Annotated in this window: 49 protein-coding genes, 1 tRNA gene and 1 pseudogene (1 of these 51 cut by a window edge); 23 read left to right on the top strand and 28 right to left on the bottom strand. The window is 63.3% G+C overall.

Going from position 1 to position 57,671, the window contains the following annotated elements; all coding sequences use genetic code 11:
* The first annotated feature begins 547 nt into the window (after positions 1-547).
* The 13 genes and pseudogenes from FBF36_RS06365 (at position 548) to FBF36_RS06305 (ending at position 15,014) form a co-directional block, all read left to right on the top strand.
* Entirely contained in the window at positions 548-1,543 is a 996-nt protein-coding gene (locus FBF36_RS06365) for a hypothetical protein (RefSeq protein WP_138137302.1), read from the top strand.
* A gap of 425 nt (positions 1,544-1,968) precedes the next feature.
* Positions 1,969-2,616 (top strand): hypothetical protein, encoded by a 648-nt coding sequence (locus FBF36_RS06360; protein WP_138137300.1) that lies wholly within the window; start codon positions 1,969-1,971, stop codon positions 2,614-2,616.
* Positions 2,617-2,672: 56 nt separating this feature from the next.
* Entirely contained in the window at positions 2,673-3,149 is a 477-nt protein-coding gene (locus FBF36_RS06355) for an NUDIX hydrolase (RefSeq protein WP_157184113.1), read from the top strand.
* Positions 3,146-4,081, top strand: coding sequence for a UDP-glucose/GDP-mannose dehydrogenase family protein (locus FBF36_RS06350; protein ID WP_009395520.1), 936 nt, complete (start codon positions 3,146-3,148; stop codon positions 4,079-4,081). The genes FBF36_RS06355 and FBF36_RS06350 overlap by 4 nt, the downstream gene beginning before the upstream one ends.
* A gap of 240 nt (positions 4,082-4,321) precedes the next feature.
* The gene (locus FBF36_RS06345) at positions 4,322-6,823 is read left to right on the top strand and encodes a DEAD/DEAH box helicase family protein (protein WP_009395521.1); all 2,502 of its coding nucleotides are present in this window, start codon (positions 4,322-4,324) and stop codon (positions 6,821-6,823) included.
* Between the two features lie 454 nt (positions 6,824-7,277).
* Positions 7,278-8,750 (top strand): serine/threonine-protein kinase, encoded by a 1,473-nt coding sequence (locus FBF36_RS06340; RefSeq protein WP_009395522.1) that lies wholly within the window; start codon positions 7,278-7,280, stop codon positions 8,748-8,750.
* A gap of 660 nt (positions 8,751-9,410) precedes the next feature.
* Positions 9,411-10,564 (top strand): annotated as a pseudogene (locus tag FBF36_RS06335) (hypothetical protein).
* A gap of 138 nt (positions 10,565-10,702) precedes the next feature.
* Complete coding sequence (locus FBF36_RS06330) at positions 10,703-10,945, top strand: helix-turn-helix domain-containing protein (RefSeq protein ID WP_178387801.1); 243 nt, start codon at positions 10,703-10,705, stop codon at positions 10,943-10,945.
* Positions 10,946-10,980: 35 nt separating this feature from the next.
* Entirely contained in the window at positions 10,981-11,181 is a 201-nt protein-coding gene (locus FBF36_RS13800) for a transposon-encoded TnpW family protein (protein ID WP_075376380.1), read from the top strand.
* A gap of 75 nt (positions 11,182-11,256) precedes the next feature.
* Positions 11,257-11,787: a dihydrofolate reductase family protein gene (locus FBF36_RS06320; RefSeq protein WP_009395525.1), complete on the top strand. Its 531-nt coding sequence runs from the start codon at positions 11,257-11,259 to the stop codon at positions 11,785-11,787.
* 179 nt (positions 11,788-11,966) lie between these two features.
* Positions 11,967-12,848 (top strand): hypothetical protein, encoded by an 882-nt coding sequence (locus tag FBF36_RS06315; protein ID WP_225792486.1) that lies wholly within the window; start codon positions 11,967-11,969, stop codon positions 12,846-12,848.
* Positions 12,845-14,515 (top strand): hypothetical protein, encoded by a 1,671-nt coding sequence (locus tag FBF36_RS06310; RefSeq protein ID WP_009395527.1) that lies wholly within the window; start codon positions 12,845-12,847, stop codon positions 14,513-14,515. The genes FBF36_RS06315 and FBF36_RS06310 overlap by 4 nt, the downstream gene beginning before the upstream one ends.
* An 82-nt stretch (positions 14,516-14,597) precedes the next feature.
* Positions 14,598-15,014 carry a hypothetical protein gene (locus tag FBF36_RS06305; RefSeq protein ID WP_138137296.1) on the top strand — a complete coding sequence of 139 codons (417 nt, stop codon included), beginning with the start codon at positions 14,598-14,600 and terminating at the stop codon, positions 15,012-15,014.
* 324 nt (positions 15,015-15,338) lie between these two features.
* Here the strand turns inward: FBF36_RS06305 and FBF36_RS06300 are convergent, their stop codons facing one another.
* A complete protein-coding gene (locus FBF36_RS06300; protein ID WP_225792485.1) occupies positions 15,339-15,665 on the bottom strand; it encodes a DNA-binding protein in 327 nt (108 codons plus the stop codon).
* Between the two features lie 181 nt (positions 15,666-15,846).
* Here FBF36_RS06300 and FBF36_RS06295 point away from each other — a divergent pair, with 181 nt between their 5' ends.
* Positions 15,847-16,242, top strand: coding sequence for a cytidine deaminase family protein (locus FBF36_RS06295; protein ID WP_009395530.1), 396 nt, complete (start codon positions 15,847-15,849; stop codon positions 16,240-16,242).
* 151 nt (positions 16,243-16,393) lie between these two features.
* On the opposite strand, the gene pyk is transcribed toward FBF36_RS06295, so the two are convergent.
* The 15 genes from pyk to FBF36_RS06220 form a co-directional block, all read right to left on the bottom strand.
* Positions 16,394-17,824: a pyruvate kinase gene (gene pyk, locus FBF36_RS06290; RefSeq protein WP_009395532.1), complete on the bottom strand. Its 1,431-nt coding sequence runs from the start codon at positions 17,822-17,824 to the stop codon at positions 16,394-16,396.
* A gap of 123 nt (positions 17,825-17,947) precedes the next feature.
* Entirely contained in the window at positions 17,948-18,946 is a 999-nt protein-coding gene (gene lgt / locus FBF36_RS06285) for a prolipoprotein diacylglyceryl transferase (protein ID WP_009395535.1), read from the bottom strand.
* Positions 18,947-18,973: 27 nt separating this feature from the next.
* On the bottom strand, positions 18,974-19,798 hold the full coding sequence (locus tag FBF36_RS06280; RefSeq protein ID WP_009395537.1) for an indole-3-glycerol phosphate synthase TrpC: 825 nt from the start codon (positions 19,796-19,798) through the stop codon (positions 18,974-18,976).
* A 114-nt stretch (positions 19,799-19,912) separates the two neighbouring features.
* Positions 19,913-20,275, bottom strand: coding sequence for a phosphoribosyl-AMP cyclohydrolase (gene hisI / locus FBF36_RS06275; protein ID WP_009395539.1), 363 nt, complete (start codon positions 20,273-20,275; stop codon positions 19,913-19,915).
* Positions 20,276-20,302: 27 nt separating this feature from the next.
* Positions 20,303-20,692: a DUF2752 domain-containing protein gene (locus FBF36_RS06270; RefSeq protein WP_009395541.1), complete on the bottom strand. Its 390-nt coding sequence runs from the start codon at positions 20,690-20,692 to the stop codon at positions 20,303-20,305.
* Positions 20,693-20,777: 85 nt separating this feature from the next.
* Positions 20,778-21,380: a DUF4190 domain-containing protein gene (locus FBF36_RS06265; RefSeq protein ID WP_225792483.1), complete on the bottom strand. Its 603-nt coding sequence runs from the start codon at positions 21,378-21,380 to the stop codon at positions 20,778-20,780.
* A 194-nt stretch (positions 21,381-21,574) separates the two neighbouring features.
* Positions 21,575-21,910 (bottom strand): DUF4190 domain-containing protein, encoded by a 336-nt coding sequence (locus FBF36_RS06260; RefSeq protein ID WP_009395544.1) that lies wholly within the window; start codon positions 21,908-21,910, stop codon positions 21,575-21,577.
* A 523-nt stretch (positions 21,911-22,433) separates the two neighbouring features.
* Complete coding sequence (gene hisF / locus FBF36_RS06255; RefSeq protein WP_009395549.1) at positions 22,434-23,204, bottom strand: imidazole glycerol phosphate synthase subunit HisF; 771 nt, start codon at positions 23,202-23,204, stop codon at positions 22,434-22,436.
* Positions 23,201-24,361 carry a hypothetical protein gene (locus tag FBF36_RS06250; protein WP_225792482.1) on the bottom strand — a complete coding sequence of 387 codons (1,161 nt, stop codon included), beginning with the start codon at positions 24,359-24,361 and terminating at the stop codon, positions 23,201-23,203. The genes hisF and FBF36_RS06250 overlap by 4 nt, the downstream gene beginning before the upstream one ends.
* Before the next feature lie 395 nt (positions 24,362-24,756).
* Positions 24,757-26,205 carry a Pup--protein ligase gene (gene pafA, locus FBF36_RS06245; protein ID WP_009395553.1) on the bottom strand — a complete coding sequence of 483 codons (1,449 nt, stop codon included), beginning with the start codon at positions 26,203-26,205 and terminating at the stop codon, positions 24,757-24,759.
* A gap of 2 nt (positions 26,206-26,207) precedes the next feature.
* Positions 26,208-26,426: a ubiquitin-like protein Pup gene (locus tag FBF36_RS06240; RefSeq protein WP_009395555.1), complete on the bottom strand. Its 219-nt coding sequence runs from the start codon at positions 26,424-26,426 to the stop codon at positions 26,208-26,210.
* 59 nt (positions 26,427-26,485) lie between these two features.
* Complete coding sequence (locus FBF36_RS06235) at positions 26,486-28,165, bottom strand: proteasome accessory factor PafA2 family protein (RefSeq protein WP_138137294.1); 1,680 nt, start codon at positions 28,163-28,165, stop codon at positions 26,486-26,488.
* On the bottom strand, positions 28,162-29,856 hold the full coding sequence (arc, locus tag FBF36_RS06230; protein WP_050792655.1) for a proteasome ATPase: 1,695 nt from the start codon (positions 29,854-29,856) through the stop codon (positions 28,162-28,164). The genes FBF36_RS06235 and arc overlap by 4 nt, the downstream gene beginning before the upstream one ends.
* Positions 29,849-30,949: a tRNA (adenine-N1)-methyltransferase gene (locus FBF36_RS06225; protein ID WP_009395562.1), complete on the bottom strand. Its 1,101-nt coding sequence runs from the start codon at positions 30,947-30,949 to the stop codon at positions 29,849-29,851. The genes arc and FBF36_RS06225 overlap by 8 nt, the downstream gene beginning before the upstream one ends.
* 114 nt (positions 30,950-31,063) lie before the next feature.
* On the bottom strand, positions 31,064-32,185 hold the full coding sequence (locus FBF36_RS06220) for a CBS domain-containing protein (RefSeq protein WP_050792652.1): 1,122 nt from the start codon (positions 32,183-32,185) through the stop codon (positions 31,064-31,066).
* Positions 32,186-32,341: 156 nt separating this feature from the next.
* Here FBF36_RS06220 and FBF36_RS06215 point away from each other — a divergent pair, with 156 nt between their 5' ends.
* From FBF36_RS06215 to FBF36_RS06200, 4 genes are all read left to right on the top strand, one after another.
* The gene (locus FBF36_RS06215) at positions 32,342-33,271 is read left to right on the top strand and encodes a RecB family exonuclease (protein WP_225792481.1); all 930 of its coding nucleotides are present in this window, start codon (positions 32,342-32,344) and stop codon (positions 33,269-33,271) included.
* Between the two features lie 389 nt (positions 33,272-33,660).
* A complete protein-coding gene (locus FBF36_RS06210; RefSeq protein WP_009395567.1) occupies positions 33,661-34,746 on the top strand; it encodes a YeeE/YedE family protein in 1,086 nt (361 codons plus the stop codon).
* 77 nt (positions 34,747-34,823) lie between these two features.
* The gene (locus FBF36_RS06205) at positions 34,824-35,045 is read left to right on the top strand and encodes a sulfurtransferase TusA family protein (RefSeq protein WP_009395570.1); all 222 of its coding nucleotides are present in this window, start codon (positions 34,824-34,826) and stop codon (positions 35,043-35,045) included.
* A 23-nt stretch (positions 35,046-35,068) separates the two neighbouring features.
* A complete protein-coding gene (locus FBF36_RS06200) occupies positions 35,069-36,049 on the top strand; it encodes an aldo/keto reductase (protein WP_009395571.1) in 981 nt (326 codons plus the stop codon).
* Positions 36,050-36,122: 73 nt separating this feature from the next.
* Here FBF36_RS06200 and FBF36_RS06195 read toward each other — a convergent pair whose 3' ends face one another.
* The 3 genes from FBF36_RS06195 to FBF36_RS06185 form a co-directional block, all read right to left on the bottom strand.
* Positions 36,123-36,437, bottom strand: coding sequence for a hypothetical protein (locus tag FBF36_RS06195; RefSeq protein ID WP_009395572.1), 315 nt, complete (start codon positions 36,435-36,437; stop codon positions 36,123-36,125).
* A 72-nt stretch (positions 36,438-36,509) separates the two neighbouring features.
* The gene (locus FBF36_RS06190; protein WP_009395573.1) at positions 36,510-37,610 is read right to left on the bottom strand and encodes an NAD(P)/FAD-dependent oxidoreductase; all 1,101 of its coding nucleotides are present in this window, start codon (positions 37,608-37,610) and stop codon (positions 36,510-36,512) included.
* A 48-nt stretch (positions 37,611-37,658) separates the two neighbouring features.
* Positions 37,659-39,710: a M3 family metallopeptidase gene (locus tag FBF36_RS06185; RefSeq protein WP_009395574.1), complete on the bottom strand. Its 2,052-nt coding sequence runs from the start codon at positions 39,708-39,710 to the stop codon at positions 37,659-37,661.
* Between the two features lie 124 nt (positions 39,711-39,834).
* Between FBF36_RS06185 and FBF36_RS06180 the strand changes: the two genes are divergently transcribed.
* Positions 39,835-41,577, top strand: a complete 1,743-nt coding sequence (locus tag FBF36_RS06180) for a pyruvate dehydrogenase (RefSeq protein ID WP_034491937.1) — start codon at positions 39,835-39,837, stop codon at positions 41,575-41,577.
* 9 nt (positions 41,578-41,586) lie between these two features.
* Here the strand turns inward: FBF36_RS06180 and FBF36_RS06175 are convergent, their stop codons facing one another.
* From FBF36_RS06175 to FBF36_RS06165, 3 genes are read right to left on the bottom strand one after another with little or no spacing between them, the layout of a single operon-like run.
* Positions 41,587-42,132 carry a TetR/AcrR family transcriptional regulator gene (locus FBF36_RS06175; RefSeq protein WP_009395576.1) on the bottom strand — a complete coding sequence of 182 codons (546 nt, stop codon included), beginning with the start codon at positions 42,130-42,132 and terminating at the stop codon, positions 41,587-41,589.
* Positions 42,129-43,634 carry an MFS transporter gene (locus FBF36_RS06170; RefSeq protein WP_009395577.1) on the bottom strand — a complete coding sequence of 502 codons (1,506 nt, stop codon included), beginning with the start codon at positions 43,632-43,634 and terminating at the stop codon, positions 42,129-42,131. Before FBF36_RS06170 ends, FBF36_RS06175 begins: the two co-directional genes overlap by 4 nt.
* A gap of 55 nt (positions 43,635-43,689) precedes the next feature.
* On the bottom strand, positions 43,690-44,832 hold the full coding sequence (locus FBF36_RS06165) for a bifunctional GNAT family N-acetyltransferase/nucleoside triphosphate pyrophosphohydrolase family protein (RefSeq protein ID WP_009395578.1): 1,143 nt from the start codon (positions 44,830-44,832) through the stop codon (positions 43,690-43,692).
* Positions 44,833-45,215: 383 nt separating this feature from the next.
* Here FBF36_RS06165 and FBF36_RS06160 point away from each other — a divergent pair, with 383 nt between their 5' ends.
* Both FBF36_RS06160 and FBF36_RS06155 read left to right on the top strand, forming a co-directional pair.
* Positions 45,216-46,292 carry a hypothetical protein gene (locus FBF36_RS06160; protein WP_009395581.1) on the top strand — a complete coding sequence of 359 codons (1,077 nt, stop codon included), beginning with the start codon at positions 45,216-45,218 and terminating at the stop codon, positions 46,290-46,292.
* A 32-nt stretch (positions 46,293-46,324) separates the two neighbouring features.
* Entirely contained in the window at positions 46,325-47,668 is a 1,344-nt protein-coding gene (locus tag FBF36_RS06155; RefSeq protein WP_225792480.1) for a hypothetical protein, read from the top strand.
* A gap of 19 nt (positions 47,669-47,687) precedes the next feature.
* Here the strand turns inward: FBF36_RS06155 and FBF36_RS06150 are convergent, their stop codons facing one another.
* On the bottom strand, positions 47,688-48,938 hold the full coding sequence (locus tag FBF36_RS06150) for an MFS transporter (RefSeq protein ID WP_034491940.1): 1,251 nt from the start codon (positions 48,936-48,938) through the stop codon (positions 47,688-47,690).
* A gap of 207 nt (positions 48,939-49,145) precedes the next feature.
* On the opposite strand from FBF36_RS06150, the gene FBF36_RS06145 reads away from it, so the two are divergent.
* Positions 49,146-49,739, top strand: coding sequence for a DUF805 domain-containing protein (locus FBF36_RS06145; protein ID WP_034491942.1), 594 nt, complete (start codon positions 49,146-49,148; stop codon positions 49,737-49,739).
* Between the two features lie 65 nt (positions 49,740-49,804).
* On the opposite strand, the gene FBF36_RS06140 is transcribed toward FBF36_RS06145, so the two are convergent.
* Positions 49,805-49,895 (bottom strand) — tRNA-Leu (locus FBF36_RS06140).
* Between the two features lie 110 nt (positions 49,896-50,005).
* Positions 50,006-50,917, bottom strand: a complete 912-nt coding sequence (locus FBF36_RS06135) for a D-hexose-6-phosphate mutarotase (protein WP_138137292.1) — start codon at positions 50,915-50,917, stop codon at positions 50,006-50,008.
* 69 nt (positions 50,918-50,986) lie between these two features.
* On the opposite strand from FBF36_RS06135, the gene FBF36_RS06130 reads away from it, so the two are divergent.
* Positions 50,987-52,447, top strand: a complete 1,461-nt coding sequence (locus FBF36_RS06130; RefSeq protein WP_009395596.1) for an AI-2E family transporter — start codon at positions 50,987-50,989, stop codon at positions 52,445-52,447.
* Between the two features lie 12 nt (positions 52,448-52,459).
* On the opposite strand, the gene FBF36_RS06125 is transcribed toward FBF36_RS06130, so the two are convergent.
* From FBF36_RS06125 to FBF36_RS06110, 3 genes are all read right to left on the bottom strand, one after another.
* Complete coding sequence (locus FBF36_RS06125; protein ID WP_050792653.1) at positions 52,460-55,867, bottom strand: error-prone DNA polymerase; 3,408 nt, start codon at positions 55,865-55,867, stop codon at positions 52,460-52,462.
* A 475-nt stretch (positions 55,868-56,342) separates the two neighbouring features.
* Entirely contained in the window at positions 56,343-56,738 is a 396-nt protein-coding gene (locus FBF36_RS13795; protein ID WP_412784064.1) for a hypothetical protein, read from the bottom strand.
* A gap of 407 nt (positions 56,739-57,145) precedes the next feature.
* On the bottom strand, positions 57,146-57,671 hold the 3' portion of the coding sequence (locus FBF36_RS06110) for a SatD family protein (protein ID WP_138137289.1). It continues 173 nt past the right edge of the window; 526 of the gene's 699 nt are visible here — the last part of the coding sequence; its start codon lies beyond the right edge, outside the window; the stop codon is at positions 57,146-57,148.

Here is a 57,671-nt window from a genome sequence, read left to right as displayed (position 1 = left end):
CGGGCTGGTCATCTCGCGTTGACGGCCCGTGCTGCCACTCTGGGTAGAGCGGGCCGTACCACCCGCCGCTAGCCGCGCCAGACCAGCGTTTTCTGCCGATCTCCTGGGCTCGTGGCGTTAGTGAGAACGGTAGATAGGCCGCTCCGCAGTGACGTCAAAGTTGGAAGAAAGTTGGAAAAGAGGGCTCGCTCAGGCGTCCACCACTGGCACACACCAGCAGCACTGCCCAGCCCCCACTGCGGTCGGCAGCATGACAACGGCTGCAAGGAGCCAGTCGGCCAAGCCAGGCACAGACTCCTCGCCTCTGTTCTTCGGCTCCCCCGCTATATCTCCTGGTTTGTCCTGACCGCTCGGTCTAGGCTGGCTTGCGGCTCGTCCCGTCCGGCCGACACCCGAGTTGCCGCTCACGACAGGCCCGTCACAGCAGGCGTCTCAGCCAGCACCGGTACTGGCACCTCGGTCACCTCGTCACTGCCCTGCCCCAGCGACGTCATCTCCGCCTATCCCCGCACCACGCCCTGCTCCTACTCCCCCAGGAGGCTTGCTCATGTCCCGCGCTCGTCTCGATGCCGATGATGCTGCTTCATTGCTGCGTGAGCTGGCGTGGCTACGCAAGCGCGGGGGGTTTACGGCGGCGCGGCTGGTGCACGCCCCGATCGTCGATGAGGTGCTCCGGGGCAGCTTGGAGGACTCTTTTGAGCGGCTACGCCATCGCTTTATCTCGGCCGTCCACAGCCTGAGTGAGAGCGGGCGTGAGCGGGATGAGCCGCTGGTGGGTGTGCTGCTGGCAGCCTTCGCCCTCAGCCCTGAGACGGCCGGGAGTGGCAGCCTGCTGGAGCGGCGGCGGGCAATGGCGAGCCGCTTGGGGTGCAGCATGGAGACGATCGCGTCCCGGGAGGAGGCTGGCCTGCGCTTGCTGCACAGCCGCCTGGTGGCCGGGCGCTACGCCCAGGCACCGCTGGTGCTGGATGTGCCGGAGATGCACGGTGGGATCGTCTATGAGGAGACCACCACGCTCATCGTGGTGGAGCACCGTCAGTGGCGCGGCACGGTGGAGCACTACCGGCTGGCCAACATGGCCGGCGAGCTGGACTTCGTCACCATCTCCCGTTCCTACCCCGCCCACGTCACCGCGCAGCCGGGCGGGGAGTTCAGCGTCAACAGCCGCGCTGTCGAAGGGGCTGGGTGGAATGACCACTTCTGGCACATCGATCCCGCCACCGGTAGGCGCACGCCGATGCACGACGCGACGCGTTACGACCTCGCCTTCCGGGCCGAGCCCCTGCCGGGCGAGGTGCCCACCACGCCGATCTCCTTGGCCAGCCGGGCCTTCCACGCCCGCTCACTGCTGGCCACCATCCAGGTGCGCTTCGTCGGGGAGGTGCCAGCCAGCATCTGGCAGTTCACCGGGGCTAGCCCCTTCGCCCGCCCCCAAGCCGCCAACCAGTACAACCGCACCCACCTGGACGCCCAGCAGCGCGCCACCCTCACCCAGCGAGACGTCCATGGTGGACTGTTCGGCGGGTTCGGGTGGGAGTGGTGACGCCGGCCATCTCACCAAGTGAGACGGCCGCACATCAGTAGAGCACTCCCCTGTTGGAGGCATCCTCAAACATCGCTTGGCGACGATAGACAACCGAGCGGCCAGAAACCGCATAGTCCACAATGACAACGCAGCAAAATTCTTGACAGGACAATCACCTCCAGCATTGGCACTTGCCGAGAACCGCCAGAAACAATCTTGTGAAGTTGCCAGCCAGTTGGCAGGCTACATCACGAACACATCACCGGCGACTTCCGCGATGCGCCCATCTCCCCCAGTATCTCTGTGGCTCAATTCGAGGTGAAACCAATGACGGTTAACAACGCGATCGTTTTGGCAAGCGAACGAACACTCTCTTTAACTCGACATACTCGATTTAACAACCGCTTCTGATTACGACATCGCCGATCGTTTAAGGTGTCTAGATGAACATAAAAAGCATTCTAAATTGCTTAACTGATCAAACTAGCTCTGCTTCACAACCGGATGTGGCGAGATTAGACCTTACCGAAAATGAACTTGTTTCGAAAACGTACATCGCCAACTTCATTTTTGACCAGATAAAGCTACAACAAGAAGTTCGTGATCGCTGGTTTGGATACTGCTTGAGTACTAACGCTGCTACCGCTGCCATGTCTGCGACTCTAGCGAACACCTCAATAGTTTCCCCATCTTTCCGTATTGTAGCAGCAGCTATTCCTCTGGGTATTAACTCAGTTCTCGGACAGTTGTACTACGAATTATATCTTCGACAGCGACGAAATTACATGAAACACTACAACATACTTAATTTTATCCAGGAGGACATCATATCAAGCACGATGTCCAGAGAGCAATATAGTCAGTTCTATACCAACGTTGAACCGTTCGCTAGTCAACTTCATGGAGCAGACTATTTTTCCCTACAAATTCAGGCAACTTTAACTTCCTCTTATGCGGCAATATCTACCGGGCTACTTTTGTTAGAAACGCTATCCCACCATGTCGGCATATCGGTTATTGCTGCTCTATTTATTGGAGTATTCATCTTCGTGATGTTACAATTACGGAGGAGAAAGGTGTACTGGCAATGAATCAACGAAACGATTTTAAAATAGTGTCAAGTGAAACTGTATATTCGAATCCATGGATGAGCGTTTCAGAATTAAAAATTACTAGAAACGGGCAACCAGGAATATACGGAGTAGTACATAGACAAGACTCGGTATCGGTGATAGTGAGAGATGATAAGCAACGAGTACTTTTTTTAAAACAGTACAGATTCCCAACAGACGGGATTTCATGGGAGTTGCCTATGGGAGGTATTGAAGAGGGTGAACTTCCTGTTAATGCGGCGGCCAGAGAACTACGAGAAGAAACAGGGGTAGATGGTGTAGAACTAAATTATTTGGGAATGTTCTATCCTGTTCCTGGGTTAACTTCACAAATAGTATATGTATTCGCTGCCGAAGCGACAGAATCTCAATTGGATGGGAATCTAAAGGATGTGGATGAAATTGTCGATCGTCAATTTGTACACTATTCAAAAATAAGTGACTGGATACAATCTCAACGCATCACCGACGGATTCACTATTTGCAGTATTATGATCGCGAGCTTGTCATGAAAATTGTTGTTGTTGGCTGTGGAAAAGTGGGTTTTTCTCATCTTACATGGCTCAAAGCGCAGGGACACCGGGCTATTGGCGTCGATAGCGATAATTCGGTATGTCAACGAATACAGTCCGACCTTGGTGAAAACTGTGGGATGTCTCAAATAGTAGACTTGCCTCATGACGTGGACGCTATTCATATTTGCGTACCAACTGAGCCTTCTATTGATGGGTCGTGCGATCTGTCTATCTTCGAAAAAGTAATCAACGATATATCTAATCGTGATTGGAATAAGTATCCGATAGTTGTTCAAAGGTCAACTTGTCCTGTTGGAACTGCGGATCGGTTGGCGCGAATCATTCCCGATTTCCCATATGCCGTAAACCCCTCCTTCTTAAGAAAAGCCTCTATCGACGAGGATAATAGGCACCCTGAAAGAATTGCAATAGGAGGCGAAGGTGAAGCTGCACAGCATTTACTTGACATATATTCAAACTCCGATACTTCAAAGTTTATAACCAACAACCGCTCCAGTGTTGAACTATTAAAGTATGTTGAGAACGCTTTAGATTCAATCTTAATTTCGTTCTGGAACGAGATTCTTATCTATTCAAAACGCCTAGGAATTATGGCCGATGATTTTATTCGATTATTAGAGAACGTTCAGGATAGACCAAAATTTAGGACAGTTTCGCGAGTTCCTGGTCGCGCTTATGGGATGTGGTGTTTACCCAAGGATATACAAGCGTTAATACAAGAAATGACTCGATTAGGATGTCCAGTAGGAGTGCTGTCGGGAACTAGTAACACCAACAGTGCGGCCGCCGAAATATTTGGTGAGGGTAACATTCCCGCAAAAATGCTCTATACCATGAAAGATTGTAGGTTGTCTGTACTTGAAGAGGGAGTAAAACAAATTGCGGCGTATCTAGAGAATGGCCATTAAATGTCGTCGTGAATTTAATGAAACTGTAGCAGCGTCCCCAACTATTCGATGAAAAGGGTTAATGTTAGGTGGTGCGCACGCTATTTTCGATACAACGCCCTAAATTCTACCTGTAAATCAAACTTCAGAAATGGTTTTAAAACAACATTGAGTCCTGACGACAGGAGTGGTGGCGTACCCCTCATAACTGGTTGGAGGTATGGGCGACAATGAAAGCACCTGGGAAGGATAGATAGCACAATGGCCAAGATCAACTTCAGGCGACTAAGCCAGGGGGCCTCGGCTTCAGTCAACACGATTACCGATCCTCGAGACCTGTTCAACGCCTTACCTGAGAAGGTTGCTGGTCTAGACTATCTGCGAGGTCCTCAGGATCAAGTTCTGGCCGCCTGGTATGACCGTCGCGACGAGCAAGACCTTGTAATCAAGATGAACACAGGTGGCGGCAAGACGCTGGTCGGGCTCCTCATCGCGCGCAGCTGGCTCAATGAGGGTATCCGACCCGTCGCATATCTCGTGCCTGATGGTTTTTTGCTTGAGCAGGTCGTAGATGAGGCGGGCCGGATCGGGATCGCGACCACGAAGGATTCCAAGGCACCCGAGTACCAACAGGGACGCGCCGTGCTCGTCGGGACGTTCGCGAAACTCTTCAATGGCCTGTCCGTATTCGGTGTCGGTGGTAATGTGTCAAAGCCTCCCTCCCACAGTCTCGGCGGAGTGATCATTGATGATGCTCATGCCTGCATCGCTCAAGCGGATCATGTATTCCGGCTCCGCATCGAGTACGGCTCGGAGGCGTACAGCGATTTGCTGGACCTGTTTGCTGATGATCTGAGGGTGCAGTCTCCTAATGGTCTACTAGACCTAAAAGCGCGACGTCGGTCAGCGATTCAGGAGGTCCCATTTTGGGCATGGCAGGACAAGCAGGATCGGGTCTTGTCTATCCTCCATCCGATCTCGGAAAGCGAGGTACTGAAGTGGGGCTGGCCGCTTGTCGTAGATAGCCTCCCCCTCTGCACTGCCGTGGTCACCAGCGATGCTTTCGAGATCTATCCCCCTTGTCACCCTACAGAGATGCTCCTCGGCTTTTCACAGGCACGGCGGCGCGTCTACCTCACCGCCACCCTTGCTGACGACTCGGTGCTGATTCGGCACTTCGGTGCGGCACCGGAGTCAGTCTCACGGCCGATTTCTCCCTCGAGCGCGGGCGATATTGGGGATAGAATGATCCTCGTGCCACAGCAACTTGTACCCAGCGCGACGAACGAAGAGGTACGTGATCTCGTCCTCGACTTAGCCAAGAAGCAGAACGTCGTGGTTATCGTGCCGAGCCGCAGCCGAGCCGACTGGTGGCAGGACTACGCAGCCGACGTGCTGGACCGTGAGAACATCGATCAGGGCATCGAGCAGTTACGCAACAACCCAAAATTGGGTCTGATAGTGCTCATCAACCGCTACGACGGGATTGACTTGCCCGACAACGCCTGCCACGTATTGGTGTTGGATGGCCTGCCAGAAGCGCTCGACGGACGGGAGCGGCTGGAACAGGCTCGGTTGGTCGGGTCAACAAGGCTCCTTGGTCGACAGGTTCAACGCTTGGAGCAGGGTATGGGGCGAGCTACCCGTTCGAACGAGGATTATGCTGTGGTCCTTCTCCTGGGAGCGCGGCTGGCTGAGCGGCTCAATGCACCGGAGGCACGCGACCACTTCTCACCCGCAACAAGGGCACAATTGGACCTCGCATTGGAGATTGCCAATGAGATCGAGGCCGACTCGCTAGATGACCTCCACGAAATCATGGAGCAATGCCTCGAACGTGATAAAGATTGGGTGGCCTATAGTAAGGCTGCGCTGGCCCCGGTCCGGTACGACAGTTCTGGGATTACCGACACCGCCAGTGCTGAGCGAGAAGCATTCGACGCCGCTCAGCGTAGAGACTATGCGGCCGCAGTCAGAGCACAGCAAAGAGCCGTGAATGGTCTTGGGGATGAAATCGTTACACAGGCTATCTATAGACAGCAGCTCGCGGCCTACACTAATTTCTTCGACCGTTCCGAGGCTCAACAGATCCAGAAGATAGCGAACCTTGCGAACAGGCGACTCCTTCGCCCTTTGGAGGGAGTACAATACGAGAATCTCAAGGCGGCAAGCCGCCCTCAAGGCGAGCAGGCTTCCTCCTGGTTGCAAAAGAGATACGTTTCCGGTAATGACCTCTTACTTGGGTTTGAGGCTGTATTGCAGGATCTCGATTGGGGACCGCGCACTGCACGGTTCGAACAGGCCATGCATGATCTCGCCTTGCATATCGGCCACACAGGGCAGCGGCCAGAAGATACACTCGGACGTGGGCCAGACAATCTCTGGGCACTTTGCGACGGATCGTTTTACGTCATCGAAGCGAAGAGCGGGGCCGCCTCCGGCCACCCTGTGTATAAGAAAGATGCCGAACAACTGTCAAACGCCATGGACTGGTTTCGGCTGCAGTACCCTAGCAGCGAAGCAACGCCAGTGCTGATTCACCCAGAGGAAAAGTTCGACTCACATGCCGCAATACCGATAGGCTGCCGCATTATCACGACGGAACGACTTACACGGCTACGGGATTCCGTACGAGCTTTCGCTACAGGGCTGGCAACGAACGACGCTTTTCGCGATCCCGATCGAGTCACCAATCTCCTTAGTAATAATGGATTGAGCGCAACCTACTTTATGAAGCGTTTCTCGAGGTCAGGGCGGCACTAACTCAGCGACATCGAGCGGTCGAACCTGATCAGCGAGTTAGCGGCTGAGGACGCTTCTATAGCGGTATCTATATTCAAGTCGATCAAATCTATTTGATACGGGCGATCTATTGAGATTTTCTCATCTGAGTGATCAGAGTCGGCAAAGTCGGTGGGTGGGGGCGGCTGAGCCGGTTTGACGGGGTTTGGTGTGTCGTTGAGACGGGGGCACGGGTCCCGTTGGCACGATGAGTGGTGCTTAGTCAATCCCTCGTTCCCAGGAACCCGCGCCAATGTCGTCTTCCGTCACGACTGCCCTGTCGCACCGACCTGGAGGCCCTGGGTCTACCGGCGGGGCGGGGCTTGCCCCGAGTAAACTGTCGAAGGACGACACATTCCACCACCCGATAAATACCGTCTTTGCTCATGCTGGGACGCGTAGAGCCTTAGATACGCTGTTCAGGTAACATTCAGCCATGGTGACGGTGAAGCTTGAGCAGCATGCGTGGGAAGTCGGCGACGAGCTCGGTGCTGGTGGGTATGGATCGGTGCGAGAGGCGTGGAGGGACGGCGTCGAGCGCGCGGTGGCGAAGTTCGTCTCGATCAAGCCTGGCGCTCAGCGCGAGCTCCTGATCGGAGCCTCAACGAACTTGCCCCACGTCGTGCCCGTGCTGGACAGTGGTGAGGATGACGGCATGTACGTCCTGATCATGCCGCGTGCCGAGTATTCTCTACGGCAGTACACTACGGATAATGTGTTGAGCCTCGAGGAGAAGATTTCCATCCTCTCCGATGTCGCGCACGGGCTGAAAGAGATTCAACAAGCAGGTCTGGTTCATCGTGACCTTAAGCCAGAGAATGTGCTCTACACGGACGGCGTCTGGAAGCTATGCGACTTTGGCATCGCCCGCTATCGAGACGCCTCAACATCTGCTGCGACGCGTAAGTATAGCTTCACTGCGCTGTATGCTTCCCCTGAGCAGTGGCGGAATAAACGAGCGACGCCGTCCACCGACATATACGCCTTCGGGGTGATGGCCTACGAACTGCTAGAGGGCCACTTGCCGTTCCAAGCAAACACCGTCGAAGAACTACGAGAGATGCACCTTCACGCTGCTCCGCCGGATTTGAGCATCGAGGTGCCGCGACTACAGGTCATGGTCGAACAGTGCCTTTACAAAGCGGCCGAAGCACGCCCCACCGCCGATTGGGTTCTGCAGCAACTCGCCCACGCTGCAGACACTCCTGCAAGTCCTGGCATACAACAGCTACAGCAAGTCTCGCAACACTTTTCGGCGCTGCGCTCGCAAGCGTTTGCCGACGATGAACAGCGCAGGACGTTGTTGGAACGGCGCAAGGAGCTATTCCAAGACGCATGCCGATCATTCGAGAACCTCCGAGCGACGGTACAGAACACGATCGTCGATAACGCACCTCTCGCAAAGACCGAGCAACGAGACGAGCAGACGAATCTCGGTGACAAGATCACGATCTCAAGCGTGACGTTGGCCGCGGCGCGTCTCGAGTTTGTGGGCCCACGAATAGTCGAACCAGAGCGATGGAGCGGACCATTTGAGGTGATTGCCTGCGCCAGTATCCAACTGTTGCAAACATCGACTCACAACGACTACCCTGGACGCTCACATTCTCTGTGGTATTGCGATGCGATGCATAAGGGGCAGTTTGAATGGTTTGAACTTGCGTTTATGGATTGGCGTAACCATCAACGAATGGTGCCGTACGCCGCACAGCCAGAGGAGATCTCGAGGGCGTTCGAGCGAGTGATTAGCGGCACGCAACTTGCTTGGCCCCTCGAGCAGCTCGACCGCGCAGACTTGCGAGAGTTTGTTGACCGCTGGATTGGCTGGTTTGCGGAGGCAAGTGACTCCAAGTTGTTTAGGCCGTCAACCATGCCCGAGAAGCCTGTAGAGCGCAACTGGCGGGAATAAAGTTCGTCACACATGCTCTTATTATAGGTTTCGACAAGTGTTTCACTTCATGGCAGTTTTCATTACTTTTTCTGCAGAGGCGTTGAAATGGCGGTAAATTTTTTGCTTGGATTTACTGGCACTATCTTGTCAGTCATTTCCTTGACTTGGCAAGTGTTTTCATGGCGTGCTTCTGGAGCACGACTGGAGGTATCATGCATTTCCAGTTTTCCGTTAGGAAGTCTGGTGCCCGAGATGGAACTACTCGGTATTCAAATCGCCAATTCTGGCCGTTCTAGTACTATCATCAATAATGTTGCGTTCAAACTTCCTAACGGTAAAGTTTTTCAAATTATCGAGGATGCAGCTAACGCTGTAACATTGCCGTGCGAGCTCCGTCCAGGCGAAGTGATTACAGTGTATTGCATTCCATTACAACTGAAGGAGTCTATGCAAAAGCGAGGGTATGCACCCGATACACGCATCATTCCAAGAGTGTCATCAGGCCACGGGGACTCTACGGGGAAGCCTATTCGACTTGATTGAATAGCTCCCCACGCCCCCCCTTTTTTCACATAGGAAGAGCAGTGGAGATGGAGTACCGATGATCTCTCAACCCTCTCCCCGCTAACCAGAGACAGGTTTTACCTATTCACAAATAGTGATAAAATTAATAATGTAATGTCCGATGCCGAGCCCTCTCCCCACCACCGTCTCCTCCGCCTCAAAGCTGCCCTGTTGGCTGTATCCTTCACCCTAGCTGGCATCCTCCTCATGATGCTCAACGCCTGGCTTGCTCCGCTGCGACTGGGAAGCTGGCATGGCTGCATGCCCTGCCACTAGGCGAGCTGGGTGGGACGCTGTTTGGTGCGGGGCTGCTGTCGACGTTCTTCGAGTACACCTTCCGGAGAGACCAGGAGGCGCACACGTTGGCTCGCTTCCGCCGAATCATCCGCGAGGAGGCGCCGGCGATGCGTGATGCGGTGGTGGAGGGCTTTGCCATCCACCCAGAGGACTTGAAGCGCGTGGCCACGCCGGAGCTGCTGGACGACATCGCGGCCAATGTGATGGCGCTGCGCCTGGGCGATGAGCAGTTCGCTCGGGAGATCTACCGCGACATCCGCGACCAAGCCATCCGCGCCGCTGAGCGGTGGTACGACGTGGCGGTGCGCGTTCGGCTCTCTACTGCAGTAGAGAGGAGTACCGCAGGTACTCCTCTGCTGGACGTCACGGTGGAGTGGGAGTACACCACCGTACCCAGCAGTGCCACCCGGCGCTTCGCGTGTGTGTCTGACCAGGATGAGTACAACGAGCTCCGCCAGGATGTACCGGCAACCTCTACCTGGTTCATGGCACCGCGCCCTGGCATGGACGCCCGCCGCCGGGAGGCATACGAACTGCTGGAGCTGACCGTCGATGGCCGGCCACAGCCCATCCGCCGCAGCACCCGTGCTACCGGCCAGACCTACAGCGTCGATCTGGACGAAGAAGCCAGGAGCGGCAAGCCGGTTCGCATCCGCCAGGTCTTCCGCACCATCACCCCGCAGTGGAGCCACCGACTGTACTTCGCCGTCGCGCAGCCGACACGGGGCTGGTCGCTGCGATTGGACTACACCGACACCGCCATTGCCGAAGTCCAGGTCAGTGACACGATGGCCACCACGCCGGCTTCCAGCGTCGTCCATTCGCCGGAGGCTGTACCAGGCAAGGAGATCACGGTCGAGACCTCTAGCTGGCTCCTCCCCCAATCTGGCGTGGCCTTCACCTGGGCCACCAACGACGAGCTGCCCCAGACCAAGCAGCCTGAGGCAGTCGCCTCCTCGAGAGAGGGGTAGTTCCGAGGGATAGTCAGCTTCCGCCGTTCATCTCATCCACCTCCTCACCTACTCAACCGCTACGGACAGCCACAGGATACATCGTCTTGAGATACATAGTCTCTGGATTGGGAGTCTTCGGCCGGTTGAGATGGAGCCGTGCCCACAGACCGCAAGCCGCCGCTCTCACCAGCCACTGGTGAGTTCGGCCGGCGTGTGCGCGCCCGCCGCGAGCAGCTGGGCCTGTCCCAGGAGAAGCTGGCCGAGCGCACCACCCTGCACTGGTCGTACATCGGCCAGGTCGAACGCGGCCAACGCAACCTCAGCCTCCACAACATCCTCCGCATCGCCACCGCCCTCGACACCGACGCCGGTGGGCTGGTGAGTGGGTTGGAGGTGTAGAAGAAGAGCTCGATCCCTTCAAGGGTTTGCCAGCGATGGCAGGGATACGCAACCCCGTTACCAGACTGCGATCTGCGAGTACAGCAAAGGCGCAGGGTAGAGGCAAGCCTGATGGTGTTCTAACAAAAAAGATGAACGGAAAGACCTTTGTAACCGAGATATATTTTGATAAAAAGAGCAAAGACACCTTTCAAGATAAGCTGTTAAAGATAGTGCAAGCCCAGCGGAAAGAATAAAGAAAACAGACGCTCTGAAAATGGTATAATATCCTAAAATATTTAGAGAGAAAAATTAGAAGTTGAGGTTAAGATATGAGAAAAGTAAAACTGTTTATAGCTATGAGTGTAGATGGCTATATTGCTGATAAAAATGGGGGTGTCGCTTTTCTGCAAGGCCATGAAGATTGTTTAGAAAACGAAAGTACCTATTCTGAGTTTATAAAAAATATAGACACAGTTCTGATGGGTTGGAATACTTACAATCAGATAATAACTGAGTTATCCCCTGATAATTGGGTTTATGACAATTTATTGACTTATGTTTTCACTCACCGAGAACAACAAGATTCCGATAAGATCATTTTTACAAGTGATAATTTGGAGGAATTGATCAAGAAATTAAAAGGGGTTGAAGGAAAAGATATTTGGATATGTGGAGGAGCAGACTTAGTTCAACAAGCCATTTCTTCAGATGTGATTGATGAGTATCTTATATCCATTGTTCCGACAATTTTAGGGAATGGTATAAAATTATTTAGCCAAAATGATGCGGAACATAAATTGAAATTAATCAACACGATAACAAATAATGGAATTGTCGAGTTGAATTATATTCGTAGATAAAAATTAAATTGTAGATGACGATAATATCTACAGGTAAGCTGCCGACGTACGATGAAGCAGTCTCGGTACGAAACCAGACGGATGCGATGACGCCGGGCTGGCTAGCGACGGCAACTCTTCCCACGCAGGCCACCAGCACCACCACTGGTCTGTGCTCCCCCAAAGCAGACAGGACGGTCATGCTGAATACAGTTGCCAGTTGGGCCACGATCATCAGCGCCGTTCCCGTCGCGATTGCTGCCAGCGTCTTCCTCTTCCGGACGGTGCCCACCGCCATCCGCCAGCCCAAGGGACTCCGGCTTGGCCTTGAGCCGGCCATCGGCGACCCGGGCTGCTGTGTCCACATCACCAACTACGGCCCCGTTGAGCACTACATCAGCCGAGTCGGTGCCATGCCCGCACACCTGCGGCCACGCTGGTCTGTTTGCACCAAACGTATCAACCCCAAAGGCGATCTCCGAGGAACCCTCCTCGTTGAGACAGCATCTGCCAGCATCAACACAACCATCGAGCCGGGCCGCCACCTGTCGTTCCTCGTGCCACAACAATTTCCTCCAGGAGAGAAGTTGCGTGACTATGAACTCGATAGCCAGCGAGTCGTCATCGAGCGTTACAACGGCTGGCTCAGGAAGAATCGGCCGGGCGGGCCACTCACCTTGGTGCCGTACGTCCTCCTCGGCGACGGCAGCGTCGTACTCGGGAAGAAGACGCGGATCAGCGGCAAACAGCCCGCAGCGATAGTGCCACTCTGCAAATGCGGTCATAGTATAACGCAACACGTCAGCCATAAACGCAAACGTCTCGCACCGACTATGCTGGCCTATCGCCATTGCGAAGAATGCTGGTGCCTATGGTTCAGGCAGTCAGACAAACAGTCGGACGCAAACAAGATCATTTCCAGCACAATAGCCCTGAAGGCCGCTACATTTCCTCACAAATCTCGTATAATAGAAGAATCAGCGATTGGCGAAGCAGTTGAAGATATTGCAAAGACAGACAGTCCTCCCACACACAACGCGCCATCTGGGCAAAGCGCAACTGATTTAAAGGAATCACGATGACAAAGCACAGCGAACTGGACGACGACGAACGTGAACAGATACGGGATCGACTCAAGCAAGAGCGGATGATCGAATCTGCCTTCACAAACGGCGATGGCCCATGGACGATTGTGTATGACGACTGGCGTTTCGACAATAATGACAACGGGGGTCGATACATGGCGTTTGCTCAGCCGAGGATGCGCGACAAGATCCTTTCGCACGCCGGTTGGGACTCGACAAAGGGAGACGGCCACCCTGGATTCAGAACCAGTCACGACGACACAGAGTACTATCGAAGTAGTCAGGCACCAGGATTTGAACCGCTCGTAATCTGCCACTACTTTTATGGCGTTGTTCCTGACGTGCTGCATATTTCCGAAGAGTTCAGGCTCCTGATGAATCTGTGGCAAGCTCCGAAGTCTGGTGACTACTTCGAGATCAAAGATGATGGTTTAAAAGATCTTGCCATTAGATACAAAGACAAGCGAATCGAGGTGCGGACGCCGCTATTGAAGCGTTATATGGCGGCACGGCAACTCGATGCCGTGCTATTCATCGACACGAGGGTGTCTGTTGAATATGCTGGCGATGTCGCGGATTTTTCGGATCTCAAGTTTGAGGGACGAATTGGCAATGAGCTCATGTATCTCTCGCGAAGTGTTGGCAGGTTACCGATTAGTGATGCACGTGTTGGCTCATTGGTGTTCGCCAAGCGCATCCTTCCGGCCCCTCCCCAGGAAACCTGTGGAATCTGGCCCTGGGACGAGGATGATGCTGCGGACTACCCAGAGTTCATCATTGGCGAAGACGAGTACGGCAAGCCAGTCAAGTACACATGCGATCCAGATCGTCTTGCCAACTACTTCGGCAAAAATCCAGACGCACCTCATTACCTCACGCCAGTGTTCTTCAAACCGGAGGTGCTCCAGCGATACTATGATGATTCCGACCTGTACACCGTGAGTGATGGGCAACTATCGTGCGCTTCCATGTGGGGCGTTAAGATCGACAATGGCAACCCAAATTGCGTCGTCGTGTTTCTTGGCGATATCGGTCGCGATATTCCTGCAGGCCACCGGACACACTGGCTCTCATACAACGTGTCACCAACACAACGCATGAGCGACGTAGGCGTGCGCCGGGCTTTTTTCGGTCAGTTCGCAGACAGTGAGAACCCAGAACACCGCTTCAAACTGGCGTACAACCAACTACAGAACTCATGGGAAGAGCACTGGGGATGGCGGCTCCACCGCAAAGCAGAGGGGCAAGACGCTGGCGTGCTTCAGCGCCTGCGTATCCCCGTCAATGACACCGACGCAGAACTGCGCGCGCAGTTGATCAACCTCGCACTTGTCTTGGTGGATTACCTCAACGAGAAACAGGTGGCCTCGTACCTCTCAGACGCCAAGGGAGACAAAGGCATCGCCAAGCTCAAGAAGTTCCTCACGGCCCAGTCATACCGGCATACCGAACGAGACGTCCGTCTTCTGCAAAGAATCCAGGGGATGCGTTCCCGCATTGCGGCACATTCGTCAGGCAGCAGTGGGCAGGCCTATCTCGAGGAAGAACTCGGGAATGATACACCACAGGAGTACATCGCACGCCTCATGACCGAAGCAACGCAAATGCTGGACGACCTCAGAGTGTTTGCGGAGAAGCGGCCGTTGCAAGATTCAGACTCATAACCATCGAAGTTGTCTTCTTTGAAAAATTGCGGCGTTGATGGCCTTCTCATGGGCATGTAATCATTGTATACTGATTGGAGTAATGAATGTCTATACATCGAAATATTCACGCTTACCTGGATCATCTTATGCTGAGGCACTGAGCCACGCTCGCCAGGAATACAACGTCATCGCGCACTCAACCAAACGACAGCCGTACGTCAAATCGAAGTATTTCAATGGCAACAAAGTATTTTTGAACGTATTTTGGGATCACGTGATGCAGAAGCGACTGAAAGAACGCACAAGACGGCTTCGATTCTACCGCGCTGCACTCGACGTCTTGCGTCACTCGCAGATCACTCCGGAAACGACCTTTAATGCCGATGATCGCAACATTTCGCTGCACCGCTTTTACGGCATCACCAAAGATGGCATCTACTTCTGTGTGCAGGTTAAGGAAGACAAGCGCACTGGACGCAAGGACTTCATGTCGGTCTTTGATAGGAAACCGCGCTAAAGCTCACCAAATAAAAATCTCCCGCGGGGTAGCCTGAAAACTACATGCCGGAGATTTCTTGGTGACACGGCGATCAACTGTGTCTGGTTATGATTATATGCTTTTTGACGGCAATGTCAATAGTAATTTTCACGATTTACATTGAATGGTGATCAGAACAGATGGACGTTGTGACGTATTCCTTCCGATTCCCAATTCTGCTTCTAGAGATCGCCGCCACTGACAGCGCGCAAGAACGGTTGCCTAGCACAACCGGCGACAGCAATGAGAGAAGACCAGTAGCGGCATAACGACTCTGTCTATCTCCACTCCCCCACCCATCATTCAGGCTTGTGCTGCCGCCAGATGCTTGCTCACTGTATCCCGGCCGAAGCCGAGTTCCAGGCCGATCTCGATGTAGGTACGGCCCTGGGCGTGGAGTTGCTGGGCACGCTGGAGATCGTCGTCGGTGAAGCGTCGCTTGCGGCGGGGTGGTTGCGTGGCCTGGCGGCAGACAGCCTTCACCGTGGAAGTGGATGTGCCGACCTGCCGAGCGATCGCTCGGGCGGACATGCCGGTGGGCTCCAGATCGAGTATCTGCTGCTTCTTCGCCGCGCTGATCGGACGGCAGGCCGTCTTGCGGATGCCGCGGGCCGTCGTGGTCTCGCTCACTTCTGTCGTAGACGCTACGCTAGACGTGCTCGACTCCGAAGCCAGCTCACCCGCGATGAGGCGCTTACGGAAGGCGAGCAGGGGTAGCCAGTTGTTCGGATTGATGCTGCCCAGGTGTACTAGCAAGCCCCTACCCAGCCCTGCCTCAGGGCAGGCCGGGTCAGTCAGATGGAGAACACCTTTGAGCACGACGTGGGTCTCACTGCACGAAGCGGCCAAGGCTGTTCAGCATCCTCGTCACGTGTCCTCATATATTGAGGCGGGCGGTGTCGCGGCTGCAGTGGAGGCGTCCTCCGGAAGAATCTATACGGGCGTCTGCGTGGACACGGCCTGCACACTGGGAATCTGTGCCGAGCGTAACGCGATACTCAACATGATCACCAACGGTGAGGACACGATTCGGCGTGTTCTGACTATTATGCGCGACGGCTGTACCGGTCCGCCTTGTGGAGCGTGTCGAGAAATGATGACGCAGCTGATGCCGAACCGGTTCGGTGATATCGAGGTGATGATCGACTTCGCTGCGGGGAAGACGATGACTCTCGCCGATCTGACTCCCCAGTGGTGGCTACGGTGATGAAGCTGTGACCGGAAAGCTCCGTTCGGCGGGTCCCTTACCCCACCGATTCCTCAGTGGAAATCAGGTGCCGGAACAGCGTCGTCCTGAAACGGGGCGAGGGGTCTCCCGGTGATAGGTGGGAGACCCCTCGACGGTTCGGATCCGGCGTTCAGACCTTGTAGTCGACCGTCTCACCGACGGTGTGGACGCGGATCGAGTTGGTGGAGCCAGGCGTACCCGGAGGCATGCCGGCCACAATGACGACGGTATCCCCGGGCTGGGCCAGGTGCTTGTCCTGAAGGATCTCGTCGACCTGGGCCACCATGTCGTCGGTGTGCTCTACCTCGGGCACCTCGTAGCACTGCACGCCCCAGGAGACGGCGAGCTGGTTGCGTGTCTCATGCAGCGGCGTGAAGGCCAGCAGTGGAAGCGGAGAGCGCAGGCGCGACAGGCGTCGGGCGGTGTCACCGGACTGGGTGAAGGTCACCAGGTAGGTGACATCGAGGTGCTCACCCATCTCGGCGGCGGCGCGGGTCAGGGCCCCGCCGCGGGTCTGCGGGTAGGAGCCCAGGCCGGGGATACGCTCTCCTCCGTGTTCCTCGACATTCTCGATAATGCTGGCCATGGTGCGCACGGCCTCGATGGGGTAGGCACCCACGGAGGTCTCACCGGAGAGCATGACGGCGTCAGCGCCGTCGAGAATCGCGTTGGCGCAGTCGGAGGCCTCAGCCCGCGTGGGCCGCGGGTTCTGGATCATGGACTCCAGGACCTGTGTGGCCACGATGACCGGCTTGGCCTGGCGGCGGGCCAGCTCGATGGCTCGCTTCTGCACCAGCGGGACGGCCTCCAGGGGCATCTCCACACCGAGGTCACCGCGGGCCACCATGATGCCGTCGAAGGTGGAGACGATGTCGAAGAGGTTCTCGACCGCCTGGGGCTTTTCAATCTTGGCGATGACCGGAATACGCACACCGACCTCGTCCATGATCTCGTGGACGTCCTTGATGTCATCGGCGTCACGCACGAAGGACAGGGCGATGAGGTCGGCACCGATCTTGAGGGCCCAGCGCAGGTCCTCGCGGTCCTTCTCGCTGAGGGCCGGGACGGAGACGGCGACGCCGGGCAGGTTGATACCCTTGTTGTTGGAGACGTAACCGGGCACCTCAACCTTGGTGACGACATCGGTGTCGGTGACGGCCACGACACGAACAGCAACATTGCCGTCGTCAATGAGGAGCCGGTCGCCGGGACGGCAGTCACCGGGAAGTCCCTTGAAGGTGGTGGAGGCTCGCTTGACGGTGCCGAGGACATCGTCGATGGTGATCGTGAACTCGTCACCCTTGTTGAGCATGACCTTCTGGTCATCGACGAAACGCCCGAGGCGGATCTTGGGGCCCTGGAGGTCGACCAGTATGGCGATGGCGCGGCCGGAAGCTGCTGCTGCCTCACGGATGCGGGCGATGACCTCCTCCTGGTCCTCTGCGCGACCGTGGGAGCGGTTGATGCGCGCGACGTTCATGCCGGCGTCCACGAGCGCTTGCACCTGCTCGGGAGAGTCAGTAGCGGGTCCGAGGGTACATACGATCTTGGCTCTACGCATGGATGCAGAATACGGGACATCGGGCCCTGTGCACGAGGACGAATCCCGTCACGTGTCAGGTTGCGACCATCCTCACCCGGTTCCCTCCCACCTCAGTGGCGGGCCGGTCTTCCGATTCAGTCCCTACACATCCGTCTGGTCCTGGGAGACCGCTGTCGCGGCGGCTGATTCTGCCGGTGAGGAGCCTTCGAGCGAGTCGTCCTCAGCAGAGCCGTCCTCCTCGACCCCCGAGCGGTTCTTCCCGGCCCCGCACCCCGGCCTGTCGATGGCGTCGCTCAGGGGGCGTCGGGAGGCGAGGGCCAGTCCGATGGCGCCGACGAGGAAGATGACGATGGAGGTCCACACGTTCAGTCGCAGACCGAGGACTGTCTCGGCCTCGTCGATGCGCAGCATCTCGATCCACACCCGGCCGGCGGTGTAGACCATGAGGTAGATCCACATCAGCCTCCCGCCTGTGACCCCTCTGCGGGCAACCATCCTCCTTCCGATCCACACCAGGAGGACCGCGCCAGCCAAATTCCACAGGGCCTCATAGAGGAAGGTCGGGTGGAACAGGGTCCCCGGCGGGTAGGTGGAACCAGCAGGCAGGTGGGCGTCATCGATCCGCAGCCCCCAGGGCAGTGTCGTCGGAGCGCCGTAGAGCTCCTGGTTGAACCAGTTTCCCAGTCGACCGATCGCCTGAGCGACCAGCAGCGTCGGGGCGACGGCGTCGGCCAGCGGAGCAACACGCAGGCCACGATGACGCAGAAGAAGCATCCCGGCCAGGACTCCACCGGCGATGCCTCCCCAGATTCCCAGGCCCCCCTGCCATGTCTGCGGAATACGGGACAGGTCGCCGTTGGGACCGAAGTAGTCGTCGGGCGAGGAGACCACATGGTAGAGACGAGCGCCCACGATTCCAGCCGGGACGGCCACGATGGCGACGTCGAGGACCAGATCCGGTCGGCCGCCCCTGGCCCGGTAGCGTCGGTCCGACCACCACACGGCCACGAAGACGCCGGCGAGAATGCACAACGCGTAGGCCCGAACCGGGATGGGGCCGAGGTACCAGACGGCCGAGGACGGGCTCGGTATGCCTGCGGGCAGCGCTGCCGCGACCGGCATCGGCAGCATCGTTGACATCGTGGCGGAAAGCGTGGCGACAGGCACTCAGAGGACCTCTCGATGGGCGGAGGGGATCAGTGCCGGATGGGCGCCGGCGGCGACCAGCTCGGCAACGAACTGCTGGGGGTCGGTGGAGCGGATGATGGCCTCGCCGACGAGGACGACATCGGCGCCGCAGCGCGCGAGGCCCATGACGTCGTGCGGGCCTCTGACTCCTCCGGTTGCGATCCGCACGACCTGCGTCGGCAGAACGTCAGTGACCTGATCGAACATGCTGCAGTCAACGGCCAGGGTATCAGGATCCCGGGTGTCGATGGCGACGATGCAGGCGCCCGCATCGACCGCGGTCAGCGCCTCACGGCGGGTACGAACCTCAACGACGGCGCCCATCCCCAGGGAGTGGACCCTTTCGATGAGTCCTTCGAGCACAAGGGCATCAAGGCGGGCATCGAGCATGAGCAGATCGGCGCCGTGAGCCCGGGCCTCGTGCACCTGGTAGGGAGTGACCACCAGGTCGTTGGCGAGGACGGGAAGATCCACCGAGGCCCTGACGGCGTCCAGATCCTTGAGGGAGCCTCGCGTCGCGCTCGGCCCTGTGACCACTGAAACGCAGGCGGCACCGCCGGCGGCGTAGAAGCAGGCCAGCATCCCCGGGTCCCCAACGCCGCTGAGGTCCGCGAACGTGGCCGTGGAGCGCTTGACCTCGGCGATCACCGTGACCGCACGGTCGTCGGTGCGCAAGCTGGACAGGGCGCTGATGGCACCGGGGACCAGGCGGGAGGTCTCTCGCAGGCTGGACAGGGGAACCAGCGACGCGCGACGGTCGGCGGCCGCTTTGGCCTCGGCCACCATTGCCTCGAACGAGGTCATCGCCACCTCCCCGATCTCACCTGGAGGCGCTCCGGAAGGGCGCCTGTCCGTATCAATCGTGACGGCCCGAGGCCGTCTGTTGCAAATCGCCAAACCGTGCTGACCGAGGAGCGGTCAGCCGGGACGTCCTCCCACGTGCGCGCCCAGGTCGCCACCGGCGAGGAAGCAGCTGCGCTCGCCGGTGTGGCAGGCGGCTCCGACCTGATCGACCTCGATCAAGAGCGCGTCTCCGTCGCAGTCCAGATGGACGGACTTGACATACTGCGCATGTCCGGACGTGTCTCCCTTGCGCCAGTACTCGCAGCGAGACCGCGACCAGAAAGTCACGCGCCCCTCTGCCAGGGTTCGCCGAAGCGCTTCATCATCCATCCATCCCACCATGAGGACCTCACGTGAGTCGTACTGCTGGACGACGGCGCAGACCAGGCCGTCGACGTTGCGCTTCAGACGCGCGGAGATCTGAGAATCGAGAGCCACGACTGCATTATGCACCTCAGGTGCCGCTCAGCCAGGAGGGCCGAGCAGCGGGCCCAGGTAGACCCACATGCCAGGCAGGTTGCGCACGACCGCGAAAACAGCCAGGGCCACTCCGAGAAGGACGCCCTCCCTACCGGTGACGAGCGGCCGTCGCAGCCCTCGGGCATATGCGAGAAGCCAGCGCAGCACCAGAAGGACCACCAGCGCCTCGAGCAGGAGCGCGAAGGGGTTGTAACCCATGGCAGCCCACAGGTCGCCGTACATGAGCTCGCGAGTCGCCCTGGTGCCTCCGCACAAAGGGCACCACAGCCCCGTGGTGCGGTGAAGCGGGCAGAGGTCGGGAAGCCCCGGCGAACTGCGAGGCAGAGTCAGTGCACGCAGCACGATGAGGCTACCCGGCAAGGCGGGGACGACCATCAAGAGGCCCAGCCTGATGCGCCTTCCGGGTCCCGAGTGCACACCGGAGCGATGGAGCCTCGCCGACGCGCTCGCGCAGCAGCCTTCAGACCGACATTTCATCAAGAAACACCACCATGAACAGCAGGAGGAAGCCAGCACTGATAACAGAACCTATAGTACCCGTCACCACTCCGGCGATTGACACCCCTTTATTGGAGGCACGCCCCTCATCGGCAGCGTGCATCCCCTTGATTCCCACGACGATCGCCGGTACGCCGAGGACTGCACCGAGATACATGCAGTTGATGAAGATGCTCGCGATGCCGAGACCGAGCGCCCACCCGCCGAGGGCGTTGGCCTCATGCCGACGCGGATCGTAGAGCGGCCCCCAGTACATGCCCGGCCCATATGGAGGATACTGCCCGTAAGAAGGTGGCGGGTAGGGATACTGTTGGCTGTAGGGCTGTCCGTAGGCCTGGCTGTAGGACTGCTGGCCAGGCCCCGGATACGGGACCACCTGACTTCCTAGCGCCGCAGGAAAGGGGTACGACTGGGCGCCGGGATAATCAGTACTGTAGTAACCGTTTTGAGCCGCCGATGCACCTGATCCGGCTTGGGAGGCCGCGCCAGACTCAGCGGAGTAATACCGAGAACCAACAGCTCCTTGGCGATAAAGATCCGCTTGGTAAAGATTCAAGTCGCTCATTATTCCTCCCCTGGGGCGAAGCGCACAACGTAGCCTACACGAGCACATGTATCACATCCCGGGAAGGACTTCACACCTCAATGGGGAGAACACCCCATCAGTCTCGACGTTCACGCCCCCACACGATCTTCGCCCCGCCGCACAGTCGGCCGACGAAACCCCTGTGCGGCGGAGCGAAGGTAGAAGACAAGGTCCTAGGACTGGATTCCGCTCGTGAACTGTGAAGTCACGCCAGTCGCATAGAGCACAATCGCCAGCACGGTGCCGGCCACAGACAGCACAATGCCAGCAATGGACATGCCCTTGTTGGTGGCGCGCCCCTCATTAGCCGCCTGAATACCCAGATATCCCACGATGATGGAGGGGATACCGGTGACGATACCACAGCAGAGGAAGCTGGCGATCCCCAGACAGAGGGACCAGACTCCCAGCGAGTTCTTCTCATCAGGACGAGGGCCGAATCCACCAGGGACATAGCCCCCGGGCTGCTGATTGTACTGACCTTCGGGGTAGGGACCCATGTTGCTCATAGAATCTCTCCGTGTAGATAGGGTTCGATGACGTTGACAGTATGTCACTGAAGTATAACAGGCTCCGCGCAGCACGCAAATCGAGACCCTTCGCGACACCACCTCGACACGGCGATGACGCCCGAGCTAAACCCCACTCCCTCTCATCTGAACAAAAAGATAAATGAGAGTGGCGCAGAATCCAATGATTCCCAAAATAATTCCAGCGGTCCCCCGCACCTCGGTTAGTCGCCTCACCTCGGTCTGCCGCAGCCTGAGCCTGCAGCCCTAAAACGATCGCGGTAACCCCAAAAATGATTCCGCAACAGAAAATACTAGCGATCCCCAGACCAAGAGCCCAGTTCCCCAGGTGGTTCTTCTCACTATCCGGATTCCTCCAAGGATTCCCGCCACTTGGATAACTGGGCTCGTTGTCATAGTAGTGGCTCACGATCTCTCCTTGGACTTAGCCACATGGGCACCATCAGGGAATCAGGACAGGGCACCGTACCGGCACCACGTCCACAGCCAGTCTTCCATATTTTTAACGTACCGAGTGGTCTGCGCCTTGCAGGGCATTCTTGGCCTCAGCGATGGTCATCACCCCGTAGTGGAACACTGAGGCTGCCAGAACGGCGTCGGCACCATGGTTGGCCGCGGTCACGAAGTCCGCTGGACATCCGGCGCCGCCGGAGGCGATGAGCGGAACCCGGACCCGTCGACGAACGGCGTCAATCATCTCGGTGTCGAATCCTTGGGTGACCCCGTCGGCGTCCATGGAGTTCAGGAGGATCTCTCCAGCGCCGAGCTCAGCGCCTCGAACCGCCCAGGCGACGGCGTCGATCCCGGTGGAGGTCCGCCCTCCGTGAGTCGTGACCTCGAAGCCAGAGGGTGTCGAGACGCCGGAGGGACACCGACGCGCATCCACTGACAGGACGAGCACCTGGTTTCCGAAACGCTGCGCCACGTCCGTCAACAGCTCGGGACGGTTGATGGCCGCGGTGTTGATACCGACTTTGTCCGCCCCCGCCCGCAGCAGCTGAGTCACGTCATCGACGGAACGCACTCCCCCACCAACAGTCAGTGGAACGAATACCTGCTCGGCGGTACGACCGACCACGTCCAGCATGGTGGAACGCCCCTCATGCGAGGCCGAGACGTCTAAGAAGGTGATCTCATCGGCCCCCTGAGCGCCGTAACGGGAGGCGAGCTCCACGGGGTCTCCGGCGTCCTTGAGGCCCTGGAAGTTGACGCCTTTGACGACACGGCCGTTCTTGACGTCCAGGCAGGGGATAATACGGATGGCAACGCTCATGAATGGTCCTTGGGTGTCGGGCCGGCGGAGGTCTGAGGGGCGGCGCTTGCAGCGCTGCCCGCATGATCCTCGGACGCCCCGGAAGCCTGAGCAGGGTCTCTGGCGAGAACGTCGATCACCACGACGACGGGCTCCTTCCCCTGCGCCTGCTCCGCAGGCAGTGAGAGGACAACCCGTGAACCGACGGTGATATCCACCAGGTTCTGGGAGACTCCCACCAACGCGTTACTCATGTCGAGCTGCTTGGGCGGCTCCCGGTACCCGAAGGTCGATTTCTCGAGGGGTTGGCCCGTGGCCCAGCTGACCATCGTGGTCCGAGCGATAAGACGGTCCTGGGAACCGATCTGAGGGCCGGTGCCCTTGATGAGGATCTCCGTGGACGCCCCGGTTGGTGCGGGGAGTCCGGCGCTGCTGACGGTGATGGAGCCATCGGGTCCTTCACTGACGGTGGGGGTACCGGGCGCCGGTTGCTTGGCCTCCCCTGTTGCCGTGGTGGGCAGGAGGTCGACGACGGTGATCTTCGTCGTCCGAGAGCCGTTCTCCTCGTCGGCCGGTTCACGAAGAACGACGCGAGTCCCCTCACGCTGACCGGAGACCGCCGCGTTGATGTAGTCCCCCACGTCAGGACCGAGCATGCCCTGCCAGAGCTTGTACCCATCCTTGTTACCCGTCGTGTTGCGCCCGTCGAGACCGGAGAACTGCGAGACCTGCAGGATCACTGGCGTCCCTTCGGAGACTGCACGACCCTGCCCGGTCTCGACGACGTCGGTCAGCACCGAGCTGGGGGCTGACAGAGAGGTGTCGTTGTTCAAGTCGATGGAGGGCGCCGTCCCCGATCCGACCCGACCGCTGACCCTCAGCAGCTGGCTGAGGGGCGCGTTGCCGTCCAGCACGGTCGCCTGGGCCACGGTGCTGGTACCCGTCCCGTTACTCTTGGAGACGAGCTTGTTGACGGCCAGCGGCACCAGGATCATGGCAAGAACGACGACACCGATCAGGCCGACCGCCAGGGGCCCCCTGGGCATACGACCCAGCGGGCCACCCAGGGTGCGCCGCCGCTGCGTCGGTTCTGGCTCCCGTATCCCGGTGACCTCCTCGTCCTGCGGGCGCTTGGGCTCGCCGGCTGCATAGCCTCGATCGGCTCGCACAGCCGGCATGTGCGTGCTGTGGAGATCATGGCTACTGTCCTGCGGCGCTGCGGATGTCTGTGCACCGGCCATGGGTCGTCCGGGACGGGAGGCGTCCTGCGCAGGAACGGAGGCCCGGCCCGACACCTGTGGCTGCCACCGAGGCTGCGGCTCGGTGCGAGGCGCCGGTGTGCCGGCAGATTGGGCACTGCTGGTTGGAGTGCCGGCGGGCCGTGACGGCGCAGCAGGTTGGGAAAGCGTCGGAAGGTCCTGGGTCAGTGCCTCCTGCTGAGCCTGCTGAGCACGTTCGAGTGCACGGCGCTGACGCCGTGTCAGGGGCGTGCCCGCTCCAGGATCCGGGGAGGAGGTAGTACTCATGTTGCGTCTTCCGTCAGTCGCCTTACCAGTGCCGTGAGCCTCACCGTTCACACCCCGTTGGGAAGAGCGGTTGCTGAGCGCTCCATGCTCTCCAGGAGTGCATCGATACGCTCGTCCACGGCACAAAAGGGATCACTCAGGGTAACAGGTGAGCAGACGCCGTCGTCGAGTCGAACACCCACCCAGTCGACACTCAGATCGCAGCGCAGGTCCTCGGCCCTGGCGACGACCGCGCCACGCAGGCGCGCACGCGTCGTCGCGGGCGGGGTATCCACCGCCCGGCGGCAGGTCTCATCGTCGACGAATCGGCGCAGGAGACCGGCACCCTCCAGACGTTGACGCAGCCCCTGACCGGGAGAGACGTCGTGATAGGCGAGGGACAACCGGGTCACCCGAGGATCAGTCAGATCGGTGTCGTGCCGTTGGCAGTAGCGAGTCAGCAGCTGGTGCTTGACCGCCCAGTCCAGCTCCGTCGCCACGCGGTCGGGCTGCTGCAGGCGGAGGGCCTCGAGCCCCCGTTCCCACAGATCCAGTGCGGCTTTGTGGAGAGCAGTGATCTCGATGTCTTGCGCGATATGGTTGCGTAGACGTCCGAGGTGCTCGGCCTGCATCTCCAACGACGTGATGGTCCGTCCGTCGACGCGTTCCAGGAGCGCCCCTCCGCTCATGTCATGGCAGGTGTCGCGGATGGCCCTCATGGGATCGGCCAGGGCCAGGTCACTGAGGTCTCCCCCGTGCTCCAGGTAGTCCAGGAGCAGGTCCATGGCCGCCACCTTGAGCAAGGTGGATCCCTGAGCGATGTTGGAGTCCCCGACGATGACATGCATGCGCCGGTAGTGCTCGACATCGGCATGCGGTTCGTCCCGAGTGTTGATCAGCGGCCTGGCCCGGGTCGTGGCTGAGGAGACGGCGTCCCACATCTGGTCGGCCCGCTGGGAGAAGACGTAGTCCCTGAGGTCCCTGAGCCCGTTGCCTGCGGGTCGGGTATCGCCGTCTCCTGCGATATGGCCGGCACCGACAAGGATCTGCCGGGTCACCAGGTGGGGCACGAGGGTGCGGGCATCGTTCCAGAAGTCTCCACGACGGCGCACGAGATAGTTCTCATGGCACCCGAAGCCGTTGCCCTCAGCATCGCGGTTGTTCTTCAGCAGGTGGATCCTCCCGGGAACACCTGAGGCAGCCAAGCGGGCATTGGCCCGCTCGGCGAGATCGGCCATGACGAGCTCGCCGGCGCGGTCCTGAGCGAGCACGTCCTCAAGGCGGTCGCACTCGGCGGTGGCGAACTCGGGGTGGGAACCCACGTCCAGGTAGAGGCGAGCACCCCCGCGAGTGAAGACGTTCGAGGAGCGCGAGCGCTGAACCACGGGATCGAAGAGCTCACGGGCAGCGTGGTCGGCGTCCATGGGAGGTGGGCCGTCGGTGGTGGGGGCGCAGGTGATGCCGTACTCGGTCTCCACCCCGATGATGCGCCGCGCCACGGGCCGTGAGCCGCTCATGCTCACTGGCCGCCCTTCTGGACGAAGCCCTGGACGAAGGCTGCGGCATTGGTCTCGATGACCGAGTCGATCTCATCGAGGATGCTGTCCACGTCGCTGACCTGCGTGGTTGACGAGGCCCGCGTCCCAGCGCCGACCTGCTCGTCAGTGTCTGCAGCAGTGGTCTCGATGCCGGTGCGACGGACCTGTCCATGGGACTGACTGGCGTGCTGCGGCGTCATGTCTTGCTCCTTCTGCAGTCCTCTCGAGCAGCGCACCGTTGGTGAGGGCACTGTGAGGCTCAGTGTCTCTCAGGTGCCGCCCGGCGACCAATTTCCTCCAGGATGGTCGCCGTCTCATCGGAGCCGACGATCACGTCGTCGGGCAGGCGCAGACGCGCCAGCTCGGGAGCGCCTGGGACGTCGAGGAGGAGGCAGGTCCAGGAGGCGCCCACGATCTGCGAGTAGCGGTGAATGGCGGTTCCGCGGATGGCGGCACGCGTGCCCTCGGGGGGCGCGTCGGCCGCGCGCTGAACCTCCGCGTCGGTGACCAGCCGATGGATCCTGCCGGCGGCGTCAAGCTTGTCGACGATCGAGCGTCCCGAGCGCAGATCGGCCCACTGGATGTCGAGAGCGGCCAGGCGGGGATCGTCCCAGGCGGTTCCCGACCTGCGGCGCAGTCCCTCACAGAGCTCGTACTTGGCGACCCACTCCAGCATCTGAGCAGCCGGACCGGATCCGTTGCGGCGCCACTGCTCGAGGGCGTCGAGGGCCTGGCGCCACAGAGTCAGGGCGCTGCTGGCCTGGGCGTCTCCGGAATGTATGACGGCCGGAGTGACGGCGTCGAGGAAGGCGCGTTGAATCGCCGGGGCGCCTATGGCCCCGCCCCGGGTGCGCAGCTCGTGGGAAAGGGTGGGGTCGTGAGAGAGGGCCCAGTGCTCCTCGACGGGGTCGCCGGTGATGGCCAGGTCTCTGAGGCGATCCAGAGCCTCCGTGAACCGGCTGGAGTTCTCGGCGTACGCCTGCTCCAGGAACCACAGAACCAGATCGGTGGTGGCGACCTTGAGGTAGATGGGAACGTCGAAGCGGTTGGCGTCGCCGTTGATGACGTGGAGGCGGCGCCAGCGGGCACTGTCGGCGTGCGGCTCGTCGCGGGTGTTGATGATGGGGCGGTTGAAGGTCGTCTGCAGGCCGATCTCGGACTCGACGTAGTCCGCGCGCTGACTGATCTGGAATCCGGGGCGCTCACTGCGCTGCCCGATGCCCACCCGCCCGGCACCTGCGAGGACGGGCCTGGTCACGAGGAAGGGGGTGAGGACCGCGGCCAGCTCCTCGAAGGGCACGTCGCGTCGCACGAGGTAGTTCTCGTGGGCGCCGTAGGCCACGCCCTTGCCGTCCACGTTGTTCTTGTACAGGACGATCTCCGCGGATGTCCCGGCCCCGCCGTCCCCGTCGCTCAGGGCTTTCATGGCGCGCCTGGCGACCACCTCGCCGGCGCGGTCCCAGACCAGGGCGTCGCGGGGGGTGAGGACCTCGGGTGAGGAGTACTCGGGGTGGGCGTGGTCGACGTAGAAGCGGGCTCCGTTGACCAGGACCGCCGTCGTCGCCCGGGGAAGCGCCGCCTCGGCGGCACTGGGGCGGGCGCGTGAGCCCCAGGGGGCCGGCGGAGGGTCGGCCCCCTCCCCCGCATCGGCCGGTGGTGCGTCGCCCGACGGCGCTGGGCGAGCAGGGTCGTCGGTGAGCTGGCTGGGGTGAGCGGCGGAGCGCTGCAACCTGCCACCACGCAGATCGGCCAGTGGATCCTCTCCCTCGTAGTCCCACCGCACCGTGGGCACGCCGGCACCGGTGCAGTAGGCCTCCACCACCCGGGTGGACAGGACCACGGGATTGGCGTAGGCGTCACCCGGGTGCAGGACCCCGAACTCGGTCTCCAGGCCGACGGGGCGCGTCACCGGACCGGGCTGAAAACCGACGTCGTTCATGTGCTCTCCTTACCGAGCCTGCGCACGCTGCGGATCTGCGAGGTACGGGCGCCGATGAGACGTGCCCACCCCTCAAAGGTGGTGGCGCCGGTGATCTCCTCGTTCTGCCGTGCCTCGGTCTCAACGGCCGAGCGGAGCCTGGCTGCGTTCAGTCCGCCCTCTCCCCCGGCGAGCTCATCCTTGATGGAGGCGGTCTTGGCGCGGGAGACGATGGCGGCCAGCATGGCGCCGCTGGTCAGGTCGGCCAGGTGAAGGACGCGGGTGGAGGTGCCACTGGCCGCGTGGGCCTCGGTGATCTCCAGGACGGCGGTGGCCTCGTTGCGGGCGTAGAGGGCCTCGACGACGACGCGGCGCAGGGAGGCGGCGGTGGCCTCGCGGTCTCCTCCGTGGCCCGCGAGCTCGGCCGGAGCCAGGGGCAGGTCGGCAGTGAGGTGACGGGCGAGGATCTCCTCGGCACCGGCTGCATCGGGCCGGTTGATGCGGATCTTCACGTCCAGCCGCCCGGGGCGCAGAATGGCGGGGTCGATCATGTCCTCACGGTTGGAGGCCCCGATGATGACGACGTTGCGCAGGGACTCCACGCCGTCGATCTCCGCCAGGACCTGGGGCACGATCATGGTTTCGACGTCGGAGGACACGCCGCTGCCACGGGTGCGGAAGAGGGCCTCCATCTCGTCGAAGAAGATGACCACCGGCCGGTCTTCCGCGGCGGCCTTGCGGGCCTGGTCGAAGATGGCGCGGATCTGCCGCTCGGTCTCACCGACGAACTTGCTCAGCAGCTCGGGGCCCTTGATGTTGAGGAACGCGGGCGGGCGCCCTGTGACGCCGGAGGTGCTGGGAGAGCCGGCCAGTGAGGTGGCCACGGCCTTGGCGATGAGGGTCTTGCCGCATCCGGGTGGGCCGTAGAGCAGCAGGCCCTTGGGGGCGCGCAGGCCGTAGGCTTGGAAGAGCTCGGGGTGGGTGAAGGGCAGCTCGAGGGCGTCTCGGATCTGCTCGATCTGCGGCCCCAGGCCTCCGATGTCCGACCAGGAGACGTCGGGTGTCTCGGCCACGACGAGCTGCTCCACGCTGGTGCGCTCGATGAGAGTCGTAGCGACGTCGGCGCGCAGGTCGGCGGCCAGGGTGTCTCCGGGTTTGAGCCCCTCACCGGTCCCGGCGATGCGGCCAAGAGCTGAGGACAGGGTGAGGATCCGGGTCCCTCCTGCGCCGGTGGTCACCAGGACCCGGGCGTCATCGAGCCTTTCCTCGAGGGTGACGGCCTCACCGGTGCCCGGCTCGGGGAGGGTGGCGACGACGAGCATCTGGTCGTTGACGGCCACGCGCCGCCCGACCTGCAGCTCGGTGTTATCGACGCCGGGGTGGACGTGCAGGAGCATCTGGCGGCCCGACAGGCTCACGGCGACCTCGCGGGGCTGGGCGGCGCCCGCGGGGCCGTCTCCGGCATCCCTCATGTGGGGGAGGCCGGTGAGCAGTCCCAGGGTGGCCGGGGGCCGGGTGACGGCATCGAGCTGTTGGCCGAGCTCCGTGATGCGCTCGCGGGCGGTGCCCAGCGCGGCCACCAGGCGCTCGTTCTTGGCCGCCAGGCCGACGGCCTGGGCGCGGGCCTCACGCAGCTGGTGGCTGATGAAGTCCGCGGCAGGCATCTCCAGCGGCTGAGCCTTACCGGCGTCGGCCGCAGACGTCTCAGACATGGTGAGCGCCGTCCTGGCCGTCATCCGCGCTCCCGCTGAGAACGGGTGTGGCGTCGGTGGGCTGCTTGGCCCGGCAGTCACGCAGAACACGGCGGACCTTCTTGTCAGTGCTGGTGCGCTCCTTGACGTCATCGGGCAGCCAGTAGCCGCCCTCGTCGTAGGCACCGCGGGCGGGCGGGCGCTTGCGGGTCAAGGGCCGGGAGCCTGCGGCCAGGCGACGGGCGGTCAGCAGGAAGCCGGTGTGCGCCACCATGCGGTGGTCGGGGCGCACGGCGAGCCCGTCGACGTTCCAGGTGCGCACCATGGACTCCCAGGACTCGGGGTCGGTGAACAGGCCGCTGTGACGCAGGGCCTCCACGGTGCGGGAAAGCTGGGTGACGGTGGCCACGTAGGCCAGAAAGAGCCCGCCCGGGGCCAGGGCCGAGGAGGCGGCCTCGACGTTCTCCCAGGGGGCGAGCATGTCCAGGACCACCCGGTCGATGCTGCCGGGTTCCACCCGGGCGGCGACGACGTCGGCGAAGTCCCCGGTGCGCAGCTCCCAGGCGGGATGGTGGCGGCCGAACCAGGCGTCGACGTTGGAGGCGGCGATCTGGGCGAAGTCCTCGCGGCGCTCGATGGACAGCAGGTGGCCGCTCTCCCCGATGGCGGAGAGCAGGTTCATGGTGAGGGCCCCGGAGCCGACACCTGCCTCCAGGACGCGGGCGCCGGGGAAGATGTCCCCCAGCGCGATGACCTGACCGGAGTCCTTGGGGTAGACCACCTGTGCGCCGCGAGGCATGGACAGGACGTAGTCGGCCAGGAGCGGGCGCAGCAGGAGCAGCTCGTGACCGGTGTCGGTCTCGATGACGCTGCCCTCGTCCATGCCGACAACATCCCTGTGGTGGAAGGAGCCGCGCACGGACTGGAAGTAGCCGTGGGGGTCGAGCAGAAAGGTGTTCTTGCGGCCCTTGGTGTCGGTGACCTGGATGCGCTCACCGTAGCGGAACGGGCCACGGCGGCCGGCCTGTCCCAGGGTCTCCTGGGGGGCGGGGCTCTGGGTGGGCGGTTGCGCTTCGGACGCAGCGGGTTCAGGGGCGGGCTCGTACTGGCTCATCACGGAGAAGTCTAGTGAGTGTGCCGCGATGGGCCACCAGGGTCCGTCCTACAGATAGCTGCGTCGGCACCCAACCGTGGGACGCGGATCGATGCCGCGCTACGGCACAGCTGCTCAGCGCGCGCCGGTGGGCACCGCGCCGACCAGGTGCCCCGCATCCACGAGCACCAGCCAGCGTGAGACCTCCCGGGCCCGTTTCATGGCGTCAGCGGCCGCCTGACCGTTCAGGTCAGTCGTCACCGCTGCGGGCGGCAGCACCGTGCAGATCTGCCTCGCAGTCATTCCGGCCACGGGGGCCGAGCCTGCTGCGTTCGACAGCCCGAGCTCCTGGAGGGCGGCCTCATCGATCATGCCCACCAGCTCGGGCCCGTCAGTGACGAGGACGAGTGCGGCTCCCTGCGCCAGCGCTTCACGAACCCGGGACACGGGCGTGTCGGGGGCGACGACGCGTACAGGGCGGGCCAGCTCGTGCAGGTCCAGCTTCGAGGCGGCCCGGGCGCCTCCCCCGAGCTCGAGGACCTGCCAGCTGGAGGCCACGATCGACCAGCCCACCATGACGACCAGGATGAGGTTGAAGGCGTCGGGCTGGTGGCCGTACAGCACGAGTGGGCGCAGGATCCACCACCACACGACACCACCGACCACCGCCAGCCCGCCCCAGCCGGCCACTTTGAGACCGAGCCGGCGGTTGCCGGTCACCTGGACCACGAGCGCGGCCAGGGCGTAGCCGCCGTCGAGAGGAAGACCCGGCAGGGCGTTGAAGATGGCCAGGGCCAGGTTGACCAGGGTCACGGCCCACACCGTGAAGGCCACGGGGACCGACAGACGGACGGATTCCTGCATCAGGGTTCCGATCAGCCACAGGAGCAGGTTGGTGGCCGGTCCCGACAGGGAGGTGACCAGGTCCTTCCAGGCGTTCCAGTCGCGTGCCGGTCCGAAGGACGTGCGTCCGCCCCACAGGTAGAGCTCGTAACGGGTGGGGCGCCTGCCCATGAGAGTGCCGGACAGCCCGTGGGCCAGCTCATGCAGCAGGACCGATGCCGCAACGCCCAGCACCGTGGAGACCACCACCAGCAGCACCGTTGTGGTCCCGAAGGCACCCAGGGCCGAGGAGACCAGCGGGTACCAGCTGCCGGCGATGAGCAGGCCGAGCAGGAAGGAGGTCGGCGAGATGACGACGGGGGCGCCGCCGATGCGGGCGATGACCCACTCGCCATTCGATGTGGGGGCAGACATGGGCGCGAGCCTAACGCCGTCGGAAGCCGGTTGCCGCATTCACTCGGGGGCCACAGCCGCAGATGTCCGTGCCCGCGGGCCCGGCCTGTGGAGGAAGGCTCGTCTCCCCCGGACAGATCCGACACCGCGTCACCTCCTCGCGGTAGCGTCGTGCCCATGTTCCCTGAGCCGCACACCGTCTCCAGCCCATCACCTCAGGCCGGCGTCAGGCCCACCGGTCCGGGCGCCAGTGGCAGTCCGGGAGGAGGGTCCGGCGGTGGACGCCGAGCAGCCCTGTCCCCCTCCCGGGCCAAAGACTTCATGCAGTGCCCGCTCATGTTCCGTCTGCGCACGGTCGACCGCCTCCCCGAGCCCGGATCACTGGCCACCCACAAGGGCACCGTGGTTCACGGCGTGCTGGAACGGCTCTACGATCTTCCGGCCTCAGATCGCCGCCCTGAGGCGGCGCTTGACCTCCTGCCCGAGCAGTGGGCCTCCCACCGGGAGAAGAACCCGGAGGTCATGGACCTGTTCGAGGACGCTAGCCGGGTGGAGACCTGGCTGGAGGAGGCCCGCGGACTCATCCGCACCTACTTCACCCTGGAGAACCCCCAACGCCTGGAACCGGCCGATCGCGAGCTCTTCGTCCAGACCGAGACCGGTGACGGCCTGCTCCTGCGGGGCTTCGTGGACCGTCTGGACGTGGCACCTGACGGCGCCATGCGAGTGGTCGACTACAAGACCGGCCGCAGTCCCGGCACGCGTTTCATGGAGGACGCGCTGTTCCAGATGCGCTTCTACGCGCTGGTCCTGTGGCGCCTGCGCGGGCGGGCGCCGGCCCGCCTCCAGCTGGTCTATCTCAAGGACGGACGGGTCCTGACTCACGATCCTCGCCTGCCCGAGCTGGAGCGGACCGAGACGCGCCTGATGCACCTGTGGGATGAGGTCGAGGACTGCGCTCGCACCGGATTCTTCCGCCCCCGCCGCTCCCGGCTGTGCGACTGGTGCGCCTTCCAGGCCCAGTGCCCGCTCTTCGGTGGCACCACGCCGCAGGTGCCCGACGACGGGATCGCCCGTCTCCTGAGTGCCCGCCGCGCTGCTGCCTGATCTCAGCCACTGTTCCGGAATTGCCATGGCGAGAAGCCATCGGTTACAGTCCGTGACGGTTGACAACCGTCACCACGGACTTCCCAGTTCCCCACGGAGAAGCACATGAACGTCGTCCAGGCCCACACAACCCGCACCGCCTCGCGCGGAGCCGGTATGTGTATGCGCTGCCTGGTTCGGGCGTTCTGAGGCGGTCTCAGACAGATCGTTCTCCCCGGCTCCCGGCGCTCCTGAGACGGCGCCTCATCAGCCACGTCCAGCCAGGCCTCCACCTCACTCCCCAACCGGATGACGTGGCCTGTCTCTGTCTTTCCTCACCCGTGCCGCGTCACCGGTCCCCGACGCAGGCTGCTTGCGCCTGAAAGCAGTAGCCGGACAAGGACCACACCGTGCCGTCACCCGCCATTCTCACTGGGCTCGTCGTTGGAGCCGTCCTCGGTTTCATCCTCCAACGAGGCCGTTTCTGCATCACCGGAGCCTTCCGCGACCTGTGGGTCTCCCGCTCCTGGCGCTGGTTCACAGCCTTCCTGCTGGCCATCGCCGTTCAGGCGGTCGGAGTCGTCGTCCTGACCGGAGCGGGCTCCATCACCCCCGAGATCCCCAAGCTGTCAGTAGTCGCCACCGTTGTCGGTTCCTTCCTCTTCGGAGTCGGGATCGTCCTGGCTGGAGGCTGCGCCACCGGGACCTACTACCGCGCCGGAGAGGGCCTGGTCGGCTCCTGGTTCGCGCTCATGGCCTATGCCACCACCGCGGCCGCGTCGAAGACGGGACTCCTGTCAGGGGTGACGACCTGGGTCAAAGGGCTGTGGGTCACCGACCTCACCACCATTCCGGCCACCATCGGTCTGCCGAGCTGGGGCGGCGTCGTCATTCTGGCCAGCATCACCGGGGTCGTCGTGCACCGCTTCGTTGTCCTGGAGCGTAGCCGTCCCACTCAGATCCAGATTCCCGCACAGCGTACGGGACTGGCTCACCTGCTGCTGGAGAAGCAGTGGAACCCTCTGGTCACCGGTTTCCTCGTTGGCGTCGTCGCCGTCATTGCCTGGCCCGCGTCCTGGGCCTCGGGGCGCCCGGACGGGCTCGGGATCACGACACCGTCGTCGAACCTGGTGAACCTCATCGTCACCGGTGACGCCAAGCGGCTCGACTGGGGCGTGCTCCTGGTCCTGGGTATTCTGCTCGGCTCCTACGTCGCAGCCAAGGCCTCCGGGGAGTTCCGGGTTCGGGTGCCCAGTGCCCAGGTCATTCAGCGCTCCATCGCCGGCGGGGTCCTCATGGGGATCGGCGCCGTCTGGGCAGGTGGCTGCTCCATCGGCAATGCCCTGGTGCAGACCTCGCTCCTGTCATGGCAGGGCTGGATCGCGCTCGTCTTCCAGGTGCTGGGGGTCGGGGCGGCCGCCTGGTTCCTGCTCATCCGCCCCCGGCAGCATCGTCGCGCCGAGCGCGCCGCCTCGCGTGTGCCCGCCACTGTCTGAGACCGCACCTGCACCACAGCAACCACACCACTCACCCCCACCCTGCGCCGTCATCACAATGCATCAAGGAGAGACTCATGCGCACCGTTCTGGAGACCACCGGCCAGGTCTGCCCCTTCCCCGTCATCGAGGCGGAAGAGGCCATGGAAGAGCTCAGCACCGGCGACGAGCTCGTCATCGGCTTTGACTGCACCCAGGGGACTCAGACACTGCCCGCCTGGGCCGCCGACAACGGCTACACCGTCACCGAGTTCGAGCGCACCGGCGACGCGGCCTGGACCATCACCGTGCGCAAGTAGACCGAGCCGCTACGGTTAGGCCTATGGAGCACAGGAGACTCGGCCAGACCGGCCTGCGCGTGTCCTCCGTGGGCCTGGGCACGATGACCTGGGGCCGAGACACCGATGATCTCGAGGCCAAGGAACAGCTCGACGTCTTCCTCGACGCCGGAGGCACCCTCGTGGACACAGCCGCCTCCTACGGCGAGGGCGTCAGCGAGGAGGTGATCGGTGCGCTCCTGCGCGAGCACGTGGATCGGCAGGACCTCGTCCTGGTCTCCAAGGCCGGGGTGCGTACCTGGCGCACCGGGGAGCGGTCCTCGGTGGCCGACGCCTCACGCGGCTCGCTGCTGGACACACTCGACACCAGTCTGGCCCGGCTGGGCACCGACCACCTGGACCTCCTGCTGGTCCAGGTGCCGGATCCCAGCACCTCCCTGGAGGAGACGGCCCACGCTCTGAGCCTGGCCGTCTCCTCCGGACGCACCCGGTACGTGGGCATCGCCAACCACCCGGCCTGGGCATCGGTGCGCATGCATGACTTGCTCAGTGAGTGCGGCCGGGGTTCGGGACTGGCGGCCGTCGAGGTGGAGCACTCGCTGCTCTCCCGGGGCATCGAGCGCGAGCTCCGGCCCGCCTCGCAGGCCCTGGGCTTCGGCATCCTGGGGTACGCACCCCTGGGCAGGGGCGTGCTCACCGGCAAGTACCGGGCGACGATCCCACCGGACTCACGGGCAGCTTCACCTCACCTGCGCTCCTACGTATCCCCCTACCTGGGTGACGTGCACCGGGGTGTGGTCGAGGCCGTGGCCACTGCCGCCTCGGGCCTGGACCGTAAGCCGGCCGAGGTCGCGCTCGCCTGGGCCCGCGACGCCCCCGGCATCGCCTCAACCATTGTGGGGGCGCGCACTCCGGCTCAGCTCCAGGGAGTCCTGGCGGCCGACGACCTGGAGCTTCCGGTCCAGATCCGACACGCCCTGGACGAGGTCACCTCCCTGCAGCTCGGCTACCCCGAGCGCTTCTGAGCACAGAGAAGTGCGGGGTCCGCACACCTGGCGCGGACCCCGCACTGGACGATGGACAATCGACGGACCTCAGTCAGTCCTCATCGTCATAGTCCTCGTCATCATCGCTGTCATCGTCGTAGTCGTCGTCATCCTCGTCGTACTCACCGTCGTCGTCATAGTCGTCATCATCATCCTCCTCGTCGCCGTCGGAGTCGAAGGCCTCGAAGGGGAGCTCGATGCCGTAAGCGGTGAACAGCGAGTCGTCATAGGTGAAGAAGGCGTCCTGGAGGGCGTTCTCGGCCGCGACCACGGCCGGGGAGAGCTCATCACCAGTCGCGGCAGCGTCCAGGTGCGCCTCGAAGGCGGCAATGAGTCGGTTGAGCGCGGACCGCGGATCGTTCGTCATGCAGGACACACTACCGGCTATCCCTCGCACAGCGCACAGGTAAACGGCGTTGCCGGGCCGCGTCGCGCGCGATCACGCCTCCGGATCGACTCCCAGCTCCTGACGGATGAAGCCCAGGAAGAGGTCCTCTCCTTTGATCTTGCTGGTCTCCTCGGGGCCGACGACGACGCGCACACCGTCACGCAGGATCTGGGAGGCGCCGCCGTCGGGCCCCAGGGGCAGGATGATCCGTTCGGCTCCGGGCGTGTAGGTCGCGGAGGGCTCCCGACCCGCGATGATGTCGGCGATATTGCTGGCGACGACTCGAGCGTGGGCCCGAGCGGCGTCGGCGCGCTTGGACTCGCGCACGTCGGTGATGTCGCCAATGGCCCAGACACCGGGGTGGTCCACCACTCGCAGGTACTCATCGACACGGATCGTGCCGTCGTAGTGGCGCACCTCGTCGTAGTCCTCGCCGAGGAATCCGGTGGCGGCCGCCGAGCCGTAGGCGCGGAACCACATGTCGGCCTCGAGCTGGCGCCCGTTCTCGGTGGTGACCCGGAAGGGAGAGAGCACGCCGACGTCGACCGGGGGCAGGAAGCTGAGAGAGTCACCGGTGATGATCTCCACCCCGCGCTGGGCGAGCTGGTCGGAGATGGCCTCACGGATCTCCGGCTTGTAGTCGCCGGCGGGAAGGATCCTGTCGGCGGCCTCCAGCATGGTCACCTTGACGTCCGGGAAGGCCGAGGTGATCTCGCCGGCCAGCTCGATACCGACGGCGCCGGCGCCCACGATGAGCGCTCGCGAGGACTGCTCGAGGTTGGTGTGGACGCGCTCGATACGGGCCTTGGCGATGACGGAGGAGGACTCCATGTGCTTAGCGGGGAAGGGGTAGGCGGTCCCGGTGGCCAGCACCAGGTAGTCGGCCTCGATCTGCCCGTGACCGGAGACCTCGACGGTGGCGCCTCGCACAGTCAGCACCGTGCCGTGAACAACGCGCCCGTTGGTCAGAAGCCGGTCGTAGGGCAGGAAGATCTTCTCCGCCCAGTCACGATCGACCGCCGCACGCAGCGCCGCGGCGTGGCTGACGAAGGTGTCCTTCTGCTCCACGAGGGTGACCTCGGCGACGTCGTCGAGGGCCTTGGCGGCGGTGATGCCACCGTATCCACCGCCGACGATGGTGACGCGAGCCATATTATGTTCCTTCCGGTGATGAGAGGGTGAAGTTGCGAACTGCGTCCATCAGGCCAGTCCGCGACGTTGAAGAAGAGGCAGGATACCGGGGTCGCGCCCGGTGAAGGCGCGGTAGGAGGCCAGAGGGTCTCGGGAGTCACCGCGGGCGAGGAACTCGCGGCGGAAGATCCCCCCGGCCAGCCGGTTCAGGCCGAGGTCGCCGTTGATCGCGCCATCAGTGGTGAACCACTCGATGGCATCGGCATCCATGACCTCGCTCCAGATATAGGCGTAGTAGGCCGCGCTGTAGCCTCCGGCGAAGACGTGGGAGAAGTAGGTGGTGCGGTAGCGGGGAGGCACGAGGGCGTCATCGACTCCGGCCTCGGCCAGGGCCCGGTGCTCGAAGTCCTCCACCTCGTCAACGTCCCCCGGGACCTCGCCGGGGGCTAGGGTGTGCCAGGCCTGGTCGAGCAGGGCCGCTCCCAGGTACTCGGTGGTGCCGTAGCCCTGACCGAAGGTGCCCTGGCCACGCAGCTGCTCGGCGAGCTCGGGCGGGAGGGGCTCGCCGGTGTCGACGTGGCGCGCGTAGCCGGCCAGCACCTCAGGGTGGAGCGCCCACTTCTCATTGAGCTGGCTGGGGAACTCGACGACGTCGCGCGGCACGGCGGTCCCGGAGGCCGAGGGGTAGCGGGCCTCGGAGAACAGGGCGTGCAGCGCGTGCCCGAACTCATGGAAGCAGGTGATCACCTCGTCCCAGGTCAGCAGGGCCGGACCGGAGGTGGGTTGCTCGATGTTGCAGCAGTTGATGACGACCGGTTTGCGGCCGGTGAGCGTCGAGCCGGTGACGAGGCTGTCCATCCAGGCGCCGCCGGACTTGCCTGCTCGGGCATAGTAGTCGCCGACGAACAGGCCCAGAACCGGCGCCTGCGAGTCCTCGCCGTCGCGCACCTCCCAGACCTTCACGCCCGGGGCGTACATGTGCTCCGCCAGGTCCCCGCGCTCGCGGAAGGTGATGCCGTAGAGGCGGTTGGCGGCATAGAAGACCCCCTTGGTGACGACGCTCCACAGCTCCAGGTAGGGGGCCAGAACCTCGTCGTCGACGCCGAAGCGCTCCTTGCGCTCAGCGGCCTCGTAGAGGGGCCAGTCGGCAGGACCGAAGGCCTCGCCCGCCTGGGTCTGCGGATCCAGGTCCATGCGAGCGGCGTAGACTTGGGCGTCTGCGCGGGCGTTGGCCATGGCCGGCGACGTGAGCCGGCCCAGCAGCTCCGAGACCGCCTCGGTGGTTCGCGCGGCCGACTCCGCGGCCACGAGGGCGGCGTGGTGCGGGAAGCCCAGAAGTGCGGCCCGTTCGGCGCGCAGCAGGGCGAGCTCCAGAACGATGCTGCGGGTGTCGCCGGAGGCGCCCTGCTCCCCCAGCCCTCGGCTCATGGACTTGTCCAACAGGGCGAGCCTGGCGCTGTGGGGCCGGGTGGTGGCGAGGGACGGCGGCACCGTGACGTTCGTGACCCCGGCGGCGTGCATGGCCTCTGTGACCAGGACGGAGAAGCGCATCTTGAGCGCATTGACACGGGCGTTGATCTCCTTGAGCGCGTGAGCCTCCGCCTCCTCCAGGCCGACGCCATTGCGTTCGAACTCCTCGACGGTCAAGCGGATGAGGCGTGCGGCCTCGGCGTCGATGACCGTGCCATCGGCGTCGCACGCGTCCTGTCCATCAGGGGCTGCGGCAACGAGGTCGTCGAGGGCCTTGAAGCGGCGGTAAAGACGTGAGTCGAGGTGATAGGCGTCGGAGTGGGCCGCCAGCTCGGGAGCCAGGGCCTCCTCGAGCTCGTCGAGGTCCGGGCAGTCGGTGGCGGAGGTCAGGGCATCCAGAACGGTCAGCGCACGTTCCAGGAGATCACCGGAACTTTCCAGCGCATCGACGGTGTTGGCAACGGTGGGTTCGTCCTCGTTGGTGGCTATCGCCTCCCACTGCTGACGCTCGGCCGCCATCCCGGCGCGGATGGCCGGCTCGATGTCGGCGTGGTCGACGGCCGTGAAGCCGGGTAGGCCAAGGTCGAGCGACCATGGCTTGGCGAAGACATTCGACTCCGGGAGGTCGGTGCCGTCGGTGGTCTCGCTCATGGGCCCATCGTGCCATGCACTGATGGTCTTCTCGTTCACAACAGGCCATCAATTCTAGGACTATGGTCGCACTGGGCGTAGCCTGATGGGGTCACTCGAATCCAGGATCTCCAGGGAGAGACGCATGAATGTCGCAGAACAGCTCGTGGCCCAGCTCGTCGATGCCGGTGTCCGCAGGATATACGGAATCGTAGGAGACTCCCTCAATCCGATCGTCGACGCCGTCCGTAAGGCTGGCGGTTCCGCCAAGGGTGGGATCGACTGGGTCCATGTACGCCATGAGGAGGCCGCTGCCTTCGCTGCTGCGGCTGAGGCGCAGCTGACCGGAGAGCTCTCCGTGTGCGCCGGCTCCTGCGGTCCGGGCAACCTTCACCTGATTAACGGCCTGTACGACGCACAGCGCTCGGGCGCCCCGGTGCTGGCGATCGCCTCGCACATCCCCAGCGTTCAGATTGGCCAGTCCTACTTCCAGGAGACCCACCCGGATCGTCTGTTCAACGAGTGCTCGGTCTACTCAGAGCTCATCTCCACCCCCAAGCAGGCTCCTCGTGTCGTCAACGCCGCAATCCGCCACGCTGTCAGCCTGAGCGGCGTGAGCGTGATCTCATTGCCGGGAGATGTCTCCGACGAGAAGGCCACTGCCGCCATTCCCGAGTATTCCAAGGCCAGACCGGCCACCCTGTCGCCCAACCCTGCTGACGTGGCCGAGGTGTCCGCCTTACTCAACAAGTCTCGGAGGGTAGCGATCTTCGCCGGTGCCGGCGTCAAGGGCGCTCATGACGAAGTCATCGCACTGGCCGACCTGCTCAAAGCACCGATCGGTCATTCGTTGCGCGGCAAGGACTTCATCCAGTATGACAATCCCTACGACGTCGGTATGACGGGCCTCCTGGGATACGGGGCCGCCGCCGAGGGCATGAAGGACGCCGACGTACTGCTCCTGCTGGGGACCGACTTCCCTTACGATCAGTTCCTACCGGACACCGTGACGGTCCAGGTGGACAATCACGCTGAGAAACTGGGACGGCGCACCGACGTCTCTCACCCGATTCACTCAGACGTCATTCCGTTTATCGAAGCTCTCATTCCGCATATTAAGAAACGCCGCTCGGACGCTTTTCTCAAGGCTCAGCTCAAGAAGCATGCCAAGATCATGAAGGCACCCATTGGCGCCTATACGCGCAAGGCGGACAGGATCAAACCCATTCACCCCGAGTATGCCGCCCACGTGCTCAACGAGGTCGCCGCCAGGGACGCGATCTTCACCGCAGACACCGGAATGTGCAACGTGTGGACCGCACGTTACATCGACCCGCTAGGTACGCGCCGCCTCATCGGCTCCTTCCTGCACGGATCCATGGCAAACGCTCTCCCCCATGCCATCGGCGCACAGGTCTCCCATCCCCATCGCCAGGTGATCTCCGTGTCCGGCGACGGCGGCCTGTCCATGCTCATGGGAGAGCTCGTGACCGCCCGTATGCACAACCTGCCGATCAAGGTCGTGGTCTTCAACAACTCGACTCTGGGTATGGTGAAGCTCGAGATGCTGGTCAATGGCCTGCCCGACTTCGGCACTGATGTCCACGACGTCAACTACGCCGGAGTAGCACAGTCGATCGGTTTCCATGGCGAACGCGTTGACGATCCACGAGACTTGCGCAGAGCTTTTCAGAAGGCCTTCGACTTCAATGGCCCAGCACTGGTAGAGGTCGTCACCGACCCCAATGCCCTGTCGCTTCCTCCGGAGATCACGGGTGAGCAGCTGATCGGCTTCGCCACAGCAATGAGCAAGATCGTTCTCAATCGAGGTGCGGGGGAGGCCGTGAGCATGGCGACATCGAACATGCGTAACATTCCCCGCTTCTAGGGGACCCTGTCACTGCCGTCCGCCAGCGTCCTCACCGCGAGCCAGGGACACGATGAGCTCGGCGATGGCGGGCTCATCGGGGTTACGGCTACGGCTGTCGACGGCGCGGTTGGCCCACCATCCATCCACGGCCAGCAGCGCCACGCGTTGCATGGCAGTGAGCTCACGGATCTCACCCACCCACTCCCGGCTCAGCGTGTTCCAGGCCTCCTTGAGCATCTCCGCCTCCGGCGTGGCCGAGAGCATGAAGCTGACCTCGCCGGGCAGGATCTCGCCGTCGAGGACTGAGCGAGTCAGTGCCTCGATGCGCTCGGTCCGGCTCGCCTCCTCCAGGGGCCCGCCCAGCGCAGCCAGGGCCTGAGTCCGCCACCGCTCCAGGAACGCTGCCGCGATCCCCTCCAGGAGCTCGGTCTTGGTGCGGAAGTAATAGATAACTCCACCGCGGCTCAGACCAACGTGCTCAGCCAGAGTGTCGAAGGTGAGTGAATCGAAACCGTCACAGTGGGCGAGCTCGAGCGCCCCCGTGATGATGCGGTCCCGTTTCGAGGTTCTCATGAGCTCTCCTCACTCGCCGCTGGAACATGACGTGCAGCCATCACACCCGCGAACAGGAGGATACCGGCAGCAGTCACGGCGGTGGCCTGCATGGCGCGAGTGAATGCCTCCCGGGCCTGAACCATCAGCTCGGCCTGCCCGGGGTCACCCAGGTCGACGACACCCGCCAGGGTGGCCAGGGACTGCTCGGCGGCGTCGGCGACCCGCCTCGGGAGCCCGGAGGGGGCCTGTCCGAGCAGGAGCCGGTAACCGACATCCTGAATCGTGCCGAGCACCGCGATCCCCAGGGCAACTCCCAGCTCGAGTCCGGTCTCGGAGATGGCGGAGGCCGCACCGGCGCGGTCCGCCGGCACCGCCCCCAGAACCGCTCCGGTGGAGACCGTGAAGGCCAGGCCGATACCTGCGCCAATGACGAGCAGGCCGACGCAGATCACCACGATCCCGCCGTAGGACTCCCCCAGAGCGACCACAACCAGCCCCACCGCGGCCACGAGCAGGCCGCTCCCGAGCGCCCGGCCATTGCCGAGTCGGCGCACCACCGTGGCCACGACCGCGACAACGACGATGGAGGCAAGTGATGCGGGCACCTCGGTCAGGCCCGCTCGGAGCGTGGAGTAGCCTCGAACGAGCTGGAGGTACTGGGAGAAGAAGTACAGCAGACCGGCCAAGGCGAAGATCGCCAGGACAGTGGCCGCAATCGCCCAGGTGAACGCGGGGCGCCGGAAGAGCTCGACGTCGATCAGCGGCGTGGCCAGCGTGCGCTGACGCCTGATGAATAGCCATCCGGCGGCCAAACCACCCACCAGTGCTGCGATCGCAACGACAGTGAGACCGTCATGCGCGAAGGACTTGACGGCGTAGGTGATCGGCACGATGGCCAGGACCGACAGGACCGCAGAGGCCAGATCCACCGGGGCGCCCTGCTCGTTCTTGGACTCCGGCAGGAGCCACAGGCCCGTGACGATGACAGCCGCCATGACCGGGACGTTGATGAGGAAGACGCTGCCCCACCAGAAGTGCTCGAGCAGGACACCGCCAACCAGCGGCCCCAGGGCGGTGCCGCCGGAGCTGCCGGCGGACCAGATGGCGATGGCGGTGGCGCGGTGGCGGACGTCGAGGAAGATGTTGCGTATGAGGGACAGGGTGGAGGGCATGATCGTGGCGCCACCGACACCCAGCAGGGCTCGAACGGCGATGAGGGCTCCCGCGCTGGGTGCGAAGGCCGCCATGATGCTGGCCACCCCGAAGCCGAGCGTCCCGATGAGCAGGAGGCTTCGCCGACCGATGCGGTCGGCGACGTTACCCATGGTGACCAGCAGACCGGCCAGGGTGAAGGAGTAGATGTCACCGATCCACAGCAGCTGGCTGGCAGTCGGGCTCAGGTCGGTACTCAGCGAGGGGATCGCCAGCGCCAGCACCGTGGAATCGATGGCCAGCAGGGTCACGGCCAGGGTCAGGACGGCCAGGGCGGCCCAGGCGCGCAGTCCGGGAGTACGAGTCACGGCCGGAACTGTACTACATGCACAGTATAGTTATGGCCGCCTCGAGAGACTCCTCTCAGCGCAGGCGGCGACGACGCAGCACAGCCTCCACGTCCGGAGGGAAGTAGTCAGGCCCCTTGAGGACCTTGCCGTCCTCACGGTGGACCGGCCGGCCGTCGACGCCCAGCTTGGACATGTTGGAGCGCTGCACCTCGGCGAGCACGGCCGCCAGGTCGATCCCGGTCTCCAGAGCCATGCCGTAGATGACGTAGACGAGATCCGCCAGGGCATCGGCGGCCTCGACGGTGTCACGAGCACCGTCATCAGCAGCCACGGCGCGACGGTAGCTCGACTCGATCTCATCGCGCGCCGCCTGCCCATAGACGGCGCCGACGAGCTCAGCAAACTCCTCGGCGATGAGACTCATGCGCATACCGAGGCTCTCACGCTCGAGGCTGGCACCGTCGGTCTGGACGGGGAGTCCGTAGACATGGTGGAAGCGACGCACCAAGGCCTCGGGGTCGTCACCCTCCCGCTCCCCGACGCCGTCGTGCGGCACCAGGGGAAGAACGTCGTCTGCGTCAACGGGGCCGTCCCAGGGAGCCTGCGGCTCACGCGGATCCTCGGGCAGCAGGGTGCCGATCCAGCCATCACGGAGCCGGCCGTCATTGGGCAGGAAGTGGCGCACTCGCCCTTCCCGCTGGAAGCCGAGGGACCAGGCGACCTTCCAGGAGGCCCAGTTGGGCACCGGCCCGCGGCTCGTCTCGTGGATGTAGCAGCGCCATCTCAGCACGGACAGGCTCAGGGGGCCGCTCGGGTCGAAGGCCGTATCGATAAGGGCGACGACGGCGCGGGCCATGGTGCCGCGCCCGCGCGCGGCAGCGGCGAGCCAGTACCCGATCTCGCCGATCCGAGCGCTCTCAGGGCCGCTCAGGGTCATGCTGAGCATGCCCACGAGGGTCGCCGATGCGCCGTCATCGCCGGCCTCGCGAACCGCCCAGGTGAGCTCACGCCCCTCACTCCAGCCGTCGGCAACGACCCGCTCGACGAAGAACTGTGCGTCGCTGCGCTGGTAGCCACAGGGGATGGTGGTCCACTCCTGAATGTCCGCGTCCTGGCAGATCTCAGTGATGCGGTCGACGTCGTCGCCGGTCGGGACCGACAGCACAAGTGCGGGCAGACCGGCATCCGCGGGAACAGTCATCTCAAAGGAGTCCATGGAGGCCGATGCTAACGCCTCCCCTGGTCCCACTCTTGATGAGTCGCTCGAATTCCCCTCCCGGTTCATTGCGTGGGCCTATGCTCGAGGGCGACGCCCCGACGAGAAGAGATTGAGTGACTAACGCCCCAACGCCTGAGAGCCGACGCCACGGTCCCGCCATCCCCCGCTGGATGTTGCCCTCAGTAAGGGTAGGCAGACGCGGCGATGTCATCACGATCGAGCAGCGCGTCCCCGCCCGCGTGGAAGGCATACACACGAGCAGCGGGCATGACTCCAGCAGCATCCACGACGAGTATCAGACTCCGATCTATGAAGCCGGACTGGGATCACCGACATCAGTACCACTCGTCAAGGAACGGCTGACCGTTCCAGCAAGCGCAGTGAGCGAGCAGCAGGTTCGTCAAGCCGTAGACCATGCCATCGCCGCCTACGACCCGGGCACGGCGGCGCTGTCCGTTCAGCTCAGTGGGGGCGCGCTGCCGCGGCTGCTGCAGACCGTCGCCGCACTGGGCCTGGCGGGAGCCGGCCTGTACCTCGCCATCTCCTTCCACCGAAGCCCCTCCATCGCACCCCCGGGTGATCCCTTTACCGGCTTGCAGAAGGTCTTCGCAGTTCTGCCCGGCGTCTTCGTCCTCATGGCACTCACCATCGCGGTCACCTGCGCTCGCGCCGCTTGGGTCTTGCGCACTCCGAGGTTCGTGGCCGAGGAGCAGTGGGGGCTGTTGCGTCAGGTCCTGACCCAGCTGTCGGGGCAGGAGCCCGGTTCGTCACGCCCCCTGGACATTGAGGCGGGCCTGCGGCGGGATCTCATTACTCACCCGAGCGGAGTATCTCTCACGCGAGGAGTCACCCGTGACGGGCGCATGGGTCCTCCATGGCCGGACGCCTACGACGTCGCCAAGCGCGTCAGGCAGGGCCGGCGCGCCCTCGTCGTCATGACCGTCTTCGCCTCAGTCTTCCTGCTCGTGGGGGTCTTGATCTTCCTGCTGTTCATCGCCGCCGGGCAGCTCACACTCATTCCCCTGCTCGGCGGCATCAGCGTATTCGGCGCGATCCTCTCCCACATCTCCCAGCGTTGCGACCGCCTCCTTGTCTCCTATCCCAGCACGATGCCCGGAGAGGAAGAGCCGCGAGAGCTCGGCTGGGAGGATGTCGACACCGCCTCCTTACCCGCATGGTGCGATGCGCGCCGGCGCGAACGCCACTGGAACCTTGCTGCGATCGTGTTCCTGATTGAGTTCGTCGTGGCTGTTCTCGCCATATTCGCCTCTGTGATGCTGAATCAGACTGCGTTCTCGACCAGCTCCTCCTCGCATGAGGCTCACACCCACGCCCTGATATGGAACTCGGTCCTTGTCCTGGTCATCATCACTACGGCACTCGCCACCGTTGTGATCGGCAGACACTGGATACAGCAGAAGGACAACGAGCTGCGCCATCAAGCAGGACTGATCTGAGTTCTGCCCCCACCCCACGGAGACACATCCACATGAGTATGCCCAGCCCCGCGCCTGCAAGTCGTCGCTACGGTCCAGCGATTGCACGCTGGAAGCTCCCCGCGGTGCGAGTACGCCAGGAAGGCGGCGTCATCGCAGTCGAGCAGAGGGTTCCGGCCCGCGTCAGCAACATCTCGGTCAGCACCACGTCCAACGACAGTGGGCACGTTCGGACCGTGCGCACGTACTACTTCGAGTCCGGGCTCGGCTCCGACTCCAGGCTCCCCCTGGTTCGTGAACGGCTCACGGTGCCGGCTTCGATTGCTGGCCGAGAGCAGGTCGAGCAGGCGGTCAAGGCCGCCGTCTCCTCCTATGATCTGGGCACCGCGGCACCCGGTAAGCAGTGGGGACCGGGAATGGGGAGCAGATTGGCTATGGTCGGATTCGGAGCCTTCTTCTCCCTGCTGTCGTTCTCCTTTGTCATCATGACCATCCCCTTGATGAGGATGGAGGAGGAGACTCAGGGACGTTCCTTCGTATTCGACTCCCCTGTTCTGCTCCTGCCTGCTGGATTCACCATCCTGGGCGTTCTGATCATGGTCATTGGGCTCCGCAGCGCCTGGATCCTGCGCACACCGGACTTCGTCGCCGAGGAGCAGTGGCAGCTCCTGCGCTCAGTCCTCACCCGGATGACCGGACAGCAACCGGGATCGTCTCGCCCACTCGACGTTGAGGCGGGGCTACGCCCGGATCTCATCACTCGTCCTTCCAGCGAGACACGCAGACGGGGAGTCACGCTTGATGGCCGTATGGGGCCGGCCTGGCCCGACGCCTACAGCGTCACCAAGACCGTCAGAAGAGGCAGACTCAAGGTCCTCCTCACCTCCTCCCTCATCATCGTCATTCTCGGCTTTTTCTACGTCTTCAGCGGAGGCGGGGCAGGCCTCAACACCGGTCGTGTCATCTCCGTCATTCTGGTCGGTACAGGAATGGTTGGATTAGCCCTGATGCCGTCATTACAGGCCTGCGACCGGCTCCTGGCCACCTACCCGACCCAGGTCCCCGGAGAGGACGCTCCTCGCCGCATAGGCCTCAGAGACGTCGATATTGACAATCTTCCCGGATGGTGCGCCTCGCGCCTCCGACAGGACTACTGGAACGCGGCAGCCAGCGGCTTCTGGGTCCTGTGCGCAGCCGGAGGCGTTCTGCTCTTCATCGAACGCAGTTCAGAGCACTCAACGGATGCTTCGGACGCTTCAGCCGTCTCAGCACTGTTCCTGAGCGTTCCTGTGTACATCGGACTCACCATGCTTGCCGTGGCGACGACCGTGGTGGTCAGTGTCGTATGGGCGCGCAACCGGGACGCCGGACGACGACGCCTCGTGGGACTGGCCTGACTCGCGTCAGTCCCGTCCCCTAGCTCCCGGCAGGCCTGCGGCGCAGGACCGGCCAGAAGGTGACCATGATGAGACCTCCCAGCAAGCCGTAGGCCAGAGCCACCCACAGTCCGTGGTTGTCAGCGAGCCGGCCGACAACCGGCGGCGCCAGGAGGACCGCCAGACGGGCCAGCCAGGACACGATGGTCAGTCCCAGCCCGGGCGGAAGCCCCTCGACGTCGTCGGCAGCGGAGTAGGCCACGGGTACGGCGACAGCGCACCCCGCTCCGGATATCGCCATCCCGAGCAGCGTCCCGGGAACGGAGAAGAGCAGAAGGGCGACACTCATCCCGAGGGTGACCAGCGCTCCGCCCCAGGCGATCACGGCTCGCTGACCGACAGCGTCGATGATGCGGTCGCCCACCAGACGCCCCACGATCATCGTTCCTTGAAGGGCCACCAGCCCCAGCCCGACGCGACCGGGGCCAGCACCCTGCTCAGACAGGAGCAGCGACGACCAGTTCATGGCCACGTCCTCAGGGAACATCGAGGCGGCGCACAGCAGGCCGACGACGAAGAGCACGAGTATCGTGACCGGCCGAGCACGGCGGGGCGAGGTCGCCGACCTCACCCCGGGGGTGTCATCGAGCTCCTCAAGCCGTTCGGGGGCGCGATCAGCGCGGTCATGGCCGGGCAGAAACCAGCCTGCGAGCAGAGGACCTACCGAGATGACGAGCAGCGCTACCGCCGTCAGCACCATATGGGTTCCCAGCCCCACTCCGGCTCCGGCCATGGCCTGCCCCATGGCGGCTCCCAGGACCGCCCCCAACGACCACGAGGCATGGAAGCTCGTCACGATGGAGGCGCCCCACCGGCGCTGGACCCGCAACCCGTGAGCATTCTGCGCGACATCGACAATGGAGTCCGTCCCGCCGACAATCAGCAGACAGACAGCGAGGACGCCCCACGAAGGTGCCAGCCCCGCTCCGAGGAGAGCCAGAGCCACCACGAGCATGCCCAGGCTGGCGACCCTGGCTGAGGTCAGGCGAGAGATGAGCCACGACGCGGCCAACCCCGCCACGAGAGCGCCGACGCCGACTGCGGCCACAGCCTGCCCGAAGGCGCTCTTGCTCAGCCCCAGATGCACCACGATCTCCGGGAAACGCGGCACCAGGTTGGCGAACCCCAAGCCATTTGCCAGGAACACCAGACAGACCCCGGCGCGCGCACGTACCAGCTCAGGACTGCGCCGCGTACCTGAAGGGCTACTCAGTGGGGTAGCAGAGTGCATGGGAGCTCAGTCTACCGAGGTGGCTGTCCTGTGACTCGATATAGGGACTACTCCCCACCATGGTGGCGAAGAAGAGGATGACGTCTCCAGCCACCTCCCCTAGGCTGTCAGTTGTATGCCGTTCCAGGGCCAGGAGGCGCGTCTACTCGGACGCCTCCGACCGTACAAGCATTCACAGCCCCCTAACCCATCTCACTTGGAGGATTCATGTCCTACGGAAGCGGCCCCGCCCCCTACGGCGAGCAGCCGGCTTACGGTGGTCAAGCGCCCCAGCCGACCTATGGCAGCCAGGCGCCTTATGGCGCCCCTGCCCCCTACCCTGGCGATCCAGCGCCTTACGGCGCTCCCAACCAGTTCGGACAGTTCGGGCTTCCGCCGTTGACACCAGATATCGCCCCTCTGCCCGGCGCGAGCTTCGGTGAGGCCATCAAGCGTTTCTTCCAGCGCTACGCCCAGTTCCGCGGCTATGCCTCGCGTTCGGAGTTCTGGTGGTCCTATCTGTTCTTAGTCGGCAGCATCTTTATTTTGTATCTTGTGTTCGGCGTTAGCCTCGCAGCACTGATCGTTAACGATGCCTCCGAATCCTCAGCAGGATTAGTCTTAACTCTCGTCATGGGAATCATCGGCATTTTCGGGCTGGCGACGTTCGTCCCTCACATCGCTGTCATGGTGCGGCGGCTGCACGACACAGGACAGTCGGGCTTGTGGGCGCTCTTCATCATCGCTGGACTAGAGATCGTGCCGCTCATCATGTGCTGCTTCGATTCCCGCCCCGACCTCTACCGTCCCGAATGGAGCTGACCGAGGCCTCCTGACGGTAACGCGATGATCCCCGGAACCTTATGGTTCCGGGGATCATGTGTTGGTGGTGTCCGAGGGGGGACTTGAACCCCCACGCCCGTTTAATAAGGCACTAGCACCTCAAGCTAGCGCGTCTACCTATTCCGCCACTCGGACTTGTGTTGTCTCCGCTTTTCAGCGACTTCCCCGCGGCCTCGCCCCGGCGACGCAGAGAAACTTAGCATGACGGCCACCGAGGCCACCAAGCCACATCCAAGTGCTTCCCATCACACTCCGGTGCTCTCGACGCTCAAGGTCACCTGCATGGACCAGCTCGCCCCGGGGGCTATTGTCGGAGCGTGCTCTCGCACCGCTCCGCTCTCGACGCACACCATGGCAGGGAACTCGTCGTCGGCCATGTCCGGCAGTGGGGCGCTGTACGTGGACCAGGGGTTCCACACGATCGTCGAGGGCGCGTTGCGCTTGTCTATGCCGATGGTCCGCTGACGCCCAGGATCGGTCACGGTGATCGGTTCGGCGGAGTCGTAGATGCGGTCCACGGGTCCGGAGATCGTCACGTCACCGTCCTGGACGCGGAGAGCCTCCTGGGGACTGCGGGCCAGGTTGTCGCTGTAGGAGACGCCGGCGAGCCCGCCGATGCGGCTGGCGGTGACATCGTGGACTGAGAGATAGGTGTGGGTGGCGGCCTCCACCGTGCGGGGCTCGGTCCCCTCGTTGCGCAGGCTGAGTCCTAGACGCAGCGTCTCCCCGACCTCGACTTCGTAGAGCGCCGTCAGGCGGTCGCGACTGACACTCAGAAGAGCGCGGACACCACCGCTGTCGGTCGTGGTCACCGTCCGCAGCTGCCAGGGGGCGATGCGGGCCCATCCGTGCTTCGGCACGGCGTCACCGTTGATGCCGACGCCGAACTCCGGCAGGCACAGGGGAATTCCTCCACGAATGGCGGTGGCGCCGTCGAAGACCGCCTGCCGTGAGGTGAAGATGACCTCCGTGCCGCCACGCGGCACCCAGGAGGTCACGGTGGCTCCGTGGAGATAGATCTCCGCGGCTCCGGCCGGGGCGTCGATGAGAAGCCTCTGCTGTCCTCCCCGCCCTGGCCCTAACGCGGCGGTGCGGGGCAGACGCAGCTGGTTCGTCACGGCGGGGTGCGTCGGATTGCCGACATTCGGGGCGGTCATGGGGCCACGCTAGTAGGCTGGGCGTGTTTCGTCAGCCCGATATCCAGTGAAGGACTGATCGTTCACCCCATGGCAACCAACAGCTCTCCGTCGCAAGAGCCGGCGCAGGACGCGCCGGCCGAGGTTTCCGAGTGCTCCCAGAGCTCCGCCTCCCACCAGACGGCTCAGGGACCCGGTTCGGAGAAGAAGTCCACTCGAGAGATTCTCAGCAGCAGCGGCCTGCTGAGCCGGCTCAGGAATGCCCGCACGGCACTGGATCGGGGGATCGACTGGGCGGAGAGGCGCAGGCAGGCGGATCGTGACCACCAGCTGCACTGGGAGTCCGACTCAGACGAGGATGCTGCAGCAAGGCCGGCCGCTCCCCCGGTATCGACCACCCATGTGCGCGTGGCGCCCTCGGTCTCCTTCCCGGAGACGGTCACGACCCGCTCCTCGATCATGGACTCCTTACCCTCCTGGCTGGTGCGCGGCGGCATGGGGGCCTGGCTGGGGCTCGGCATCGTCATCGCCATCGGTCTTGTCGTCTACGCCACCTCACAGGTGATCCCGGTCTTCATCGGCCTGTTCATGGCGCTGGTGTTCACCTCGATCCTCCAACCGATGGTCAACCTCTTCGCCAGGATCATGCCCCGATATCCGGCAACCTTCCTGGCACTGCTCACCACCATCGGTGCGATTGCCGGACTGGTCACGTACGTGGTCACCTCGGTCACCAGTCAGTGGAGCTCCCTGGCATCCCAGTTCGGTGATGGCCTCAACACGATCATGGAGTTCCTGGAGAACGGACCGCTGCACCTGACACAGCAGCAGATCTATCACCAGTTCCAGCTCTGGTTGCGTCAGGGGCAGCACTATCTGCAGTCCAATGCCCCCTCCCTGGCCTCGGAGTTGCTCTCCAACGCGAGTGCGGTCGTCGATGTGCTCACAGTCCTGGCCCTGGCACTGTTCGTCACCATCTTCTTCCTCGCCTCCGGGGGCAGGATGTGGCGCTGGTTCCTCAACGAGCTGCCTGCCACGATGCGGGAGTCGACTCACCGGGCTGCGGGCGCCGGCTGGTACACCTTCGCCGGTTACGCCCGTGGCACCGTGCTGGTGGCGCTCACCGACGCCATCATGGCCGGGATCTTCCTACAGCTGGTGGGGATCCCGTTGGCGGCCCCCCTGGCGGTACTCGTATTCATCGGCGCCTTCATCCCGATCATCGGCGCCCCTCTGGCGATGATCGTGGCCATGGTGGTGGCCCTGGCCTCCGGCGGCTTCGTCACCATGATCGTTGTTGGCGTAGGGGTGGCGGGGATCGGTCAGATCGAGGGGCACATCCTCCAACCCCTCATCATGGGGCGTCAGGTTTCGCTGCACCCCGTGGTGGTGATCATCGGCGTCGCCCTGGGGACCTACGCCGCCGGTCTGCTCGGCGCGATCGTCGCGGTTCCGCTGATCAGCGTGCTCTGGTCCGTCTACTCCGAGCTGCACACCAAAGACGCCCCGGTCACGGGTGAGCTGCCCGCGTACTCCTCCCGCAAGGAGTGAGGGACTCCGCCGTCAGCACCAGTCCCGGCTGCCGGTTCCGGGAACACCGGGAAGGACCTGGAGACGCTCGGCCATGAGCGCGACGACTCCGTCGCCCTTCTCCACGGTGCCGCGCACGATGAGAGCGACGGCACGTCTACCGACACTGCGGTAGCGGCGCCACATGCCTGCTCGGCAGGAGACGTTGAGCAGACCCGTCTCGTCCTCCAGGTTGAGAAAGATCATGCCGGAAGCCGTGTGGGGGCGCTGCCGGTGGGTGACGACGCCGGCGACCCGCACCCGGCTCCCATGCTCCTGACCTGCGAGATCGGCTGCGCTCAGCACACCGTCGGCGGCTAGTGCGGGGCGCAGCAGCCTCAGGGGCGAGCCGTGCGTGGACACTCCGGTCAGGCTCAGGTCGGCGCCCTGGCGCTCGCGGTCTGTCATGGCCGGCAGGGTCGGGGCCCGGGCACCGACGGCGGTCCCCGGAAGCGTGGGCTGACACCACGCTCCTCGTCCCTGGTGGGAGGTACCGCGACGTCGACCATGCTCATCGGAGAGGACCCCGGCAGCCCACAGGGCCTGACGTCGCTCCGTCCCCAAGCTGTCCAGGGCTCCTGAGACGGCCAGTGCCTCGAGGCGGGAGCGGCTCAGACTCACACGCCGAGCAAGATCAGCCAGGTCACGGTAGGGGCCGTGGGCACGGCGCTCGGTGACGATGGCCTGCGCAGCCCGCTCCCCCAGGCCCTTGAGCGGGGCCAGGCCCAGACGCACCGCGAGGTCATCGTGGACGTCAAGGGCAGATGGGGCGGCGGGATGGGGTCTGAGCGGCCCCCACTGGTCTGATCGGTCTGCATCCTGGTGGTCTTCCCACTGCTCGACGGTGGCCTGCGCCAGCGAGCGGTTGATGTCTGCGGGCAGGACGCGCACACCGTGGCGAAGAGCGTCGGCGACGAGGGACTGCGGGGACCAGAAGCCCATGGGCTGAGCGGCCAGGACCCCGGCATAGAAGTCCTCGGGCTTGCGCACCTTGAGCCAGGCCGAGGCGTAGACCAGGTAGGCGAAGGAGAAGGCGTGGGACTCGGGGAAGCCGAACTCGGCGAACGACCTCAGCTTGCTGTAGATCTTCTCCGCGGTAGGCGAGTCGATGCCCCGGGACATCATCCCAGCTATGAGCTTGTCGCGGAGGGCGTCCATGCGCTCGATGGATCGTTTGGCCCCCATGGCCTGACGCAGGGTGTCGGCCTCGGCGGGGCTGAACCCCGCGGCGTCGACGGCGATCTGCATGAGCTGCTCCTGAAAGAGTGGCACTCCCAGTGTCTTGGTCAGGGCGGGTTTGAGGGAGTCATGCAGGTAGGTGACCTCCTCGCGCTTCAGCCGGCGACGGATGTAGGGGTTGACGGCGTCACCCTGGATGGGGCCGGGGCGGATGAGGGCGACCTCGACGACGATGTCGTAGAAGGTTCGGGGGCGGAATCGGGGCAGGGTGGCCATCTGGGCACGCGACTCGACCTGGAAGACCCCGACAGTGTCCGCGGCCGTGAGCAGCCGGTAGACGGCCGGGTCCTCCTCGGGCAGGGTGTGCAGTCCCCAGGGGCGGCCGGACTGGGAGGTGCGCAGCTCTCCTTCCGTCACGGCGTCGGGAACGACCTGTCTCCGCTCTGCCAGCGTGGTGAAGGCCAGACGCAGGGCGGTGAGCGCTCCCAGGCCCAGGAGGTCGAACTTGACCAGGCCGGCCTCGGCGCAGTCGTCCTTGTCCCACTGGAGGACCGAGCGGTTGTCCATGGCGGCCCATCGCACCGGGCAGACCTCAGTGACAGGGCGGCCGCACAGGACCATGCCTCCGGGGTGGACCCCCAGGTGGCGGGGCAGTCGCAGCAGCTTCTCCGCGATATCGAGGACCGGCTCAGGGACGTCGTCGCCCTGCCCGGTCAGCCCTCCGGGGCGCACCGAGGTCCACCGCTCCATCTGCTTGGCCCAGGCGTCCTGCACGCCGGCGGGGTGGCCGAGAGCTCGGGCAGCGTCACGAACTGCGGATCGGGGCCGGTAGGAGATGACGTTGGCGACCTGGGCGGCACGCTCTCTGCCGTATCGGGAGTAGACATGTTGGATGACCTCTTCTCGACGGCAGGCCTCGATGTCGAGGTCGATATCCGGGTAGCCGGCTCGCCCAGGGGACAGGAAGCGCTCGAAGAGCATCTGGTGCCTGACGGCGTCGACGGCTGTGATGCCCAGGGCGTAGCAGACTGCGGAGTTGGCCGCCGATCCTCTCCCCTGGCACAGGATGCCCGACTGTGCGCAGAACTCGACGATGGCGTGCACGATGAGGAAGTAGCCGGGGAATCCCAGGGACTCGATGACCTCGAGCTCGTGGTTGAGCACCGCCCAGGCCCGAGGGTGCTCCTGCGGGGTTCCGTAGCGGCGGGTAGCGCCTTGGAAGGTGAGCTCACGCAACCAGCTGGCAGGAGTATGTCCCTCCGGGACATCGGCATCGGGGAGGTCCGGAGCGATGAGGGACAGGTCGAAGGCGAGGTCCTCGGCGAGCTCGGCGGCCAGATCGACGGCGTCAGGACTGCGGCGGTGGAGCAGAGCCATGTCCTGGGCTCCCCGCAGCCAGCGGCCGATAGCGGGCAGATGACCGCGGGCGCCTTCCAGGTCGGTGACCAGGCGGGTTGAGGTGAGCACGTCGGCAAGGCGGGCGTCGGTGGGGCGGGCGCAGCGCACTGCACCGGTGGCCACGAGGGGAAGCCGGTGATCGTGAGCCAGCCGGGTCAGGGCATCAGTGAGGATGGCGTCAGTGGGGCCTCCATCCAGGGTGAGCTCAACGGCCAGGCCGAAAGCAGCATCCCCTTCAACCTGTGGGTGACCAATCGCCGTGGGGCCGGCCCCGGAGGGGCGGCCTCGGTCAGGAGCAGCGAAGAGCTCGGTCAGACGCCCCAGGCAGGCGTCTGCCGCCTTCAGGTCCCAGGTGCCGGGTCGACGAGGATCGCCCAGGGCCCGACGCAGGGGTCCGTTGGTGGTCCCGGTGAGAACGAGGCAGGTCCCCACCGCCCCCTCGGTCTGGCCAGTGGGGTCGGAGCGGAGAGCCGAGGCGAGTGCGGGCAGGTCATGGGCCGGTTCTCGGCGTTGCCCCACGTCCAGGTTGTGCTGAGAAATGGCGGATACCAGGCGACGGTAGCCGGTGGGGTTGCGAGCCAGGACAGGCAGGTGGGAGCCGTCGTCCAGGGTGAGCTCAGTGCCGTGAATGGTGGGCAGGCCGTGGGAACGACCCGCCTGGGCGTGCTTGACGATACCGGGGACGCCATCGTGATCAGTCAGGGCGAGGGCCTCCAGCCCGAGCTCGACAGCGGCCGAGGCCAGGTCATCGGGCTCATTGGCTCCGTCGAGGAAGGAGTAGGCGGAGTGGGTGTGAAGCTCGGCATAGCGGTGTCGACTGGTCATGTCTGTCCGTGGCACCTGATGGTTCAGAGAGGTGGGGTGTGGTCGATGTGAATCGCACGGGGTTTGATGGAGACAGTGATGGCAGGAAGGATCACTGCCTCCATCAAACCCTGTGCATTCACCGCCGTCGTTCCTCTGGACCAGCACCGGCAGCCAAAGATGCCGGCAGGCCCAGCACTCCCCTCTGTCGGGGTCGCAGATTCCGGCGTTGGACCTCCAGCAGGCGCACCCAGCATCCCGACCGCACCACCGGCCGGGTCGAGAGGAAGCGCACCACCATCGAACATATGTACAGTATATGTCCCGCCCCTCGCACCCGCACAGTGAAGCAGCCTTCACAACCACCGATGCGGCAACGAAGACCCGGGATATCGACTTTCTTGGCCGGAGATACACGAAGCCGGGGCGGGTCGGCCCTCACACCCGCACCCAGCACTCACACCCCGAACCAACCACCCTCTCGACGTCACACGACTCAGGCGAGATGAATGGTCACGGCACCCAAGACCGCCAGAATCCAGGAGGCGAAGGATCCGATGAGAAACTCCTCAGCCTTCTGCCCTGCCTTATCCTGACTGATCTCGGGAAATCGGATCACACCCTTGGCGGCGACAATTGCGGCGATGGCAGCGGGCGCCTCAACGGAGGCAAGCAGGAGAATGAGGATTCGCTCAAGCGGACCGATCCAACGACCGCCACGCATTGAGCTCCCCAACTCATCCTGCCTCCCGCTCTCCTGCGAGGGCTCGCAATCAGCAGCATCAGTTTTCCCATCCCCCTGTGTGGAGTGGCGAGCAACAGCAAGAATGTCGGCGACGACTCGATTGGCGGGCACAGCCAGGAGGACGACGATTCCGACGACGGCGCTCATCTTGGCAGCCCGAGACCCAAGCGGTTGAGACACAACGACACAGAGCGCCACGGCGAGAAGCAACAGACCCGCATGGACAAGACGGATAAGCGATTCCAGCCGATCCGTGCCATTCTCGGAGGCACCCCGCCCCACCCGCACCCGCTGACGGACTCTCAACATTTTCTCCCACTGGGCCTGTGAAACCAGGCCGCAGCACAACCATGCAGCGGCTACCAGGACGCTGACGACGACACTTCCTGCCCCGAGATGAAGAATGGGCCACCCGACCAGGACACCAAGAGCAAGGACTGCAGACACTCCCACCAGGAATCTCACCCCGGTGGTCCTCCGGGACAATCCCCCACTCACCCAGTCAGAACCTCCAACTACGGAAGCGACGGCACACAGAAGAACGAGGAGGGCCGTCATTCTCCTTCACCTCGCCCACTCAACCCGCCGAGAAGCTTTTGAACCTCCAGCAAGGAGGATCCAGCACTGCGAGCGAATTCAGAGACGGCTTGCTGACTCACCTTCTCCTGGCGGGCGATCTCAACCTGAGTCATCCCCATGAGGAGTCCGGCCATGATGCGGCGCTGACGGGGCTGAAAGCGGAAGAGCGTCTGGTCGCGCAGGATGAGGACGGAGTTGACGACCCCCTCACACTCACCCCACTCCCCTCCGGAGCCGCCGATCGCATCCGGGTGGCTGCGCAGCCAGGTGCGAATGAAGGACCTCCCCGCATCCTGGAGATGATGCGCCTTCTCGATGGCTTCGCGTGCGGCCCACCATGCCGAGCCGTCCTGGATCGGACGTCCTGGCGTACCGTCCGCGCCACTTCCCGCCGCGCTCTCAACCTCGGAGATCGCTCCGACGCCGATACCGAAGCGCAGGCCCAACCCTTCAGGCAGAAGGAGGTGCGTGCGCATGGTGAGAGCGAGAGCGTCGGCGAGG

Origin of the sequence: Actinomyces sp. oral taxon 171 str. F0337 (assembly GCF_005696555.1) — a bacterium.
Classification (GTDB): Bacteria; Actinomycetota; Actinomycetes; order Actinomycetales; family Actinomycetaceae; genus Actinomyces; species Actinomyces oris_E.
This window is presented reverse-complemented; position numbering and strand designations above follow the sequence as displayed.

Excerpts from the sequence above, each read along its gene's own strand:
- hisF (WP_009395549.1), bottom strand. The coding sequence starts at position 23,204 with ATGAGCGTTGCCATCCGTATTATCCCCTGCCTGGACGTCAAGAACGGC.
- FBF36_RS06305 (WP_138137296.1), top strand. The coding sequence starts at position 14,598 with ATGAATGTCTATACATCGAAATATTCACGCTTACCTGGATCATCTTAT.
- FBF36_RS06130 (WP_009395596.1), top strand. The coding sequence starts at position 50,987 with ATGGCAACCAACAGCTCTCCGTCGCAAGAGCCGGCGCAGGACGCGCCG.
- FBF36_RS06310 (WP_009395527.1), top strand. The coding sequence starts at position 12,845 with ATGACAAAGCACAGCGAACTGGACGACGACGAACGTGAACAGATACGG.
- FBF36_RS06155 (WP_225792480.1), top strand. The coding sequence starts at position 46,325 with ATGAGTATGCCCAGCCCCGCGCCTGCAAGTCGTCGCTACGGTCCAGCG.
- FBF36_RS06195 (WP_009395572.1), bottom strand. The coding sequence starts at position 36,437 with ATGACGAACGATCCGCGGTCCGCGCTCAACCGACTCATTGCCGCCTTC.
- FBF36_RS06185 (WP_009395574.1), bottom strand. The coding sequence starts at position 39,710 with ATGAGCGAGACCACCGACGGCACCGACCTCCCGGAGTCGAATGTCTTC.
- FBF36_RS06280 (WP_009395537.1), bottom strand. The coding sequence starts at position 19,798 with ATGACCTCGTTCGAGGCAATGGTGGCCGAGGCCAAAGCGGCCGCCGAC.
- FBF36_RS06180 (WP_034491937.1), top strand. The coding sequence starts at position 39,835 with ATGAATGTCGCAGAACAGCTCGTGGCCCAGCTCGTCGATGCCGGTGTC.
- pafA (WP_009395553.1), bottom strand. The coding sequence starts at position 26,205 with ATGAGCGGCTCACGGCCCGTGGCGCGGCGCATCATCGGGGTGGAGACC.
- FBF36_RS06125 (WP_050792653.1), bottom strand. The coding sequence starts at position 55,867 with ATGACCAGTCGACACCGCTATGCCGAGCTTCACACCCACTCCGCCTAC.
- FBF36_RS06270 (WP_009395541.1), bottom strand. The coding sequence starts at position 20,692 with ATGGTCGTCCCCGCCTTGCCGGGTAGCCTCATCGTGCTGCGTGCACTG.
- FBF36_RS06145 (WP_034491942.1), top strand. The coding sequence starts at position 49,146 with ATGTCCTACGGAAGCGGCCCCGCCCCCTACGGCGAGCAGCCGGCTTAC.
- FBF36_RS06165 (WP_009395578.1), bottom strand. The coding sequence starts at position 44,832 with ATGGACTCCTTTGAGATGACTGTTCCCGCGGATGCCGGTCTGCCCGCA.
- FBF36_RS13800 (WP_075376380.1), top strand. The coding sequence starts at position 10,981 with ATGGCAGGGATACGCAACCCCGTTACCAGACTGCGATCTGCGAGTACA.
- FBF36_RS06175 (WP_009395576.1), bottom strand. The coding sequence starts at position 42,132 with ATGAGAACCTCGAAACGGGACCGCATCATCACGGGGGCGCTCGAGCTC.
- FBF36_RS06215 (WP_225792481.1), top strand. The coding sequence starts at position 32,342 with ATGTTCCCTGAGCCGCACACCGTCTCCAGCCCATCACCTCAGGCCGGC.
- FBF36_RS06225 (WP_009395562.1), bottom strand. The coding sequence starts at position 30,949 with ATGAGCCAGTACGAGCCCGCCCCTGAACCCGCTGCGTCCGAAGCGCAA.
- FBF36_RS06220 (WP_050792652.1), bottom strand. The coding sequence starts at position 32,185 with ATGTCTGCCCCCACATCGAATGGCGAGTGGGTCATCGCCCGCATCGGC.
- FBF36_RS06135 (WP_138137292.1), bottom strand. The coding sequence starts at position 50,917 with ATGACCGCCCCGAATGTCGGCAATCCGACGCACCCCGCCGTGACGAAC.
- FBF36_RS06315 (WP_225792486.1), top strand. The coding sequence starts at position 11,967 with ATGCTGAATACAGTTGCCAGTTGGGCCACGATCATCAGCGCCGTTCCC.
- FBF36_RS06235 (WP_138137294.1), bottom strand. The coding sequence starts at position 28,165 with ATGAACGACGTCGGTTTTCAGCCCGGTCCGGTGACGCGCCCCGTCGGC.
- FBF36_RS06350 (WP_009395520.1), top strand. The coding sequence starts at position 3,146 with ATGAAAATTGTTGTTGTTGGCTGTGGAAAAGTGGGTTTTTCTCATCTT.
- FBF36_RS06355 (WP_157184113.1), top strand. The coding sequence starts at position 2,673 with ATGAGCGTTTCAGAATTAAAAATTACTAGAAACGGGCAACCAGGAATA.
- FBF36_RS06345 (WP_009395521.1), top strand. The coding sequence starts at position 4,322 with ATGGCCAAGATCAACTTCAGGCGACTAAGCCAGGGGGCCTCGGCTTCA.
- FBF36_RS06190 (WP_009395573.1), bottom strand. The coding sequence starts at position 37,610 with ATGGCTCGCGTCACCATCGTCGGCGGTGGATACGGTGGCATCACCGCC.
- FBF36_RS13795 (WP_412784064.1), bottom strand. The coding sequence starts at position 56,738 with ATGAGCGCCGTCGTCGGAATCGTCGTCCTCCTGGCTGTGCCCGCCAAT.
- FBF36_RS06365 (WP_138137302.1), top strand. The coding sequence starts at position 548 with ATGTCCCGCGCTCGTCTCGATGCCGATGATGCTGCTTCATTGCTGCGT.
- FBF36_RS06320 (WP_009395525.1), top strand. The coding sequence starts at position 11,257 with ATGAGAAAAGTAAAACTGTTTATAGCTATGAGTGTAGATGGCTATATT.
- pyk (WP_009395532.1), bottom strand. The coding sequence starts at position 17,824 with ATGCGTAGAGCCAAGATCGTATGTACCCTCGGACCCGCTACTGACTCT.
- FBF36_RS06150 (WP_034491940.1), bottom strand. The coding sequence starts at position 48,938 with ATGCACTCTGCTACCCCACTGAGTAGCCCTTCAGGTACGCGGCGCAGT.
- FBF36_RS06340 (WP_009395522.1), top strand. The coding sequence starts at position 7,278 with ATGGTGACGGTGAAGCTTGAGCAGCATGCGTGGGAAGTCGGCGACGAG.
- FBF36_RS06265 (WP_225792483.1), bottom strand. The coding sequence starts at position 21,380 with ATGAGCGACTTGAATCTTTACCAAGCGGATCTTTATCGCCAAGGAGCT.
- FBF36_RS06200 (WP_009395571.1), top strand. The coding sequence starts at position 35,069 with ATGGAGCACAGGAGACTCGGCCAGACCGGCCTGCGCGTGTCCTCCGTG.
- FBF36_RS06205 (WP_009395570.1), top strand. The coding sequence starts at position 34,824 with ATGCGCACCGTTCTGGAGACCACCGGCCAGGTCTGCCCCTTCCCCGTC.
- FBF36_RS06260 (WP_009395544.1), bottom strand. The coding sequence starts at position 21,910 with ATGAGCAACATGGGTCCCTACCCCGAAGGTCAGTACAATCAGCAGCCC.
- lgt (WP_009395535.1), bottom strand. The coding sequence starts at position 18,946 with ATGTCAACGATGCTGCCGATGCCGGTCGCGGCAGCGCTGCCCGCAGGC.
- FBF36_RS06250 (WP_225792482.1), bottom strand. The coding sequence starts at position 24,361 with ATGCCGGCTGTGCGAGCCGATCGAGGCTATGCAGCCGGCGAGCCCAAG.
- FBF36_RS06360 (WP_138137300.1), top strand. The coding sequence starts at position 1,969 with ATGAACATAAAAAGCATTCTAAATTGCTTAACTGATCAAACTAGCTCT.
- FBF36_RS06240 (WP_009395555.1), bottom strand. The coding sequence starts at position 26,426 with ATGACGCCGCAGCACGCCAGTCAGTCCCATGGACAGGTCCGTCGCACC.
- arc (WP_050792655.1), bottom strand. The coding sequence starts at position 29,856 with ATGTCTGAGACGTCTGCGGCCGACGCCGGTAAGGCTCAGCCGCTGGAG.